The organism is Aliarcobacter sp. (assembly GCF_041672065.1).
Classification (GTDB): Bacteria; Campylobacterota; Campylobacteria; order Campylobacterales; family Arcobacteraceae; genus Aliarcobacter; species Aliarcobacter skirrowii.
This window is the reverse complement of sequence record NZ_JBAZAH010000003.1, coordinates 1-57,671: the sequence shown is the minus strand read 5'-3', so window position 1 is coordinate 57,671 and position 57,671 is coordinate 1. Positions and strand designations below refer to the sequence as shown.

At 28.5% G+C, this 57,671-nt stretch carries 54 protein-coding genes and 5 tRNA genes (1 of these 59 running past the window's edge); 8 read left to right on the top strand and 51 right to left on the bottom strand.

Annotated elements, in window-relative coordinates:
- Both WC168_RS01070 and WC168_RS01065 read left to right on the top strand, forming a co-directional pair.
- Positions 1-1,014: the 3' portion of a peptidoglycan DD-metalloendopeptidase family protein gene (locus tag WC168_RS01070; RefSeq protein ID WP_066159157.1), read on the top strand. It extends 177 nt beyond the left edge of the window; only the last 1,014 of its 1,191 coding nucleotides appear in the window; its start codon lies beyond the left edge, outside the window; the stop codon is at positions 1,012-1,014.
- A gap of 94 nt (positions 1,015-1,108) precedes the next feature.
- The gene (locus tag WC168_RS01065; protein WP_066356153.1) at positions 1,109-2,446 is read left to right on the top strand and encodes a diguanylate cyclase; all 1,338 of its coding nucleotides are present in this window, start codon (positions 1,109-1,111) and stop codon (positions 2,444-2,446) included.
- Between the two features lie 27 nt (positions 2,447-2,473).
- Here the strand turns inward: WC168_RS01065 and WC168_RS01060 are convergent, their stop codons facing one another.
- The 19 genes from WC168_RS01060 to mraY form a co-directional block, all read right to left on the bottom strand.
- Positions 2,474-2,761: a YciI family protein gene (locus tag WC168_RS01060; RefSeq protein WP_066159161.1), complete on the bottom strand. Its 288-nt coding sequence runs from the start codon at positions 2,759-2,761 to the stop codon at positions 2,474-2,476.
- Positions 2,762-2,783: 22 nt separating this feature from the next.
- A complete protein-coding gene (locus WC168_RS01055; RefSeq protein ID WP_066159164.1) occupies positions 2,784-3,170 on the bottom strand; it encodes a hypothetical protein in 387 nt (128 codons plus the stop codon).
- 28 nt (positions 3,171-3,198) lie between these two features.
- Complete coding sequence (rpoC, locus tag WC168_RS01050) at positions 3,199-7,725, bottom strand: DNA-directed RNA polymerase subunit beta' (protein ID WP_372617038.1); 4,527 nt, start codon at positions 7,723-7,725, stop codon at positions 3,199-3,201.
- On the bottom strand, positions 7,718-11,863 hold the full coding sequence (gene rpoB / locus WC168_RS01045; protein WP_372617036.1) for a DNA-directed RNA polymerase subunit beta: 4,146 nt from the start codon (positions 11,861-11,863) through the stop codon (positions 7,718-7,720). The genes rpoC and rpoB overlap by 8 nt, the downstream gene beginning before the upstream one ends.
- A 164-nt stretch (positions 11,864-12,027) precedes the next feature.
- Positions 12,028-12,399 carry a 50S ribosomal protein L7/L12 gene (gene rplL / locus WC168_RS01040; protein ID WP_066159173.1) on the bottom strand — a complete coding sequence of 124 codons (372 nt, stop codon included), beginning with the start codon at positions 12,397-12,399 and terminating at the stop codon, positions 12,028-12,030.
- Positions 12,400-12,449: 50 nt separating this feature from the next.
- On the bottom strand, positions 12,450-12,938 hold the full coding sequence (gene rplJ, locus WC168_RS01035) for a 50S ribosomal protein L10 (protein WP_066159189.1): 489 nt from the start codon (positions 12,936-12,938) through the stop codon (positions 12,450-12,452).
- Between the two features lie 156 nt (positions 12,939-13,094).
- A complete protein-coding gene (gene rplA, locus WC168_RS01030) occupies positions 13,095-13,793 on the bottom strand; it encodes a 50S ribosomal protein L1 (protein WP_066159177.1) in 699 nt (232 codons plus the stop codon).
- Between the two features lie 65 nt (positions 13,794-13,858).
- Positions 13,859-14,284 (bottom strand): 50S ribosomal protein L11, encoded by a 426-nt coding sequence (gene rplK / locus WC168_RS01025; protein WP_066159180.1) that lies wholly within the window; start codon positions 14,282-14,284, stop codon positions 13,859-13,861.
- A 99-nt stretch (positions 14,285-14,383) separates the two neighbouring features.
- A complete protein-coding gene (gene nusG / locus WC168_RS01020) occupies positions 14,384-14,911 on the bottom strand; it encodes a transcription termination/antitermination protein NusG (RefSeq protein ID WP_066159183.1) in 528 nt (175 codons plus the stop codon).
- Between the two features lie 11 nt (positions 14,912-14,922).
- Positions 14,923-15,105: a preprotein translocase subunit SecE gene (gene secE / locus WC168_RS01015; protein ID WP_066159185.1), complete on the bottom strand. Its 183-nt coding sequence runs from the start codon at positions 15,103-15,105 to the stop codon at positions 14,923-14,925.
- 73 nt (positions 15,106-15,178) lie between these two features.
- Positions 15,179-15,254 (bottom strand) — tRNA-Trp (locus WC168_RS01010).
- Positions 15,255-15,291: 37 nt separating this feature from the next.
- Entirely contained in the window at positions 15,292-15,450 is a 159-nt protein-coding gene (rpmG, locus tag WC168_RS01005; RefSeq protein WP_066159193.1) for a 50S ribosomal protein L33, read from the bottom strand.
- An 18-nt stretch (positions 15,451-15,468) separates the two neighbouring features.
- The gene (gene tuf / locus WC168_RS01000) at positions 15,469-16,677 is read right to left on the bottom strand and encodes an elongation factor Tu (RefSeq protein ID WP_066159187.1); all 1,209 of its coding nucleotides are present in this window, start codon (positions 16,675-16,677) and stop codon (positions 15,469-15,471) included.
- Positions 16,678-16,885: 208 nt separating this feature from the next.
- Positions 16,886-16,962, bottom strand: a tRNA-Gly gene (locus tag WC168_RS00995).
- Positions 16,963-16,973: 11 nt separating this feature from the next.
- A tRNA-Tyr gene (locus tag WC168_RS00990) sits at positions 16,974-17,058 on the bottom strand.
- Between the two features lie 58 nt (positions 17,059-17,116).
- Positions 17,117-17,193: transfer RNA gene (locus WC168_RS00985), tRNA-Thr, on the bottom strand.
- 10 nt (positions 17,194-17,203) lie between these two features.
- A tRNA-Phe gene (locus WC168_RS00980) sits at positions 17,204-17,279 on the bottom strand.
- Positions 17,280-17,320: 41 nt separating this feature from the next.
- On the bottom strand, positions 17,321-18,481 hold the full coding sequence (gene murD / locus WC168_RS00975) for a UDP-N-acetylmuramoyl-L-alanine--D-glutamate ligase (RefSeq protein ID WP_066352326.1): 1,161 nt from the start codon (positions 18,479-18,481) through the stop codon (positions 17,321-17,323).
- Positions 18,482-19,543 (bottom strand): phospho-N-acetylmuramoyl-pentapeptide-transferase, encoded by a 1,062-nt coding sequence (mraY, locus tag WC168_RS00970; protein ID WP_109065214.1) that lies wholly within the window; start codon positions 19,541-19,543, stop codon positions 18,482-18,484. It lies immediately after the preceding gene.
- 66 nt (positions 19,544-19,609) lie between these two features.
- Here mraY and gpmI point away from each other — a divergent pair, with 66 nt between their 5' ends.
- The 3 genes from gpmI to WC168_RS00955 are packed head-to-tail and all read left to right on the top strand — an operon-like array spanning position 19,610 to position 23,806.
- A complete protein-coding gene (gpmI, locus tag WC168_RS00965) occupies positions 19,610-21,085 on the top strand; it encodes a 2,3-bisphosphoglycerate-independent phosphoglycerate mutase (protein WP_279133669.1) in 1,476 nt (491 codons plus the stop codon).
- Positions 21,085-21,774 carry an ATP-binding cassette domain-containing protein gene (locus WC168_RS00960; protein ID WP_066162287.1) on the top strand — a complete coding sequence of 230 codons (690 nt, stop codon included), beginning with the start codon at positions 21,085-21,087 and terminating at the stop codon, positions 21,772-21,774. The genes gpmI and WC168_RS00960 overlap by 1 nt, the downstream gene beginning before the upstream one ends.
- Position 21,775: 1 nt before the next feature.
- Positions 21,776-23,806, top strand: a complete 2,031-nt coding sequence (locus tag WC168_RS00955) for a penicillin-binding protein 1A (RefSeq protein ID WP_372617030.1) — start codon at positions 21,776-21,778, stop codon at positions 23,804-23,806.
- Between the two features lie 18 nt (positions 23,807-23,824).
- Here WC168_RS00955 and WC168_RS00950 read toward each other — a convergent pair whose 3' ends face one another.
- The 23 genes from WC168_RS00950 to amrA form a co-directional block, all read right to left on the bottom strand.
- The gene (locus WC168_RS00950; protein WP_066162295.1) at positions 23,825-24,592 is read right to left on the bottom strand and encodes an alpha/beta hydrolase; all 768 of its coding nucleotides are present in this window, start codon (positions 24,590-24,592) and stop codon (positions 23,825-23,827) included.
- A gap of 21 nt (positions 24,593-24,613) precedes the next feature.
- Positions 24,614-25,054, bottom strand: coding sequence for a DsrE family protein (locus WC168_RS00945; RefSeq protein ID WP_372617028.1), 441 nt, complete (start codon positions 25,052-25,054; stop codon positions 24,614-24,616).
- Positions 25,048-25,497: an MOSC domain-containing protein gene (locus WC168_RS00940; RefSeq protein ID WP_372617026.1), complete on the bottom strand. Its 450-nt coding sequence runs from the start codon at positions 25,495-25,497 to the stop codon at positions 25,048-25,050. Before WC168_RS00940 ends, WC168_RS00945 begins: the two co-directional genes overlap by 7 nt.
- Entirely contained in the window at positions 25,494-26,285 is a 792-nt protein-coding gene (locus WC168_RS00935) for a thioredoxin family protein (RefSeq protein WP_125296254.1), read from the bottom strand. The genes WC168_RS00940 and WC168_RS00935 overlap by 4 nt, the downstream gene beginning before the upstream one ends.
- Positions 26,286-26,370: 85 nt before the next feature.
- Entirely contained in the window at positions 26,371-28,137 is a 1,767-nt protein-coding gene (gene soxB, locus WC168_RS00930) for a thiosulfohydrolase SoxB (protein WP_372617023.1), read from the bottom strand.
- Positions 28,138-28,210: 73 nt separating this feature from the next.
- Complete coding sequence (locus WC168_RS00925; RefSeq protein WP_170256913.1) at positions 28,211-28,669, bottom strand: hypothetical protein; 459 nt, start codon at positions 28,667-28,669, stop codon at positions 28,211-28,213.
- Between the two features lie 10 nt (positions 28,670-28,679).
- Positions 28,680-29,594 carry a sulfur oxidation c-type cytochrome SoxA gene (soxA, locus tag WC168_RS00920; RefSeq protein ID WP_066162310.1) on the bottom strand — a complete coding sequence of 305 codons (915 nt, stop codon included), beginning with the start codon at positions 29,592-29,594 and terminating at the stop codon, positions 28,680-28,682.
- Between the two features lie 27 nt (positions 29,595-29,621).
- A complete protein-coding gene (gene soxZ, locus WC168_RS00915) occupies positions 29,622-29,930 on the bottom strand; it encodes a thiosulfate oxidation carrier complex protein SoxZ (RefSeq protein WP_319047575.1) in 309 nt (102 codons plus the stop codon).
- Positions 29,931-29,989: 59 nt separating this feature from the next.
- Complete coding sequence (gene soxY / locus WC168_RS00910; RefSeq protein WP_066162316.1) at positions 29,990-30,442, bottom strand: thiosulfate oxidation carrier protein SoxY; 453 nt, start codon at positions 30,440-30,442, stop codon at positions 29,990-29,992.
- Positions 30,443-30,457: 15 nt separating this feature from the next.
- Positions 30,458-30,817, bottom strand: coding sequence for a sulfur oxidation c-type cytochrome SoxX (gene soxX, locus WC168_RS00905; protein ID WP_372617018.1), 360 nt, complete (start codon positions 30,815-30,817; stop codon positions 30,458-30,460).
- Positions 30,818-30,833: 16 nt separating this feature from the next.
- Complete coding sequence (locus WC168_RS00900; RefSeq protein WP_066162322.1) at positions 30,834-32,027, bottom strand: c-type cytochrome; 1,194 nt, start codon at positions 32,025-32,027, stop codon at positions 30,834-30,836.
- The gene (gene soxC / locus WC168_RS00895; RefSeq protein ID WP_066162325.1) at positions 31,996-33,333 is read right to left on the bottom strand and encodes a sulfite dehydrogenase; all 1,338 of its coding nucleotides are present in this window, start codon (positions 33,331-33,333) and stop codon (positions 31,996-31,998) included. Before soxC ends, WC168_RS00900 begins: the two co-directional genes overlap by 32 nt.
- 189 nt (positions 33,334-33,522) lie before the next feature.
- Positions 33,523-34,701, bottom strand: coding sequence for a cation:proton antiporter (locus WC168_RS00890; RefSeq protein ID WP_066162327.1), 1,179 nt, complete (start codon positions 34,699-34,701; stop codon positions 33,523-33,525).
- 9 nt (positions 34,702-34,710) lie between these two features.
- On the bottom strand, positions 34,711-36,753 hold the full coding sequence (locus tag WC168_RS00885) for an ATP-dependent helicase (protein ID WP_125296250.1): 2,043 nt from the start codon (positions 36,751-36,753) through the stop codon (positions 34,711-34,713).
- Between the two features lie 249 nt (positions 36,754-37,002).
- The gene (locus WC168_RS00880; RefSeq protein WP_372617013.1) at positions 37,003-38,226 is read right to left on the bottom strand and encodes an NnrS family protein; all 1,224 of its coding nucleotides are present in this window, start codon (positions 38,224-38,226) and stop codon (positions 37,003-37,005) included.
- A 90-nt stretch (positions 38,227-38,316) separates the two neighbouring features.
- A complete protein-coding gene (gene prx-suh, locus WC168_RS00875; protein ID WP_066162335.1) occupies positions 38,317-38,856 on the bottom strand; it encodes a thiol peroxidase Prx-SUH in 540 nt (179 codons plus the stop codon).
- A gap of 68 nt (positions 38,857-38,924) precedes the next feature.
- Positions 38,925-39,758 (bottom strand): S1 RNA-binding domain-containing protein, encoded by an 834-nt coding sequence (locus WC168_RS00870; RefSeq protein ID WP_372617011.1) that lies wholly within the window; start codon positions 39,756-39,758, stop codon positions 38,925-38,927.
- A gap of 22 nt (positions 39,759-39,780) precedes the next feature.
- A complete protein-coding gene (locus WC168_RS00865; RefSeq protein WP_066352369.1) occupies positions 39,781-40,581 on the bottom strand; it encodes a metal ABC transporter permease in 801 nt (266 codons plus the stop codon).
- 44 nt (positions 40,582-40,625) lie between these two features.
- Positions 40,626-41,366 carry a metal ABC transporter ATP-binding protein gene (locus WC168_RS00860; RefSeq protein ID WP_066162341.1) on the bottom strand — a complete coding sequence of 247 codons (741 nt, stop codon included), beginning with the start codon at positions 41,364-41,366 and terminating at the stop codon, positions 40,626-40,628.
- Between the two features lie 56 nt (positions 41,367-41,422).
- On the bottom strand, positions 41,423-42,181 hold the full coding sequence (locus WC168_RS00855) for an ElyC/SanA/YdcF family protein (RefSeq protein WP_372617009.1): 759 nt from the start codon (positions 42,179-42,181) through the stop codon (positions 41,423-41,425).
- Positions 42,182-42,239: 58 nt separating this feature from the next.
- Positions 42,240-44,774, bottom strand: a complete 2,535-nt coding sequence (locus tag WC168_RS00850; protein WP_372617007.1) for a methyl-accepting chemotaxis protein — start codon at positions 44,772-44,774, stop codon at positions 42,240-42,242.
- Between the two features lie 130 nt (positions 44,775-44,904).
- A complete protein-coding gene (gene amrB / locus WC168_RS00845; protein WP_319994130.1) occupies positions 44,905-45,693 on the bottom strand; it encodes an AmmeMemoRadiSam system protein B in 789 nt (262 codons plus the stop codon).
- Positions 45,690-46,232 (bottom strand): AmmeMemoRadiSam system protein A, encoded by a 543-nt coding sequence (amrA, locus tag WC168_RS00840; protein WP_372617004.1) that lies wholly within the window; start codon positions 46,230-46,232, stop codon positions 45,690-45,692. Before amrA ends, amrB begins: the two co-directional genes overlap by 4 nt.
- 117 nt (positions 46,233-46,349) lie before the next feature.
- On the opposite strand from amrA, the gene cobA reads away from it, so the two are divergent.
- Complete coding sequence (cobA, locus tag WC168_RS00835) at positions 46,350-47,081, top strand: uroporphyrinogen-III C-methyltransferase (RefSeq protein ID WP_066162350.1); 732 nt, start codon at positions 46,350-46,352, stop codon at positions 47,079-47,081.
- A 1-nt stretch (position 47,082) separates the two neighbouring features.
- On the opposite strand, the gene WC168_RS00830 is transcribed toward cobA, so the two are convergent.
- Together WC168_RS00830 and WC168_RS00825 are read right to left on the bottom strand one after the other, a co-directional pair.
- Positions 47,083-47,583, bottom strand: coding sequence for a tetratricopeptide repeat protein (locus tag WC168_RS00830; protein WP_125296241.1), 501 nt, complete (start codon positions 47,581-47,583; stop codon positions 47,083-47,085).
- The gene (locus WC168_RS00825) at positions 47,580-48,149 is read right to left on the bottom strand and encodes a bifunctional precorrin-2 dehydrogenase/sirohydrochlorin ferrochelatase (RefSeq protein ID WP_066162356.1); all 570 of its coding nucleotides are present in this window, start codon (positions 48,147-48,149) and stop codon (positions 47,580-47,582) included. The genes WC168_RS00830 and WC168_RS00825 overlap by 4 nt, the downstream gene beginning before the upstream one ends.
- 168 nt (positions 48,150-48,317) lie before the next feature.
- Between WC168_RS00825 and WC168_RS00820 the strand changes: the two genes are divergently transcribed.
- Positions 48,318-48,710 carry a hypothetical protein gene (locus WC168_RS00820; protein ID WP_125296240.1) on the top strand — a complete coding sequence of 131 codons (393 nt, stop codon included), beginning with the start codon at positions 48,318-48,320 and terminating at the stop codon, positions 48,708-48,710.
- A gap of 66 nt (positions 48,711-48,776) precedes the next feature.
- Complete coding sequence (locus WC168_RS00815) at positions 48,777-50,636, top strand: GGDEF domain-containing protein (protein ID WP_372617001.1); 1,860 nt, start codon at positions 48,777-48,779, stop codon at positions 50,634-50,636.
- Between the two features lie 38 nt (positions 50,637-50,674).
- Here WC168_RS00815 and WC168_RS00810 read toward each other — a convergent pair whose 3' ends face one another.
- The 7 genes from WC168_RS00810 to WC168_RS00780 all read right to left on the bottom strand — a co-directional run bounded on the left by WC168_RS00810 (position 50,675) and on the right by WC168_RS00780 (position 57,660).
- Entirely contained in the window at positions 50,675-51,274 is a 600-nt protein-coding gene (locus tag WC168_RS00810) for a transglutaminase family protein (protein ID WP_260881843.1), read from the bottom strand.
- Positions 51,274-51,873, bottom strand: coding sequence for a MarC family protein (locus WC168_RS00805; RefSeq protein ID WP_129098188.1), 600 nt, complete (start codon positions 51,871-51,873; stop codon positions 51,274-51,276). Before WC168_RS00805 ends, WC168_RS00810 begins: the two co-directional genes overlap by 1 nt.
- Positions 51,874-52,034: 161 nt before the next feature.
- Positions 52,035-52,232, bottom strand: coding sequence for a hypothetical protein (locus tag WC168_RS00800; RefSeq protein WP_372616998.1), 198 nt, complete (start codon positions 52,230-52,232; stop codon positions 52,035-52,037).
- Between the two features lie 160 nt (positions 52,233-52,392).
- A complete protein-coding gene (locus tag WC168_RS00795) occupies positions 52,393-55,347 on the bottom strand; it encodes a DNA mismatch repair protein (RefSeq protein WP_372616996.1) in 2,955 nt (984 codons plus the stop codon).
- Complete coding sequence (locus tag WC168_RS00790) at positions 55,347-55,766, bottom strand: heme-binding domain-containing protein (RefSeq protein WP_279133708.1); 420 nt, start codon at positions 55,764-55,766, stop codon at positions 55,347-55,349. Before WC168_RS00790 ends, WC168_RS00795 begins: the two co-directional genes overlap by 1 nt.
- Positions 55,759-56,094, bottom strand: coding sequence for a thioredoxin family protein (locus tag WC168_RS00785; protein WP_279133709.1), 336 nt, complete (start codon positions 56,092-56,094; stop codon positions 55,759-55,761). The genes WC168_RS00790 and WC168_RS00785 overlap by 8 nt, the downstream gene beginning before the upstream one ends.
- 12 nt (positions 56,095-56,106) lie before the next feature.
- Positions 56,107-57,660, bottom strand: coding sequence for a 2-isopropylmalate synthase (locus WC168_RS00780; RefSeq protein ID WP_066409825.1), 1,554 nt, complete (start codon positions 57,658-57,660; stop codon positions 56,107-56,109).
- Between the last annotated feature and the right edge of the window lie 11 nt (positions 57,661-57,671).

The window sequence follows — 57,671 nt, the reverse complement described above, 5'->3', positions numbered from 1 at the left end:
ATTCAATCAAATACTAGATACTACTTATATACCAATAAAGATAAAGAGTTTGAACAAGTTTTAATTCCAATATCTTCTGATATTCAAATTCATATATATAAAGATGATGATAACTTTAAATTCCAAACTTTGCCAATTGCTTACACTGAAAAAAATGAGTTATTAGCTGTTCAAATAAACGAATCTTTATCAAGTGATTTACAAAAAGCAACAGGAGATATTGCAATTCCTGCACTAATAACAAACCTGTTTAAGCATAGCCCTGTTGATTTTAGAAAGATGAAAAAAGGTGATTATGTTGTTGTTGAATACTCACAAAAAGTCTATTTAGGAAAACTTCTTGGTCTTCCAAATATAAAATCTGTAATGGTTCAAATAAATGGAAAACCAAATTATAGGTTTAAGAATGAAAAAGATGAAAAATATTACGATGAAAAAGGTATATCTTATACAAAAACTTATCCATTTCAAATTCCTTTAAACTACTCAAGAATTTCAAGTCACTTTTCAAATAAAAGATATCATCCTGTATTAAAAAGATATAGAGCACATCTTGGAACTGATTTTGCAGCTCCTATTGGAAGAAATGTTTATGCTGCCGCTGATGGAAGAGTTACTTTTGTTGGAAATAGAGGTGGTTATGGTAAAACAGTAATTATTAGCCATGCTGATGGATATAGAACTTTATATGCACATTTAAATAAATTTGCTTCAAATGCTGTTGTTGGAAGAACAGTTAAAAAAGGTACTTTAATTGCTTATGTTGGATCAACTGGAGTTAGCACAGGTCCTCATTTGCATCTTGGATTATATAAAAATGGTGTTGCTGTTGATCCCATGAAGACATTAAGAAAACCTAAAGTTGAAGGTTTAAGTAAAAAAGATAAGGCTACATTTATGGCTAATAGCAAAAAGACTATTGAGCTATTTAATAGTAAAATTGAATCAAACGATTCAATAAATCCAGATAAGTTAGATCGAATTTTTGATAGAAGCATTGTAAATATTTTTTAACTTACAATTTAATTTTTATTAACATTGTTCTAAAGTTATTTTTGTAGAATTTAATATTTATTTACAAGAAATTATTATATTAAAAAAGGTTAAAATGAAATATCTTCCAAAGTTAATCGATATTGCTACTAAAGCGGTTACTACTGTTTATGATACACAAAGTATTAATGACGCTATAGCTTTAATGTATAAAGAGAATCATAGAGAGATTATTATTTTATCAAATACAAAAAAAGGTTTTGGAATCATAAAAGCAAATGATTTAATTCGTTTAAAATCTGATAATATAGATTTCAACACAAAATTAAAAGATATAAAATATGATAAAATTTTCTCAACTCACTATAAAACTTCAATACCAGACGCTATTGAAGAGATTGGATTTAATGGAAACTCTCTTTGTCTTGTAGATGACGATGACAAACTTTGTGGATTTGTATCTTATCATGACATTATTTCAAGTGTTGATCCACAATTAATGCTTGAAAAACAGACTTTAAGCGATATGCTACTTAGTTCATTTGTAAAAAAAGCAGATATTAATGATTTAACAAAAGATGTTATTGAACTAATGGATGATACTATTTATGATTGTGTAATTATTTTTGATAAGAGCAACAGTGTTGGAATATTAACTACTAAAGATATTATTAAACTTTTTGGAGAATCTAAAGATTTAAATCTACCTGTATCAAACTATATGAGATCTCCTTTAGTAAAAGTAAAACATACTACAACAGTCTCTCAAGCTTTAGAATTTATACAACAACAAAAATTTAAGCGTTTAATTATTGAAGATTTTGCTGGTAATGTTATAGGTCAAATAACTCAAAAAGAGTTACTAGCAAGAGTTTATTCAAAATGGGCAGATTTTCTAAGAGATAAAACAGTGCATCTGTCATCAATAAATTCAAAATTACAATCAAAAACTACACAGCTTGAACAACTTGCATCTACTGATAATTTAACATCTTTATATAATCGTGCAAAATTTGAACAAAAATTAAAATATGAGATTTCTAGAGCAACTAGATATGAAAATCAAGAGTTTTCTATTGTACTATTTGATGTTGATAATTTTAAAATTATCAATGATACATATGGACATTTAGCTGGTGATATGGTTCTTAAAAAAATTGCTGATGTTGTAAAAAATACAATCAGATCAACTGATCTTGCATGTAGATGGGGAGGAGAAGAGTTTTTTATTATATACCCTTCAACTAATCTAAAACAAGCTTTTGAGGCATCTGAAAAACTAAGAATTCTTATAAATAAGCTAGAATTTGATGATATAAAAAATATAAGTTGTAGTTTTGGAGTAACAAAATTCAACAAAAGTGATTCAATGCAATCAATTTTAGCAAGAGCTGATAAAGCTATGTATAAAGCCAAAAATAATGGAAGAAATAGAGTAGAAATAGAAGAGTAATTAAATTAATGTGATATAAAAATCACATTAATTTTTTGGAAGTAACCTTACAGGAACTATCTGAATATTTTCATAATCCCAAACATTTCCAATAACATAAGGATCATTTTCAAGCCAAGCTTCCAACTCATCATCATTTTCAAACTCAACAAAAAGTGTTGAACCAACCATTTTGTCATTTTCAATTAATGCACCAGCAGTTATTATGTTACCTTTTTCCATAAACTCTTTTGCCATCTTAACATGTTCATCTCTAACTTTAACTCTTCTTTCATAAGCATCATCATAATCATATGCTATTATTAAATATTGCATTTTTTTCCTTTTTTAAAATTTTTTAGAAATTACTTGTTGCTAATAAAAAAGATGATGGATAGATAAATAGATTTAAATATCGAAAAATCATAGTTATATTTGCATCAAATGGAATTATACTACTTAGTTCATAATTTTTAGATAGTTTTTTCATAATCGATAACTTAAATGATATATCAACAAATTTTAAAATAACAATAAAACTCATCCAAAATCCAAAATTATTAAGAGTAATAGCTAAATAAATTGAGTAAAAAAATGATGGATGAAGTATAAAATATAAGAAAATATTTTTTTGGTAAACTTTGAAATTATTCTCTAATATTCCATATAATGTTGGTGCTTTTTGCCAATTTGTTTCAAAAAGTTCAATTGCAATAAAAAAGATAAATAGATAAAAAATTGTCATTTAAAAAAATAGGGCAAAGCCCTATTCCTTACTCAACTTCTGTAAATTTTACTTTTTGATCTTTATATAGACCTGTTCCAACAGGAATTGTTCTTCCTATTACAACATTCTCTTTAAGATCTTCAAGCATATCCATTTTTGCACTAATTGCAGCTTCTGTTAATACTTTTGTTGTCTCTTGGAATGATGCAGCTGAAATGATACTATCACTTGTAACAGCAGCTCTTGTAATACCAAGCAATAAAGGCTCAGCAATAGCTGGTCTTCCACCCATTCTTACAATTTTTTCATTCTCAATTTTAAATCTCTTTTTAGAGATCATATCACCAACAATAAATTTAGTATCTCCACCATCAAGAATTGATACTTGTCTTAACATTTGAGATAAAATTACCTCAATATGTTTATCTGCAATATTAACCCCTTGAGATCTATAAACTTGTTGTACTTCAGATACAATAAAGTAATGAAGTGCTTTTTCACCCATAATTCTTAATACATCATGAGGCGATACTTGACCATCTGTTAATGCTTCACCAGCGTGTACAAATTCACCTTCATGAACAAGGATTTGTTTTCCTTTTTCAATTAAGTACTCTGTTTGTCCACCCATAATATCAGAGATTATTAATCTTTGTTTATTTCTTAGTGGTTTTCCAAAACTTACAGTTCCATCAAATGAAGCTAATACAGCTATACTTTTTGGTCGTCTTGCTTCAAATAACTCAGATACTCTTGGAAGACCTCCAGTAATATCTTTTGATTTTTGTGTAGCCTTTGGAGTTTTAGCAATAATATCTGCAACCTCTACTTTGCTTCCCTCTTGAATATTTAAAGATGCTTTTGACTCTAGTACATATCTAATAATATCACCTGAAGCTGTTGCTAATAATACTGTTGGTTTATATCCACTTGGAATATACTCATTAACAACTAGCTTAGATGTTCCTGTTAACTCATCAAATTGTTCTGAAACAGTAACACCTGGAATAATATCTTCAAAAGTTACAACTCCAGACTCTTCAGCAATAATTGGGTTAGCATATGGATCCCACTCTGCAATTACAGTTTGTTCAGAAACTGTTGGTGAAGAAATTTGAGTACCTTTTTCAACTTCACTATTATCATTTAAAATTATTGATGAACCTCTTGAGATATAGTATCTTGCAGCTTCTCTATCTTCTTTATCTGCAACTACTGCAAAAAGACCTTTTTCTACAACTTTATCACCAGATTTAATATCATGTCTTCTCTCTAAATAATCACCTATTAATTTATAATATTTAACAATACCTTTAGCTGCTGAAACAACTTTAGATGTAATTGGTGCTCCATCTTCAACTTTTAATTCAGCTGCAAATGGGATTCTATTTGGTACATTCCATCCATCTTTAATAATTTCAACTATAGAGTCGTTATTATCTACTTCTTGACCATTTGCATGAGGAATATAAAGTTTTCCTTCAATTTTTCCAGAAATTCCTGCAAGCTCATTTACTTTTGCAACATCACTTTTTCTTAAGAAATACTCTTTTTTATCTTTACCATTTGATATTGTTAATACAATCTCATCATGAACTGTTTCAACTGTAACTTTGCCTTTAAATGGTGCATTAATTTTTGGTTCAACTAATAAAATTCCAGCATTTCTTCTATTTGCAACAATAGTTTTTCCATCTTTTGTTTCATATTTTTTGATATTGTAGTATCTAATGAAACCTTCTTTATCAGCTTTTAACTCTCTTTCAGTTTGAGTAGCACTTGCTGTTCCTCCAACGTGGAAAGTTCTAAGTGTTAGCTGAGTTCCTGGCTCTCCAATTGATTGAGCAGCAACAACTCCAACAGCTTCACCTGGTTTTGCTTTTCTTTGCTCACCAAGATTTAGTCCATAACATTTTGAACAAAGTCCATTTTCTGTTTTACAAGTAAGCGGAGTTCTAATAATTACAGATTTAACCTCAGACTCTTTTACTATTTTTGCAAACTCTTCAGTTATTAAAGTTCCTTCATTAAATAAAATCTCATTAGAGATTGGATCAATAATATCTTCAGCAATAACTCTTCCTGTAATTCTCTCATCTAAAGACTCGATTAACTCATTTCCAGATGTAATATCAGTAATTTCAATACCTTCATGAGTTCCGCAATCCTCTTCTGTAATTCTTACATTTTGAGAAACGTCAATAAGCTTTCTTGTTAAATATCCAGCATTTGCTGTTTTTAAAGCTGTATCCGCAAGTCCTTTTCTAGCTCCGTGAGTAGAGATAAAATACTCAAGAACGTTAAGACCCTCTTTAAAGTTAGAGATAATTGGTGTTTCAATAATACTTCCATCAGGTTTAGCCATAAGACCCCTCATACCTGAAAGCTGTCTAATTTGAGTTGCACTACCTCTTGCTCCTGAATCTGCCATCATATAAATAGAGTTAAACCCATCTTTATCTGCTTTAACTAAATCCATCATCTCAAGTCCAAGTTTATTATTAGCTTCAGTCCAGATATCAATAGTTTTATTATATCTCTCTTGCTCAGTTAATAGACCTTGAGAGAACTGTTTTTGTACCTCAATAACATCTTTTTTAGATTTTGTAATATGAGAAACTTTACTATCTGGAACAATAATATCATCAATTGATATTGAAATACCAGCAGTAGTTGCATATTTAAATCCTAGATTTTTTAAGTTATCTAAGAATCTTGGAGTTACTTCATAACCAGCCTCTTTATAGATATAATCTACTAATGCACCGATATCTTTTTTCTTTAAAACTTTATTCCATAAACTCATTGGAACAAAAGATGGTAGAATTTCGTGAATTATTAATCTTCCAACTGTTGTTTTTACAATTTTTCCATCAATTTTTGTTCTAATTTTTGCATGTAAATCAATTTGATTCATATCTAATGCAATTTTTACCTCATTTACATCAGTAAATAGCTTATGAGAACCTTTTACACCCTCTTTCTCTAATGATAGATAATATATACCTAAAATCATATCTTGAGATGGAACTGCAATTGCTCTACCACTTGCTGGTAATAAAATATTCATTGAGCTCATCATTAAAATCTTAGCTTCAGCAACCGCCTCTTGAGAAAGTGGTACGTGAACAGCCATTTGATCCCCATCGAAGTCAGCATTAAATGCAGCACAAACAAGCGGATGTAATCTAATAGCTTTTCCATCAATTAAAACAGGGTGGAAAGCTTGAATAGATAATTTATGAAGCGTTGGAGCTCTATTTAATAAAATTGGATATTCATCAACTATCTCATTTAAACATTCCCAAACTTCATTTGTTTCAGATTCAATTAATCTTTTTGCAGCTTTTAAAGTTGTTGCGTAACCTTTTTCCTCTAATTTTGCCATTAAATGTGGTTTAAATAACTCTAAAGCCATTTTCTTTGGAATACCACATTGATCCATATTTAAATTTGGTCCAACAACAATAACAGATCTTCCTGAGAAGTCAACCCTTTTTCCAAGTAAGTTTTGTCTGAATCGTCCTTGTTTTCCTTTGATAATCTCACTTAAAGATTTTAAAGGTCTTTTATTTGCACCTTTAACAGCATTTGCTGTTTTACCATTATCAAATAAAGCATCAACAGCTTCTTGAAGCATTCTTTTTTCATTTCTAATAATAATTTCAGGAGCATCAAGTTCTGTTAATCTTTTTAATCTGTTATTTCTATTAATTACTCTTCTATAAAGGTCATTAACGTCTGAAACAGCAAATTTTCCACCATCAAGTGAAACAAGTGGTCTTAAATCTGGTGGTAAAACTGGAAGCATTGTAAGCATCATCCACTCAGGTCTATTTCCACTATTTATAAAGTTTTCAACAACTTTTAATCTTTTGATTATTGTTTTTCTTTTTGCATCTGATTTAGTTGTTTGCATCTCATCTTTTAATAAAGTTAATAGCTCAAACAGATCAAGCTCAGCTAAAAGATCTCTAATAATCTCTCCACCCATTTTTGCTTCAAAACCAGTATGTTCAAATAGATCTGCAACAGTTCTATATTGCTCTTCATTTAAAATATCATATTTTTCAATTTTTTTAGTTCTTTCACCATCGTAAAATGCTTCACCAGCACTATTTACAATGTATGCTTCATAATATAGAACTCTTTCTAAATCTTTTAATTTAACACCTAAAAGTGTTCCAATTCTTGAAGGAAGAGATGATACCATCCAAATATGAGCAACAGGAGATACTAATTCAATATGTCCCATTCTGTGTCTTCTAACTTTTGATGAAGTTACTTCAACTCCACATTTTTCACAAACAACACCTTTGTATCTCATCTTTTTATATTTACCACATAGACACTCATAATCTTTTACAGGTCCAAAGATTTTTGCACAAAACAGTCCATCTCTCTCTGGTTTTAGTGTTCTATAGTTAATAGTTTCAGGTTTTTTAACCTCTCCACAAGACCAAGATAGAATTTTCTCTGGACTTGCTAACTTTAATTGAAAAGCAGAAAAATCTTGTGGTCTTTCTAACTCTTTTATATCTATTGGTGATAACACTTTTTCATTATTACTCATCGTTTTCTACCTCTTCAAAAATCTCTACGTCTAAAGCTAAAGCTTTTAACTCTTTTGTTAAAACAAAGAATGTTTCAGGAACACCAGAAGCTGGAACATTTTCACCATTTGCAATAGCTCTATATGCTCTTGTTCTTCCTTCAACGTCATCTGATTTAGTTGTAAGCATCTCTTTTAGTACATTTGTTGCACCATAAGCTTCTAATGCCCAAACCTCCATCTCTCCAAATCTTTGTCCTCCAAATAGAGCTTTTCCTCCAACTGGTTGCTGTGTTACTAGTGAGTATGGACCTGTACTTCTTGCGTGAACTTTCTCATCAACTAAGTGGTGAAGTTTTAGCATATACATATACCCAACATTTACTCTCTCTTTCATCTTTTCACCAGTTTTTCCATCATATAAGATACACTTACCATCACTATCTATTTTTGCCATTTCAAACAGTTTCTCAAAGTCATAAGCTTCAACACCATCAAAAATTTGTGTTGCAAATTTAACACCTTTTGACCAATCTCTAGCATAATTTAATAGTTCATCATCACTTAATTTTTCAATAAATGATTTAGCATTCATAAGTTTTGCAACTCCTGCAATCTCAATCATTTTTGCTCTTAAATCTGAAATATATTCACCTTTTTTTGCATCATAGATTTGTTGGATCTGTTTTCCAAGTCTTCTACCTACAAGTCCTAAGTGAACCTCCATAATTTGTCCAATATTCATCCTTGAAGGAACCCCAAGTGGATTTAAAATAATATCAACTGTTGTTCCATCTTCTAAATATGGCATATCAACTCTTGGAACGATATTAGAAACAATACCTTTGTTTCCATGTCGTCCAGCCATTTTATCCCCAACTTTTATCTTTCTTTTTGTTGCAATATAAACTTTAACTTGTTTAATTACACCACTTGATAAAATATCATCATGCTCAAGAATATCAAGTTTCTCTTCATGCTCTTTTCTTAACTCTGCTTTTTGTTTAATAAAGTGCTCTTTAATATCATTATAAGTTTTTTCAATATCTTTGCTATATGAAGAAACAACTTTTTTCATAGCAAATCTATTTACACTTACCAAAACATCAAGTGTTAATGTATCACCTTTTTTATATGTAACACCATCAAGTTCTAACTCTTTTTCAAGTTTAGCTTTTGATAATAGATTATTAATTTTTAAAGCCTCTTCTCTATCAAGCATTAAAAGTTTATCAAGGTGTTTTTGATTTAGTTCATTTTTCTCTAATTCAATTTCAGCTTTAGCTCTTTCACACTTCTCATAACCTTTTTTAGTGAATACTTTAACATCAACAACTGTACCTTCCATCGATGTTGGACAATATAAAGATTTATTTATAACATGTCCTGCTTTATCACCAAAAATAGCTCTTAAAAGTCTCTCTTCAGGAGTTGGTTTAATTTCACCTTTTGGAGTTACTTTTCCAACTAAAATCATTCCAGGAGTTACATAAGTTCCAACTTTAACAATTCCAGAAGCATCTAAATGAGTAATTGACTCCTCTTTAACACCTGGTAAATCTCTAGTAATCTCTTCATTACCATGTTTTAACTCTCTACAATCAATCTCTTTTTCATAGATATGAACTGAAGTAAATGCATCTTTTTTAATTAATCTTTCACTTAAAATAATAGCATCCTCATAGTTGTATCCATTCCATGGCATAAACGCAACCATAGCATTAATTCCAACTGCAAGTTCACCTTTATCCATTGAAGGACCATCAGCAATTACTTGTCCAGCTTCAATAACATCACCCTCTTTTATAGCAACTCTTTGACCAAAAGATGTGTTATTATTTGTTTTAACATTTTTATTTACTTCATAATGGTCAATAAATGCACCATTTTCATCTTCACCACTAATATATATATTTTTAGAGTCAGCTTTTTCAACAACTCCACCTCTTAAAGCTTTTATTGCTTCCCAAGCATCTCTTGCAACAGTTTTTTCAAGTCCTGTTCCAACGATTGGAGCTGTTGGATTAATTAAAGGAACTGCTTGTCTCATCATATTTGAACCCATAAGTGCTCTATTGGCATCGTTGTGTTCTAAGAATGGAATAAGTGAAGCTGCAACACCCATAACCATTTGTGAAGAGATATCAATTAAATCAACTTTATTTCTCTCCATTAAAATAATTTCACCATTTAATCTAACTTCAATTAATGGCTCAACAATTTTTCCATTTTCATCAACTTTAGTTGATCCTGGAGCAATTACAAGACCCTCTTCTTGAGTTGCTGTATAATAAGTAATCTCATTTGAAACTACACCATCAACAACTTTTTTGTATGGAGCTTCAATAAATCCTAAATCATTAACTTTAGAGAAAGTTGATAAAGTATTGATAAGTCCAATATTTTGTCCCTCAGGAGTTTCAACTGGACAGATTCTTCCATAGTGAGTTGGGTGAACATCTCTTACTTCAAATCCTGCTCTCTCTTTTACTAAACCACCCTCTCCAAGAGCTGATAATCTTCTTTTGTGAGTAACTTCAGATAGTGGATTTGTTTGGTCCATAAATTGTGAAAGTTGCCCACTTGTAAAGAACTCAGTAATTGTTGATGTAATCATTTTTGAGTTGATTAAATCATGTGGCATAATATCTTCTAAAGTTCCACTTAGAGTTGTCATTTTATCTCTAATTGTCTTTTGCATTTTGATAAGTCCAGCGTGTAACTCATTTGCTAATAACTCACCAATAGCTCTAATTCTTCTATTTCCTAAGTGATCTCTATCATCAATATGTCCATAACCAGCTTTAACTTTTACTAAATATTGAACAGTTTTAATAACATCTTCATAAGTAAGTGTTGTAACATATTCTGGAACATTTACACCTAATTTATGATTCATCTTCATTCTTCCAACTTTTGTTAAGTCGTATCTTTCTGGATCAAAGAATAGTTTTTTTATAAACTCTTTTGCAGCTTCTTTAGTTACAGGTTCACCTGGTCTCATAACTTTATAAATTCTAATAGCAGCTAAATCATTTTCATCATCAATTTGCTCTGTCTGTTTTAGAAGTTTTAAAGACTCTGCATCTGCTTTAAATGCATTAATAATAGATGCATCAGCACTACTTGATAAATCATTTGCAATTTCAAATGAATCAAATTTCAAATCAAGAAGTTTTTTAAGTTTTAATTCATCAAGATTTGTTAAAGCATCAAATAAAACCTCTCCTGATTCTGGATCATAAATTGTACTAGCCGTATGTCTATCCATTAAAAGCTCAAGTGGATACTCAATTAATTTTAATCCACCTTCAATTAGAGCTTTAGCTTTTCTAGTTGTTAATCTTTTTCCAGCAGCAATAACTAAATTACCTTTATCATCTTTAATATCATAATCAATTCTTCCCATAAAATCATCAGGGTTGAACTCTGTTAAAAATTTATTATTTTTAATTTTAATATTAATTATTGGATAAAATAGTTTTACGATATCCTCTTTTGAATAACCTAATGCTCTAAATAGAATTGTAATTGGAACTTTTCTTCTTTTATTAATTCTTACATATAATATATCTTTTGCATCATATTCAAAATATAACCATGAACCTCTATCTGGAATAATTTGACCTGTATATAGAAGTTTGCTCTCAGTTGTATTTGATTCATCTTCTTTGAAAATAACACCTGGAGATCTGTGTAATTGATTTACAACAACTCTTTCAACACCATTTACAATAAATGATGTTCTATCTGTCATTAGAGGAATCTCTCTTACATATAAAGATTGCTCTTTTATATCTTTAACACCAATTTTTTCACCAGTTTTCTCATCAATATCCCAAAGAGTTAATCTAACATTAATTTTTAAAGGAATTGAGTATGTAAGACCTCTAATCATTGTCTCTCTTACATCATATCTTGGTTTTCCAACTTCACTTCCTAAATAGTCTAAAGTTAGTCTATTTTGAGCATCATGAATAGGAAATATTGTTTTAAATACTTTTTCAATACCAGCTGATGATCTATCTTTTTTATTTACCATTAAAAAAGATTCATACGAATTTTGTTGTAGTTGTAATAAGTTAGGAATTTCGATTTTTTGTGGGTTTTTCGCAAAATCTACTCTGAGTCTATTACCAGATTTTAAAGAGTTTAACATTTGACACCTTGTTATAAAATTTGGTTTGTTTGCTTTATTCTATAAAGCACAAAAGCATCCATAAAGGATAAGGTTAAAATTCTTATAAATTTTAACCTTAGCCCTCAAAGATGCGGTACTATATATAGGGATAGAATCCCTATATAACGATATAAAAAGTTAAATTATTTAACTTCTACTTTAGCTCCAGCAGCTTCTAACTGAGCTTTAATTGCTTCAGCGTCAGCTTTAGAGATTCCTTCTTTAATTGTTGAAGGAGTTTGCTCAGCAGCATCTTTAGCCTCTTTTAATCCAAGACCAGTAATTGCTCTGATTTCTTTAATAACATTGATTTTTTTATCTCCTGAATCAACGATAATTACGTCAAACTCAGTTTTTTCTTCAGCAGCTTCAACAGCAGCAACTGCTCCACCAGCAACTGCAACAGGTTGTGCAGATACACCAAATTTTTCTTCAAACTCTTTTACTAACTCTGATAGTTCAAGAACTGATAAACCAGAGATAAATTCTAAAACATCTTCTTTAGAAATTGCCATAATTTTTCCTTTTTAATTTCTTATTTTATATATTATTATTGCTTATATAATTAAGCCGCCTCTTCTTCTTTTTTTCTTCTAAGAGCATCAAGACCAATAGTAAAGTTTCTAACTGGTCCCATCCATACAGATGCAAGCATTCCAAGAAGCTCTTCTCTTGATGGTAATTTAGCAAACGCATTAACTCTAGAAGCATCACAGATTTCACCTTCGATGATACCAGATTTAATTGAGAATTTATCTTTTGTAGAAGATGCAAACTTATCAGCTACTTTACAAGCTGAAATTTGATCTTCTGACCATAAATAGATATTTGTTCCATTTAAATCAACATCACCAAGTTCTGCTGCTTTTACAGCTTTAGTTACTAAACTGTTTTTTACAACTTGAACTTTTGTATTATTTGCTTTAGCATCTTTTCTTAGAACTTCTAGTTCTTTATGAGTAAGACCTTTATAGTCGCAAACTACAACAGCCAAAGAGTTTTTGAACTCAGCAGCTAAGAAATCAATAATCTCTGATTTTTTATTTCTAGTCATTATATTTCCTCCTTTCAAAACATCATCCTAGGCGGGACTTACAAAAAGACGAGGAGTCTTTTTACCAGCTGTCTTCAGTTTTATTTCAGTGCTTTGAACACTCAAAAATATTGAACCAATTCAACACTTTTGAATGCAAAAAAGATAAGGAGAACCTTATCTAATTTCTAATAATTCCATATTATCTAAAATAACTGATGGACTCATAGTTAAACTAATAGCTGCATTAGAAATATATCTTCCTTTTGCAGTTGAAGGTTTTGCTCTATTAATAGCTCCAATGAAAGCTTCAGCATTCTCTTTTATAGCTTGTGCTGAGAATGAAACTTTTCCAATAGCAGCTTGCATATTACCTTTTTTATCAACTCTATAAGTTACTTGACCACCTTTTGCATCATTAACAGCTTTTGTAACATCCATAGTTACAGTTCCTGTTTTTGGATTTGGCATTAAACCTTTTGGTCCAAGAATTCTTCCAACTTTTCCTACAATTCCCATACAATCAGGAGTTGCAACTAAAACATCGAAATTAATATTTCCAGCTTGAATAGCTTCTGCTAAATCATCATTTCCTACAATATCAGCACCAGCAGCTTTAGCTTCATCCATTTTTGCACCTTTTGCAAAAACAGCAACTCTAACAGTTTTACCAGTACCATTTGGAAGAACAACAGCTCCTCTAATCATTTGATCTGCATGTCTTGGATCAACATTTAAATTTAGTGCAATTTCAACACTCTCATCAAATTTAGCAGATTTTAAATCTTTTACTAAATTACAAGCTTCTTCTAAAGAGTATTTTCTCTCTTCAACTTTAGAAGCTAATGCTTTATATCTTTTTGAAACTTTTGCCATATTTACTCCGCAATGTTAAATTTTTTGCTTCCACTTTTTTTAAGTCTTGTGGTTAGACTAGTTTTTTATAACTCTACATCAATTCCTATTGATCTAGCACTTCCAGCAACTATTTTTGCAGCTACTTCTTTATCGTCAGTATTTAAATCTTTAATTTTCATATCAACAATTTCCATAACTTGTGCTTTTGATAGTTTTCCAACTTTATTTTTAAGTGGATTATCGCTACCTTTTTTTACACCAGATATTTTTTTAATTAACTCTGTCATTGGAGGTTGTTTTACTTCAAATGTAAAGCTTTTATCTGTATAAATTGTAAGAACAACTGGTAATCTATAACCAGCTTTATCTTTTGTTTTTTCGTTAAATGCTTTACAGAATTCCATAATATTAACACCTCTTTGTCCAAGAGCTGGTCCAACTGGAGGTGATGGATTTGCTGCACCCGCAGGTATTTGTAGTTTTAAATAACCTTGAATTTTCTTAGCCATGCTATTCCTTTATTAAATTTTTAATGCTCAATGATTAGACATTAGGCAAAAAAACTCTAAAAGAAGCTAGTTTCTTTGCCTAATGCCTAAAATATATAATTATACGATTCTCTCTACTTGAGTATAAGAGATTTCAACAGGAGTATTTCTTCCAAAAATAGATACATTTAATTTTAATATACCTGAAACTAAATCAAAATCTTCAACTATACCATTAAAGTTAGCAAAAGGTCCTTCATTTATTCTAACCATTTCACCCTCATCAAAAGAGATTTTAGGTTTAGCTGCTGCTTTATTTTTAGCTTTTTCTAATATAAGATTTATATCTTTATCACTTAAAGCTGTTGGTTTTTTTGACTCTCCAATAAATCTTCCAACTTTTGGCATTGATTGGATTCTATGCCATAATGCTGTATCTAAATCAATTTTAGCGAAAGCATAAGCTGGATAAAGTGGTCTTTCAATAATTACTTTTTTACCTTTTTTTACTTCAATTAAATCTTCCGTTGGAACTAAAACTTCTAAAATTCTATCATCAGCCATTTCATCTTTTAACTTTAAAATAGCTTTTTTCACAGATAACTCACTACCTGAATAAGTTTGTATTGCATACCATTTATGTGCCATATTTTTCTTCCTTAGTTAATTATCATTGATAAACCAAGAGACATAGCACCATCAATTAAAGCTAGAAACAAGGCTATTACTGTAACAACAATAAATACTGAAATATAAGCAGTTCTTATCTGCTCTTTAATTGGAAATATTACTTTAGATAATTCAGCTTTTACACTGTTAAAATAGTTACTAGCTTTACTCAAAATAGACTTCCTCTTTATATAATTTATCTTTAACTCTCTAAAAAGAGAAGAACTCTCTTTAAAAAATCAAAAGTGGCAGGCCAGGAGGGACTCGAACCCCCATCACTCGGATTTGGAATCCGATGCTCTACCATTGGAGCTACTGACCTATGTAAAAAGCTTGAGATTTCTCTCAAGCTTTAATGACTAAGATTTTAACTTCACTTCTTTATGAATAGTGTGTTTTTTTAATCTTGGACAATATTTTTTAACTTCAAACTTTTCAGTATGAGTTTTTGGATTTTTCCAAGTAGTGTAGTTAATATCTCCACTCTCTTGGCATTTTAATCCTATTTTAATTCTTATTGCTGCCATAAAGAATCCTTATTTAATGATTTCTGAAACAACTCCAGCACCAACAGTTCTTCCACCTTCTCTAATAGCAAACTTTGTTCCTTTTTCAAGAGCAATTGGAGCAACTAATTCAACAGTCATCTCTACGTTATCACCTGGCATAACCATTTCAGTACCTTCCATTAAAGTACAAGAACCTGTAACGTCTGTTGTTCTAACATAGAATTGTGGTCTATATCCACTAAAGAATGGAGTATGTCTTCCACCCTCTTCTTTTGAAAGAATATAAACTTCACATTTAAATGATGTATGTGGTTTAATTGTTCCTGGCTTACAAAGAACTTGTCCTCTTTCAACCTCTTCTTTTTTGATTCCTCTTAAAAGAATACCACAGTTATCACCCGCTTGACCTTGATCCATCTCTTTTCTAAACATCTCAACACCAGTAACAGTAGTTTTTCTAGTGTCTCCAAATCCTACGATTTCGATCTCTTCACCAACTTTAATTGTTCCTAGTTCAATTCTTCCAGTAACAACAGTTCCTCTTCCAGAAATTGAGAATACATCCTCAACTGGCATTAAGAAAGGTTTATCAGTATCTCTTTCAGGAGTTGGGATATACTCATCAACTGCATTCATTAATGCAACAATTTTTTCTCCCCATGGTCCAACTGTACCTTTTTTAGCTTCTTCTAAAGCTTGGAATGCAGAACCAGCAACGATTGGAGTATCATCACCTGGGAAATCATAAGTAGAAAGTAATTCTCTAATTTCCATTTCAACTAACTCTAACATCTCATCTTTATCAGCTGGATCTAATTGATCTTCTTTGTTTAAGAATACAACAATATATGGAACCCCAACTTGTTTTGAAAGAAGGATGTGCTCTCTTGTTTGAGCCATTGGTCCATCTGTTGAAGCGATAACTAAGATAGCTCCATCCATTTGAGCAGCACCTGTAATCATGTTTTTAACATAATCCGCGTGACCTGGACAATCTACGTGAGCATAGTGTCTTTTATCAGTTTCATACTCAATATGAGAAGTAGCAATAGTAATTCCTCTTTCTCTCTCTTCTGGAGCGTTATCGATTTGATCATAATCTCTCATCTCTCCACCATATTTTAAAGCTAATACAGCTGAAATTGCAGCAGTTGTAGTAGTTTTACCGTGGTCAACGTGTCCGATTGTACCAATGTTTACGTGCGGCTTATTTCTTGAAAACTTTTCTTTTGCCATAGTGTTGTTCCTCTTCTAAAATTATTTTATTGCTTATTGCCCTCTGAGTAGATAAGCCTTTTGGCTTCTCTATTCAGAGGGGATTTGCACAAAATGTGCCAAGTATTATATACTGTAAATACTAAAAACTAAATTAATGGGATTAAATATATTAATGAGTTATAAATATATGTGCAAATATAACTCAGCTCCCAGTAATCAATAAAAATGGAGCGGGAGACGAGACTCGAACTCGCGACAGTCTGCTTGGAAGGCAGAAGCTCTAGCCAACTGAGCTACTCCCGCAACATTAAACGTGGTGGTGAGAGAAGGATTTGAACCTTCGAAGCCGTAGGCGGCGGATTTACAGTCCGCAGGATTTGACCACTCTCCAACCTCACCTTATAAAAATTATTGCTCTGGTCAAGCGCTGTTTTTGAAAACTTACGCACGACAAAAATGGAGCTGGTGAAGGGAGTCGAACCCCCGACCTGCTGATTACAAATCAGCTGCTCTAGCCAACTGAGCTACACCAGCATCCATAAAATGGTGGTTCGAGACAGAATCGAACTGTCGACACAAGGATTTTCAATCCTTTGCTCTACCGACTGAGCTATCGAACCACTGAAATTGGAGTGAGATTATACTACCTAATATATTAATATTAACTTAAATTTTTTACAAATTCTTTGAATATTTCACCTCTTTGTGCATATGACTTAAACTGATCTAAAGATGCAGCTGCTGGCGATAAAATAGCAATACTATCATCTTTCATATTTTTATCTATCTTTTGAACTGCTATTTCTAAATATAGGCATTCAAATACTTTTATACTATTTTCTTTGCAAAAATCTACTATTTTTTTTGTATTACTACCTATTGCATAAACTACAATATCAAAATGTTTTATATTTTCAAATAGAGGGGAAAGATTTGCACCCTTATCATCTCCACCCAAAATTATATGTATATTTCTATTTTGAAAAGGAACTAAAGCATTTATTGTTGCATCAACATTTGTTGCTTTACTATCATCTATCCATACTCTATTTTTTTTATCTTTAAACTCTTCAACTTTGTGTTTATCGATTTTAAAACTATTTATTAAATCGTAATCTACTTCATCAAATAGTATTTTACTTGTTGATAGAGCCATTATTGAATCTATTAAAAATGGTTCATTAAAATTGATTTTAGATTTATCTATTTTAAACTCTTCACATAAATCATCACTACAGCTATAATAAATAGTATGTGCTTTTGTTTTAATGTTTTCAAACTCTCTTGGTAAAATTACAATATCATTCTCAAACATAAGTTCAAGTGGTTTTAATTTTGCCTTTTTATACTCTTCATAAGTTCCATGCCAAGTAATATGATCTTCACTTATTGGTAAAAGTATATATATATTTGGTTTTGCTTTTTGTGTATAGTGAAGCGTAAATGATGAAGTTTCAAGTATCCATATTTTTTTAGATTTATCTAGTTTACTTAATGGAACTCCAATATTTCCACCACAAACAGAGTTATGTTTTTGTAATATATATTGACACATTTGAGTAGTAGTTGTTTTACCATTTGTTCCACTAATCCAAATTGAAAAAGGCATATCATCATAAAACAGATCATAATCACTAATTATATTTTTAGAAGCCTGTACCAGTTTATTATGTGGTGGAATTCCAGGACTTACAACTGTAAGAGTATCTGACTCTTTATCATATATATCAAAATCGCTATCATCATAAATTTGTGATTCTGGAAATCTATTTTTTAAAGCTAATGCTGTTTTACCTTTACCTAATATTCTAAATTTTTTCATTTATCTAATCTTTAAACTTAATAGTGCAATTAAATTAGCCATAAAAGATATTATCCAAAAACGAACAATAATCTTATTCTCTTTCCAACCTTTTTGCTCAAAGTGATGATGTATTGGTGCCATAAGAAAAACTCTTTTATGTCTTAATTTATAAGAACCTACTTGAAGCATAACAGAAACAGTTTCCAATACAAAAATAAAACCAATAGCTAAAAGCAAAATTTCAGATTTTGAAACTATTGCAAAAAATCCCATTAAAGCTCCCAAAGGAAGAGATCCGCTATCACCCATAAAAACTTCAGCTGGATAAGCATTAAACCATAAAAATCCAATCAATGATCCAACAATTGCGGCTCCTAAAATTGCCAACTCTCCAGCCTGAGATATACTTGGAAGCAGTAAATAGTTTGAAAAAACTATATGCCCTACTGTATATACCAAAATTGATAGAGTTGTAAATGCTAAAATTGATGGAACAGTTGCTAAGCCATCAAGTCCATCTGTAAGATTTACAGCATTTGATGAGCCAACTATTATAAACATCCAAAAAACAATTGCAAAAACTCCCATTTCAAATAGTGGATATTTATAAAATGGTATGTACAAATCACTTGTATGTCCAAAATAGAATATTAAACTTACAACTATAGCTGCACTTAAAAATTGTAAAACTAGTTTCATTTTAGCACTCAAGCCTTCGCTATTGTTTGCTTTAGTAATTTTCTTATAATCATCTCTAATTCCAATTAGTGAAAATAAAGCTAGTGTTAAAAGTCCTCCAAAAACATAAAAATTATTTAATTTTGCTGTTAAAATTGTTGCAATTATTGCAGAAAATATAAAAACCACTCCACCCATAGTTGGAGTTCCTGCTTTTTGTTTATGAGTTTCTGGTGCTAAATCATAAATTGGCTGAGAAGCATTTTTACTCTTTGCCCATTTTATAAATTTTGGCAATAAATACATAGTTAAAACAAAAGCTACAAAAAAACTTATTCCTGCACGAATTGAAATATATTGGAAGATATTAATCTCAAGGTGTCTATAAAACCAGTAAAACAATTTAAACCTTTTTTGGATAAGATTGTGGGATTATATTATATAAAATATTTTAAAAGGTTTAAATAGATGAGAAATAAAACACTATTAATAATAACTGACGGAATTGGACATAATAGCTCTTGCAACTTTAATGCTTTTTGTAATGCAAAAAAACCAACATATGACTATCTTTTTAAAAATGTTCCTTATAGTTTAATTCATACATATGGGGAGTATGTTGGATTACCAGATAATCAAATGGGAAATAGTGAAGTTGGACATATGACTATTGGAAGTGGAAGAGTTTTATATCAAGATTTAGTAAAAATTCATTTAGCTATCAAAAATGATACACTTAAAGATAATGTTATTGTAAAAAATACAATTGAAAAATCAAACAATATTCATCTAATTGGACTTGCTAGTGATGGAGGGGTTCACTCTCATATTGATCACATTATTGCTTTGGCAAAAATAGCTCAAAATAAAAATAAAAAAGTTTGGCTTCACCTTATAACTGATGGAAGAGATGTTGCACCTGATTGCGCAAAAATCTATATTGAAAAAGTTATAAATATTTGCAATGAGAATATAAAAATTGCAACAATCGGCGGAAGATATTATGCAATGGATAGAGATAATAGATGGGATAGAGTAGAACTTGCTTATAATGCAATTGCAAATGCAACTCCTAAAACCAAGGATAATATTTTAGATTTTATAGATAACTCTTACAAAAATGAGATATTTGATGAATTTATAATTCCAACTGCACTAGATGGTTATGATGGAATTAAAGATGGGGATGGAGTTATTTTTTGTAATTTTAGAAGTGATAGAGCAAGAGAGCTTTCAAGTGTATTTGCAAAAAATGACTTTAAAGAGTTTGAGAAAAAAACATTAAATATTCAAATTGCTAGTATGACTTTATATGATAAAAATATTCCAATTCCTGTAATATTTGAAAAAGATAATCCAACAAATACTTTAGCGCAAGTTATTTCAGATGCTGGCTTAACTCAACTTCATACAGCAGAAACTGAAAAATATGCTCATGTAACATTTTTCTTTAATGGTGGAGTTGAAGAGCCATTTTTAAATGAAACAAGAGTTTTAATCCCTTCACCTAATGTTGCAACTTATGATTTACAGCCTGAAATGTCAGCTCCAAAAGTAGCAGAAGCTGTAAAACTTGCTATGAAAAATCAAATAGATTTTATTGTTGTAAATTTTGCAAATGGTGATATGGTTGGTCATACAGGAGTTTATGAAGCAGCTATAAAAGCTGTTGAAGCTGTTGATTATGAACTTGGACTTATTTTAGAAGAGGCAAAAAATAGCAACTATAATATAGTATTAACATCTGACCATGGAAATTGTGAGATGATGAGAGATGAAAATGGAAATACTCTTACAAATCATACAGTTGGAGATGTTTATTGTTTTGTGATTGCACCAAATGTTAAAGAGGTAAAAACTGGAAGTTTAAATAACATTGCACCAACAGTTTTAAAACTTATGGGACTTGATATACCAAAAGAGATGGATGAGCCTTTAATATAATGATTGATATTAAAAAATTAAAAATCTCTTACGAGAATATTTCATTAGTTGATATATCATTTAAAATAAATAGTTCAATAGCTTTAGTAGGAGAGAGTGGAAGCGGTAAATCTCTTACTTTAAAAGCTCTTTTAAATATGCTTCCTACTAATTTAAGAGTTGAAAAAGAGATAGAGTATGAGTTTGAACTTGATTCAAATACAATTGGTTTTATTCCTCAAAATCCATTTTTATCACTCTCTACTATGACAAAAATAAAAGATCAAATGTTTTGTGAATTTAGTAAAGTAGAAGAAGTTTTTAAACTTTTAAACCTATCTTTGGATATTTTAGAAAAATATCCTTCACAAATTAGTGGTGGTCAAGTTCAAAGAGTTGTAATTGCAATAGCAATTAGCAGAGATATTAAACTTTTACTTTTAGATGAACCAACTACTGCTTTAGATTTTGAAAATAAAACAAATATTATAAACATAGTAAATAGTTTAAAAGAGCAACTTGGAATTAAAATTCTTTTTGTAACTCACGATATAGCAACAATAGAGAATATTTGTGATGATATAATGATTTTAAAAAATGGAAAAATTATTGAATCTGGTACAACAAAAGAGATTTTAGAAAATCCTCAAACAGCTTACACAAAACTTTTAATAAGTTCTAGCTTTAAAAATAAAGAATTTAGGAAATAAAATGTTAAAAAAATTTACAAAGATTATTTTTATACTATCTATATTTTTAGGTATTGCAATATTTGTTTTTTTATATGATTTATATCAAACAATAAAAGATGATATAGATAAAGTTGTAAACTATAAACCAAAACTTAGCACTCAATTTTATGATAACAAAGGAAGACTTCTAGCAAATACATTTAAAGATGAAAATCGTGAATATGTAATTTATGATGATATTCCAGCTCGTGTAATTGAAGGATTAGTTGCTATTGAAGATACACAGTTTTTTGAACATTATGGAATAAATCCTGATGCAATTAGCAGAGCCATGATTAAGAATATTCAATCGGGTGGATATAGTGAAGGAGCTAGTACTTTAACTCAACAATTAATTAAAGTATTAGTTTTAACTAGAGAAAAAACTCTTTTAAGAAAGGTAAAAGAGGCTTTATTATCTTTAAGGCTTGAAACAATTTTAACAAAAGAGCAGATTCTAGAGAGATATTTAAATGAGGTATATTTTGGTCATGGTTATTATGGAATACAAACAGCTGCAAAAGGATATTTTAATAAAAATCTATATGAGTTAACTTTGAAAGAGATTGCAATTTTAGTTGGACTTCCAAGAGCTCCAAGTTTTTATGATCCAACAAAAAATCTTCAAATATCACTAACTAGAGCAAATCAAGTTGTATCAAGAATGCATACTCTTGGCTGGATTAATGATGAGCAATATGAAGAGGCTTTAAGTGAAACACCTGAAGTATTTAATCAAACACTTACACAAAATGTTGCTCCTTGGGCAATTGATTATGCTGTAAATGAACTATCAAATCAATATCCAGATATTTTATATGGTGGATATAAAGTCTATTTAACTTTAGATTTAGATTTACAAAATATTGCTATTGATGCTTTAAATAAATCATATAATTTAGCAATAAATAGAAATGCAAACTATATTAAAGAGTTAGAGGAAAAAGATTGGATAAAAAATCCTCCAGCAGATGTAGAGTTAGATTATATTGATGATGAGTTATTCAAAAAAGAGTTAAATGGTGCTTTACTTTCAATGGAAAATAGCACAGGTAAAATTTTGGCAATTGTAGGTGGAGTTGATTATAGTAAATCTATGTTTCATAGAGCCTATCAATCAAAAAGACAAGCTGGAAGCGCTATAAAACCATTCTTTTATCAAACAGCTTTAAACGAAGGGTATAATCCAGCTACACAACTTTTTGATATAAGTAGAACATACACATTTGAAGTTGATGGTGTTGAGCAAAGATGGTCACCAAGAAATTATGGAGAAAATTTTAAAGGTGTTGTAACTTTAAGAGAGTCTTTAATGCAGTCAAGAAATCTCTCAACACTAAATTTAGTAACAGATGTTGGAGTTGCAAGAGTTACAAGAGATTTAAAAAGATATGGATTCCAAAATATTGTAAATGATTTATCTATAACTTTAGGTTCTATGAGTGTAAATTTAGTGGAATTTTCTAGTGCTTTTTCAATCTTTTCAAATTATGGAACTCAAGTTAAGCCTTATATAGTTGATAAAATAGTTGACAGAAGCAATCAAACTGTAAATTTTGAACCACAAATAACTTTCCAAAATAGTGAAGAACAGGCATATTTATTAAGTTCAATTTTAAAAGATACAGTTGATAGCGGAACAGGAAGAAGAGCAAAAGTAGCTGGAATTGAACTAGCTGGAAAAACTGGTACAACAAATGATAATATGGATGCTTGGTTTTGTGGATATTCACCAACAGTTCAAACTATAGTTTGGTTTGGAAATGATAGCAATATGCCAATGAGAAAAACTGAAACAGGAAGTACAATAGCAGCACCTGCTTTTGCACATTTTTATAGAAAATATTTAGAAATTCATCCTGAAACACAAAGAACATTTATAAAACCACAAGGTGTTTATTCTACAATATATAAAGGAAAAGAGGAGTATTATACAAAAACTTCACCTCTTCCTGATGGTGATTCAGTGATCACTGTAGATCCAAATAACCAAAATCAAATAGAGTTTTAATTCTATTTGATTTCAAATCTATTCAAATAGATTTTCAATAGCTTCTAAAGACTCTTTTTGCATCTCTAAATCCATATGAGCTGCATTTTTAACTTCTACTAATTCAACATTTAAACCTTTTTTCTTTGCAAGATTATAAAAATCTTTACTCATTTTAGGAGTTGAAACTTTATCATCACTACCATATATTAAAACTATTTTTGTATCTTTTGAGATTTTATCAATAACATCAACTGCAGAAATTAGACCTTTTTGTGGACTCTTTTTATGAATATCATAAACTCCTCCAGCACAAACTAAATTATCAACTAAATCTGGTTTAATCCCAATAGCAGTTGCACTTAGCATACAACCAGCACTATGAGCAATTATTGTAGTTTTAGTTGATTCAAACTCTTTTTTCAACTCTTCAACCAAAGCAATAAAAAAATCAACATATTTTTTTGTAGCTGCAAGGTTTTTCTGCTCTTTATTTCCAATAGCTTTATAGTTTTCACTTGTACTTTCAGAGTAACCAGGAAGCGCTAAGGCTATTGTTGAAACATCTGTTCTCATAGAAATATCTTCAGCAAAAGGAGAGTATCTAGCAATAATGTCAGTTCCCTCGTCCCAAGTTCCATGAACAATTATATTAAGAGCATCTTCATCTGTAACAAAAGCTTTATAGTTTATACACTCATTTTTTACAAATACAAAATCTTCACCTTTTTTTAAACATTCACTTTTAGTAATTGCAAATAAATTTGAAGATACAAACAGAATAAAAACAAAAATATTTTTTAACATAATTTATCCTTTTTAAATATTTTAATAAGCTACAATCCCTATATAGCCATCAACTTTTCTCTCAATAAGCTCAACAATTCCAGCTTGAGTATATGAAATACCATCCATAAAATCATCTTCAGTCCAATTCATACTTTGCATAGTATTTTTACATCCAATAAATTCTACATCATACTGCATTAAAGATTTAATTCTTGCTTGAGTATCTTTATCATAATCATTTTTTAGAACTCTCATTCCTTTACCATAAACAACAACCACAACTTTTAAACTCTCACTTGGATACTCTTTTAAAATATTATAAATAGAACCAATAGTTTGATTTACAGTATCCAAATCATTTACATATAAAGAGTATACAACCTTTCTTGGATTATCAAAACTTGGTTGCGGGTTACTAAAACTACTTTGCGAAAATGCAAAAACAAAAAAACAAAAAAATATAACTATTTTTTTTAACATATATACTCCTCTACTTTCATATTACTTACAATAACTCCAGAGTTTAAAATTCTACAATAAACTCCTCTATGTTCTTTTAAAAGTTTGGGTAAATTATCATTAAATATAGCTAAATGGTTACAAACCGTACAAATTTGAGTTATTTGTATTATAGCCTCAGCTATTTTAAAACAAGCTCCAACTTCAAATTCATGTGGATCAAAATCTAATAAGACATTCTCACCCAAACTTCCATACTCTAAAAAAATACCATTATTTTTTGCTATCTCATAAGATTTAATACCAACTATCAAAACAGTTTGATCAAGCTTTTTACCAGCAAATTTATCAAACTCTATTCCATAATCTTTTATTAAATTTAAAGATTTAACCTTTGGTCTTGGAAGAGAACTTTGCTCTTTTGTTGCACTAAAAGTATCTATTACTTTTCCTAAAATTCTCATCTATTATCCATTAATAGTTTTAAAAAATCATCTTTTTTCCAAGCTCCTGGATATTGTGATAAAAGCTTTTTATTACTATTTATAAAGAAAAAGCTAGGAGTTATTCTTTTATACTCTTTTTGTAGATCAAAAGGTAAAGATGAACTATCCATATCAATCTCCAAAAATATATAGTTAGCATCTAATATTTTTTTTATATTAGAATCAGCAAAAACTTCTCTATCCATTTTTTTGCAAAAATAACAACTATTTGAAGTTGCATAAACTATAATTTTTTTACCCTCTTTTTTTGCTTTTGTTAAAATAGTATCTTCATCTTTTTGTGAATACTTTGGATCTTTATAGATATCTTCTTCTTTTATATTATCTTTAAATTCCATAAAATAAGTTGTTAAATTAAGGTAATCATCTTCACTTAATTCACCTTTCATACTACTTTTATTTTCATAATGTCCCAAAGCACTATCATCACAAATTGAGTTAAATCTATCTGGATTTTCTAAATATGACTTTAAATATATTCCTATCTCAATCTCTTGAAACTCTTTATCATTTTCATCACCAATTTTTTTTGAGCTATCGAACATTGCCCAAACCATTAAGTTTGCACTAGGAGCTTTTAAATTTAAAAGTGTATTATTTTTTTCAAAGAAGTTTTCTTTTAATAAGTTCATAGGAATATACTCTTTATGACAAGTAGCACACTTAGCATCAAAAACTTTTTTACCATCTTCAAAACTTGCAAATAAACTTATAGTCACTGCAAATAGAACAAATATTATTTTCATAATCTCTCCATAAATTTTTTAAACAAAACAATAAAACTATTGCTTTATTTAAAAAACATAAAGAAAAATCTTTATGTTTTCTATTTTAGATAATTCCAGGATTACCTTTTATTCCAACAATATCAGGAGTATCAATTTTTACTTTACTAATATGTTTAATATTTTTTAAATATTTCTCAACAGTTTCCCAAACTGGTTCACCCTCACTTTTTGCTCCAACAGTTGACCAACCAGAAACTCTGTAAGATTTATTAGCATCAATTTTTTTACCTGTTTTGCTTAAAACTATATTTGAAATTCTCTCTCCAATTTTTGCTTTTGGATCAATTTTGTATGAAATTCCACCTGTTCTAACCATATCTCCACCTTGTTGTAAAAATGGATCTTCATTAAACAAGTTATCAGCAACATCTTCTAATATAAGTTTTAGTTCACTTCCTTTTATATCTCTAACATATGTTTCAGGATATGTCATAGCTGTTTGTGTCATTAAATCATCAAAAGTAATTGTTTGATTTGGCATAACTGAAGTTCCCCATCTAAATCCTGGAGATAGTGAAATTTGTGCATCATTTATATCAATCAAAGCATCACAAATAATTTGATCCCAAGAACCATTGAAGTTACCTCTTCTAAATAGCGTCTCTTCAGTTGTAGCAATTGGTCTTGTAAGCTCTTTTAAATAAGGAAGTCTTACATCTTCAATATATTTTTTCATTTTTTTATCTTCAGGAATTAAATCTGAGAATATTGGAAGAAGTGTAAATTTAAAATCTTTGATTTTTCCATTTTGAATATCTAAATCTAAAACATTTAAAAATTTACCATTACTTCCAGCGTTACAAACATAAGTTGTACCTAATGAGTTTTTAACAGGATAAGCTTCTGGAACACCATCGTGTGTATGACCACCTAGTATAAAATCAATTCCTGTACAAACTTCAGCCATTTTTTTATCTGTATCAAAACCATTGTGAGATAGAACAATAATAGCATCTGGTTTCTCATCTTCTTTAATTTTATCAACTAACTCTTGCATGCTATTTTCATTTATTCCAAATGTCCAATCAGGAATAAATCTTTGTGGATTTGCAATTGTTGTATAAGGGAAAGCTTGTCCAATAATAGCAACTCTAGCATCACCCATTTTTTTAATTGTATATGGTTTAAATGCATGTCCACTATCTTCATCATAAGCTTCAGCACCATTCATCATAGCATCTTCTTTTACAAAAACATTTTGTGCTAAGAATTCTGCATTTAACTCTTTAACATTTTCAAGAATCTCTTTAGCTTCATATGTAAACTCCCAGTGCCCAACACAAACATCAACTCCAAGTAAATTTAAAGCTCCAACCATATCTTTACCTCTAGTCCATAAAGCTGTTGCACTTCCTTGCCATGTATCTCCACCATCTAAAAATAGAGTTTTATCTTTTCCAAAACTATCTCTTAAAAAATCAACTACTGTTTTTATTTGTGCAAAACCACCTGTTTTACCCATAACTTTTGCATGCTCTTCAAAATTTACACATGAAAATGCATATTCAAGTCTTTTATTTCCTTTTATTCCATAATAATCTAAAAATTTTTCACCAACAATATGTGGTGGTTTTCCTAAATTTCCATAAAATCCTAAATTCACACTTGGTTCTCTAAAATAGACAGGTAATAACTGTGCATGACAATCTGTCATATGTATAAATCTTGCATTACCAAATGGTTTTAATTTATAGTAATCTTCTAATTTTTTAGATGTTTCTACCATTCTTGTATGAGAGTTTGCAAATATAGGAGTTGCTCCTAAAGCTGCCATCATATACACAAACTCTCTTCTACTTAATTTACTCATTTAATATTCCTTTTATAAATAAAAAAAGTCAAGATAAAATCTTGACTTTTTAAAATTGGCTTTTTATAAATTTTTAATATTTATATCCATCACTAGGACTTGCTAATCGCCAAGTTTTCTTAGCTTCAGCCTCTTGAGTTAAAGCACTAATAGCAAAGCTACAAGCTCTCCAAGATGCAAACTCTATTGAAACTTTCTCCCCTGTTGCTTTTGCTTTGTTATCAACAATATCTATTTGATTTGAACCACTTTTTAAAGCTTTTTGAACAGCATCTATATATTGACTAGCTTTCATTCCAAATCTCATAAACTCAACACCATGATCAATAGCAACTTTATTGTATTTTTCAGCAGTTTGTATAACTTTTTCAACTCCATTTAATTTAACATCACACTCTTTTTTTACATCAAGCAAAGAGTAATCCTCTTTTGCTTGTGTTGATTGTGCTACTGTTTGTATCTCTTTTGGTGTAAGAAAAAAGTATATAGCAACTAACACTATAACCAATATTAAAAATAAAATCTTTTTCATATATTCTTCCTTATTTTCTTACATCAGGACCATCAACTGGCATCTCATTTGACATATAAGCTAAAAAGTATAGTAGTTCAATCATAGTTTGACTCTCATCTTTTGGTGGAACTTGACCTTGATCTACAACACAACCTGAAATTCTTCTCTCTAAAGTACCAATTTCTGCCCATCTAAGCCTGAAAACTGGAAAATGAGTAACTTGTCCAACAAGTGGAGATAAAACCTCATTTCTTACTCTATTACCAGAACCGTGAATATGACATGTTGCACAAGATAGTTTTAAATAACCTCTTTGAGAATAGTAATACTCTTTTCCTCTTTCATAAGCATCTTTCTCTTCTTGACTGTTAATTTGAATATCAAAAACTTTTCCAGCCTCTTTACTCTCATTTACAAAATAGGCTTGAAATTCGGCCATAGCACCTTTTTTTGTATTCCACTCTTTTTCACCATTTGCTCTTAAACAATCATTTACAGCTTTTGTTAAAGAGATTAATTCTTTTTTCTCTTTATCATAGTATGGAAATGTTCCAGCAATTGTTAAATCAGGAAAACAAGTCTGTAATGAGTTACCATTTGCAAATTTTTTTGTATATAACTCTTCACCTTTTTCAATAGCATCTTCGTAAGGAGGCATCTCTTTTAGTGCCTCATATTGTAATCTTCCATCTTTTGAATATGCATAGCTTCCAATATTAAAATCCATATGTTTTAGATTTTTATCATATCTCTCTTCTAGCTCTTCTTGAGTAAAATAAGGAAAGAATTTACCATAATTTTTTGCTGGGTCTTCAAACTTAGCTTCAAAATATTTAATTGCAGCAACTCTATCTTTTTCTGCACCTTCATTAAAATTTGAACCACTTAAGTAAGAAGAAGATAAAAATAGAATTATAGTTGATTTTAGTAATTTACTAAACATATTATCTCTCTCCTTTATATAATCTTTTTATTTAATTTTTTCAACAGTTGTATCACTATTTCCTTTTAAATCTTTCCAAGATATAGTTATCTCATCTCCAGATTTTGCACCTTTAAATGAAAATTTAAAGTAAGGATCTTTTGATAAAAATTGACTAGAACTTACTTCATATACAACTTTATCTCCAATTTTAGCAACTAAATATGTAATAAAATTTGCCTCTTTTTTTGCTCTTTCAGCCTCTTGATAACTTAACATCTCATGTGATGCTAAAGCTCTAACTTCACAAATACCATTTTTATTTATTTTTGCTCTTATTTTTGTTGTTCCTGACATTTTATATCCTTTATATTTTATTTATTATTTTTATATATTTATAGCTTGGTTGATTTAAATCACCCACCACATCCACCAATTGTAACTTTAATCTCTTTTGATGCTGAATATAGTTGACCACCTACATCTGCAATTACAGTAACAGTACCTGATTTTTGCATTTTAATTCTAAATGCATAGTCTAAAACCATATTGTCATTTACTGTAAACACAGCAACCGTACTCTCTGGATTTGCATCTTGGAATACTGCAATTTTACTTGCTTTTAAATCTGTTTTAAAAGAGATTGGAATAACTGCACCATTTTCAGCAATATCAGGAGCTGTTAATGAAATTCCACTTTGAGTTGTAGCAGTTTTTCCAAAAAGTTCCTTAACTGCTTCATCAAATTTTGTTGCAGTCCAAGCTTTTGGTTTTGTAGCTCTAAAATCTTCTGCACTTAAATGTGCTGGAACAGTTGCAACTGCAATTGCACCTAATCCTAATCCTAAAAATTTTCTTCTATTTAACATAATTTTTCCTTTATTTTAATTTATTGTTTTTAAATAAGTGACAACTGCTTTTATCTCATCATCGCTTAACCAACCGTTTCTTCCAAATGCTGGCATTGCAGTTATGGGATCTCCTGGGTTTGTTGGATCAAAAATTTTACTATACAATGCCTCTTCTGGCCAAAGTGCTAAAAATTGCAATTTTGGACCCAAAGTTCCAGGCCCATCTAATGTTTTACCATTAGCATCATGACAAGCTATACAATTACCTTTTGTATTTGTCTTATATATAACTTCACCTTTTTTAATCAAATCAGTATTTTCTACTGAATTTGCATTTAAAATAGTTAAAAATCCAACAGATAAAACAGCTGCAATTTTTTTAATTAAATACATATTTCAACCTTATATTTTATTTGCTTGAATCAACCATATAATCTATAATTATCTTTAGCTCTTCATCACTTAAATCTGTTCCACCCCTTGGTGGCATACTATTTATACCATTTATTCCATTATAATAAACTTGCTCAATTCCATTTTTAAGAAGTTTTTCCCAAGCATCTTTATCTCCAAGAACTGGTGCACCAATCGCTGCATTTGCATGACAAGCCGAACAACCAGCATTTTCATACTCAATTTGTCCTCTTTTCACTAAAGATTTATCAACTTTTGGTAGCTCCCTAACTGTTGAAAGAGGCTCATTTGCAGTTTTTGTTAAATCTTCATTTATTCTCATTACAAGATCCTCAACATCTCCTTTAATACAGTTACTCATACATCTTGTACCTTTACCGTAAAGAGTTGGATCTGATAAAAACTTAGTCATATTCTCAACACCCTCTTTTGGGTTATGAGGAGTATTTGTTTCAGGATAGAATCCATTTACATTTGGCATAACAATTTTCAAAAACTTCTCTTTGTCTAAAACATAATCATCATCTAATGACTCACCATCTATTTCAATATTATTTATTGATAATAAATATGCAGTTAAAGCATAAGTTTCACTATTTGTTAAACTTTTTGGATGATTAAACGGCATAGACTCTTGAATATACCAAAAAAGAGTACTTGCATATGGCCAGAATGTTCCAATTGTTTTTTCAGGATTTTCTGGATTTGGATGCTCATCTGCTGGATTTAATCTCTGTTTTGTTAAAGATGTAATAGAACCACCAGCAAGTGCAGGATATCCACTTCCACCATATCCAAAATCACCATGACACATAACACATTGTGACTCATACAGATCCATACCCTCTTCAACACTACCTTGAGCTTTTTTTGGATTTCCATCTTCATCTAAAACAACTTCACCATGTTTCATATCAAACTCTGGTAAACCTGTTCCATCATACATTACATCTAAATCCCAAGCAGCAATCTCTTTCTTTGTAGCTTCTCTTCCTAAATTAAAACCTTCAAAACTTTGAGTATTTACATAGTACTGTGAATATTTTCCATCTTTTATTGGATATTTAACAGCACCATCTACAGAACTTTCATGCTTAGTTTCACTCTCACCACAAGCTACAAGAGCAAATGCTAAACCAACAGCTAAAAGAGAACTTTTAAGCTTTGTGATGTTTTCTAATTTGAACATTATTACACTCTCCTTTTTCTGTGATTTCCCAAGTTACTATTGCATTTCTGTGATAAACTGACTCAACTCCAACTGCACTTGTCTCTTCATCAATTGTAGGTTGAATATTTCCAAAATCATCATAAGCTCGGCTTGATAATAATAGAGGTTTTCCATCCCATTTATAAATATAACTAAATCTAGTCCAAGATTTTGGTAAAACTAAACCTTTAAGTTTTGCTTCAACCCAATTATCTCCACCATCAAAAGATATATCAACACCTTTAATTGTTCCATGACCACTCCAAGCAAGTCCTTCAATCTCAACCATATCACCTTTTTTCAAGCTTGTCCAAGGCTTTTCAGGACATGGTTTTGTAATTACAGAGTTTACTTCATTTACCCAGAAAAATCTAATTGCTTTTCCTGATTTTTGAAGCATTGTATATTTTGAAGTCTCCTCTTTTGCATGCCATGGTTTATCGCTAAACTCTAATCTATTTAGCCATTTAGTATTTAAATTTCCTTCCCATCCTGGAACAACAAGTCTTATTGGATAACCTTGCTCAGGTCTTAAAGCCTCACCATTTTGTCCCCACACAACCATAACATCATCAAGTGCTTTTTCAACTGGAATTGTTCTTGGATTTGATGCATTATCACTTCCAACAGCCAACATCCAAACAGCATCTTTTTCTAAACCAATATCATCTAAAATAGTTTTAAGCATAACCCCAGTCCATTGGGCACTACTCATCATACCTTTCATAAATTGTAAACTATTAAATTGTGGTCCTCTCCATTCAGGGCTTCCATTTGCTGGACACTCTATAAAATAAGTTCTTGTTTCACTTGGATATCTTTTAATATCCTCTAAAGTTAAAACAACTTCTCTTTTTACTTTACCATGAATCATCAATCTAAATTGATTTGGATCAACATGCGCTGTTCCTCCATGATTTCTTGTAAAGAATAGTCCATTTGGAGTTATTATTCCTTCACTTTCATGAATTGGACACATAGAAATTGATGCATAAGCATCACCTGAAGATAGAAGATTATGAGTTCTTCTAATATTATTATGCTCATACGGAGAAGGAAGACCATATAGATTTTTGTCTACTGGATCTCCTAGTTTTTGTCCCCATGGTGCTTCATTTATTATTGCGGGATCATCTGCTTTTAAAGAAACAGGTGACAATACACTAGCAGCACTTAAAGCTCCAGCAGAGTATATAGCAGTCTTTTTAAAAAAATCCCTTCTACTAGTAGTGGCACTAGTAGTTATAGATTTTTTATTTGTATCTAAAACTTCACTATTTTTCAAGCCAACCTCCTAAGAAATATTGAATATATTTAAAAATATTCAGAACATTGATTATATTTATTATAAGGTAAAAAAAAACTTAAATTATTAAATATTCTTATAGGAAAAAAATTAACAAACAATAATAAATAGCTTATAAATAGCATCTATAACTCATTGTTATATAGCTTATTTTATTTAATTATAATGCTATCTATTAATTACAATTTCTTCCTCATCAACTTTAAAAAATCTATATAATTTTCTTATAATTATCATTAAAAGTAATCCATCTAATAAACTTGCAATAATAAAAGAGAAGTATTCAGCTTGATTAATAAGTCCATAATTATATGAGATCATTGCAATTGCAACCATAAATGTAAGTGGCATTGAATCACTTAATGCAAAAAGAAGTGTATTTTTTGGTTTTAAATACTTTACAAAAACTAAATATGAACTTATTAATCTAATTGCTACAATTGCACTCATAATAAATATTGAATGAAGAAGTATATCAAAAGTGATCATATCAAGTTTTACAGTTGAACCTGTATATATAAAAAATATAGGTGCAAAAAAACCAAATCCAAAAGACTCTATTTTATGTAGTAACTCTTCTCTTTGATAAAAAAACATCTTAAAGAATAATCCAGCTGTAAAGGCTCCTAAAACAACATCGATTTTAAGAAGCAACATAATTGAAACCATAATTAGCAATAAAGATAAAGAGAATCTAATATCTTGGTCATGTTTATCTTTTTCACTATCTGGAATCAAATACTGTTTTAGCTCAGGAAACCACCAAAAAATCATATATGAAAATCTAAGAAGTAAAATTGTAACTACAACTACGGCAAAAATTGTAAAAATTGAAGTTACAAATCTTCCACTTAAACCAAACTCTGTCCATCCACTAAAAAGTGTAATTGCTAAGATGCTAACAACCTCTCCAACAACCCCAATAGATAGTGCTAAATTTAACCAAGGTTGCTCTTTTCCATACTCTTTTATAAGCATCATAAGCATTCCAAGTGAAAATATAGGAAGTGCTACAAAATAGGTTAATCCTAAATCAAACAACCAACAAATAAGACCTGATAGTGAGTATAATAGAACAAAATACATAACTACATTTGTTGCTAATGTTGCTTTTATTACATTTACAAGTTTGAAATTTATCTCTAAACCAGCTAGAAACATAAGATAAATAAATCCAAATTTTGCAATAAGTTGTAAAATCTCATCATCATAAATAAGACCTAAATATCCACACAACAATCCTAAACTTATCTCAATAACAACAACTGGTATTTTTAAAATCTTTGCAAATACAGGAGCTGTCATTATTATTGTACAAATTGTTATTATTAAAAGAATTTTCTCCATACTTTAAACCTACTTCTTATCCTCTTTTGTCTGCATTCCAGCCTCTATTAAAAACGGACTTACTGCAAAAGAGATTTTCTTAATTTTGTCATATTTTGCATAAGATAGATATAAAATATCTTTTGCTCTTGTCACTGCAACATAAAATAGTCTTCTCTCCTCTTCCAAACTTCCACCCTTGCTCATAAGCTTCCTATTTGGAAATCTTCCATCCATTAAATCAATTACATAAACCTCTTTAAACTCTAAACCTTTACTTGCATGAATTGATAATAAATTTACACCATCACCTTCACTAAGCTCGCTTCCACCTAAAATCATAGCATTTAAAAATCTTGATAAATCGTTATAGTTTTTTGATAAATTTTTTAAAAGTTCTACTTTTTGGTTTATTTTAGCTATTGATTTTATCTTTACCATCTCATTTATGGTTCCATCTTTTTGTGTAGCTCTTTTTGTACATAGTTGCTCTTTTATTCTTGAGTACGCCATTGATGAACTAATTGATGTAATTTGGCTTTGCGGATTTTTTACTCTTTTTAACTGTTTTAAAAGTAGATATATTTCATAAATATATTTGGCTCCATCAACTGTTAATTTTGGATGTTTTAAGATAGGATTTCCTAAAAATGTCTCATCAAAACCACAAGTAACAAACTTTGCAACACTTCCAAGCTCTATAAAATCATCAAAAAGTCCTAATTGTTGACTCTTTCTTTTTGTTTCAAAAGGATTATTTATGCTATTTATTGGATTCAATAATCCTTGAATAACATTACCTTCTCCTAGTTTTAAAAGAGCATCGAAAATATCTTTTGCAACAGCTTTTCCAATACCTTTTCCATACTCTAAAATGTGAATAAATGCCATCATATCATTATTTGAAACTTGAAGAACTAATAAATCTAAAATATACTTTACTTCAATAGAATCAAAAAAACTATGTCCACCTTTTCTTTTAGCAGCAATTCCAATCTCTCTTAAATTTGCCTCAATTCCATCAGCACTTGAGTTATTTCTATATATTATTGCTATATCGTTGTGTGGAGTTTGCGTTTTTGAAATTAGCTGTGCAATATACTCATATTGAGAAAAAAGCTCATCAAAAACTAACAGTTTTGGCTGATAAATATTTTCTGTTCGTACAACTTCAAGTTTTTTAGGATATATTCTATCATTGTACTCAATAACTTTTGTTGCTAAATCTAAAATTGGTTTTGTAGATCTATAATTTTTTCTAAGAGTAAAAACCTTAGCATCTTTATATCTATTTATAAAATTTGAGATTATTTTTATATCAGAGCCATTAAAAGCATATATACTTTGATCATAATCTCCTACACAAAATAGTGATTTTGACTTAAATGCATCAAGTAATCTTCCTTGTAAAGGGTTTGTATCTTGATACTCATCTACTAAAATCTCTTGGAAATTAAAACTGTGTTCTTGTAAAACTTCCAACATATTTGTAAGTAAATCATCAAAATTTAGATAACCAAACTCTTTTTTAAGAGTATTAAACTCATCAATTACATCTTCATAGATTAATGAATAAATCTCATGCGCAGGACTTTTTTCATTTAACCAAGTTATAAAATCTTCACTATTATTTGAATTTAAATATAAAGAGTATAAATCATATAAATATCCACCATCATATGGACTTGCTTCATCACTAGCCTCTACAAAAACTCTTTTTTCATATATTGATTTAAATAGAGTTTTTAGTTCATTTGGCTGTTTTAAAGTTATATTTAAATCTAAACTCTTTAGAAGTTTAAATGAAACAGAGTGAAAAGTTCCAGCCATAATCTCTTGAGCAATCTCTTTTGAAAAAATCTTTGCAACACGATTTATCATCTCACTTGCTGCTTTATTTGTAAATGTTAAAAGTAAAATCTCATTTGGTTTTATTCCACTATTTATTAAGTGTGAAATTCTTCCAACAATAGTTGAAGTCTTACCAGTTCCAGCACTAGCAATTACAAGATTGTTTCCAAAATTACAAATTGCTGCTTCTTTTTGTTCTTGATTAAGTGTTGATAAGGGCATTTAGAAAGCTTATATTTTTTGTTTATTTAGTAATGTCATTTTGAAATAGTATCATAAAAGATATTAAGGTTGATTTTTTTGGCATAAAAAAAGCCCGCCTAGGGGAAGCGGGCTTTCTACACAAGGAAACATAAAAAAATTATCTATTTAAGAAACTTATCTTAAAATACATAAGCAAGTCTGTTTTTAACTTACCTACAAGAGAATTATAATTAAAAAAAGTTAACAAAAGATTAATTCAGACTTAATTTATGCTTTCCAATTAGATTTTTTTTCAACTTTTTTTTCATTTTCAACTAAAATAGTTATATACTTTAAAGACCAAATAACTAATGCAACTATCAATAAAAAGGCACTTAGCTCTATGAAAAATGTATAATTTAAATCAAAATTTGAACTTATTGATGCAAAAACTCTAATTAATGCTAAAAATTGAACTGCAATAAATATTATCAATGCAAAAAGTTTTGTCTCAATTTTTCTTCCAGAGTGACCAAGTATTACTCTAGTTCCAAAGCCAACTAAAACTGTAACAAAATATCCAATAGCTAAAGTATGAATAACAATTTTTTCAAAATAGAAATTTGGATTTATAAAAGCAAAAACTGATTCAATAATAGATATGAAAAATGCAATAACTATCCAATACAAACCTAAGTGCAAAATCCAAACTATTGGTGGAGTTTTAAATGTTGGAAGTTTCCAAATAAAAAGTTCTCTTAAAATAAATAAAAATATTGGTATATCTATAAATAGATTTAATCTTGTATCTTCAAAACTCAAAACTAATACTTTTATTAAAAGTAATACAAAAAATATATCAAGCAATTTATTGCTTCTATTTATTTTATATTCTGGAACCATAACTCTTGTAAAAAAAGGTATCATTCTTTGAGATATTGTAAAAATTATCATAAATAAGAATAGATAAAATCCACTGTTTATTGCTATTTTTGAAAACAGATATGAGTATTTTAAATCAAATTGTGAAACTATAAAAAGTAGTTGGGATATCAAACCTGTACTAAAAGCTATTAAAACCCATTTTGTATCGTTTTTATCTTTTAATGTACTTTTTTTATGAATAGAATATAAAAGAAAAAAACTCATAGCTTGTGCAAACAAGATAAGAACTTGAAATAAAATAGTAAATTTGGAATAAAAAATTAAAGATAATAAAATTCCAATACTAGCTATAAAATAGATATAAAATTGTCTCATATAATCTTTTGATTCAATCTCTGCTTGCATCAAAAATTTTGGAAAAACAACAAATAAAAAACCTAAAAAAAACTGTATAAAAACAACAAAAATAAGTGTATAAGCATGATATGTTAAAACTGTTGAGTTAATATCTATTATATTTTTGTAAGAAAAAACAAAAAGTGTCATAAAAAGTATAAAAAAAATCATACCATTTGTAAAAAAAGGTTGATGTGGTTGAGAGATGAATTTTTTGTACCAAAGATTCATAAAAACTCCTAAATTTAAAATATAAACTATTTTAACTATTTATTAGAAGTTTTATCTTGATTTTAAGCAAGAAAATCTTGCTTAAAATTTTTAGTGACAACTTCCACAACAAGAAGTTGTACTTGAATCTTTTATTGCTTCTAAAACCTCATCATAGTTTGGTTCACTTGTAATTTCTGGAACAATTTGTTTATAAGTTACTTTACCAGATGCATTAATTATAAATATAGCACGTGCTGTTAAACCAGCTAAAGGTCCATTTGCTTGTAAAACTCCATAAGATTTTGCAAAAGCTTTTGCTCTAAAATCAGATGCAACTTTAAGATTTTCTATTCCTTCTGTTGTACAAAATCTTTTCATTGCAAATGGTAAATCCATAGATACAATAACAACTTCTACATTCTCTAGCTTTGCTGCTTCAACATTGAATCTTCTAGCTTCTGCTGCACAAACACCTGTATCAAGAGATGGAACAGCAACAACTACTTGAACTTTTCCTTGTTTACCACCAATTTGAATATCACTTAAATTTTCAGCAACTGCTGTTACAACTGGAGCTAAATCTCCAACATTAAGCTCTGCTCCACTTAAATTTACCTCTAAATCATTTTTAAATTTTACTGTTGCCATTTTATTTCCTTTATTAAATTTTAAATTTCATAGAAATTATATTAAAATAGGATAAGATTTATCTTAATTTATATCAAGCAAATTTTATCTTCTTCTAATCTTATCTTTTTATCATCAATTAGCTTTGTCAAAGTTGCTTTAAAAGCTTTTTTACTCATAGCAAATATATTTTTTATATTTTCAGCATCACTTTTATAGGTAAAATTCAAAACTCCACCATTTACCTTTAAAATCTCTAAAACTTTTTCTGTATCAACTTTTTGACCTATTTTTTGCAAACTAATATCTAGCTTTCCATCATCTCTAAGATTTTTTACATAAGCTCTTTTTTTATCACCTATTTTAATATTTTCAAATATTTCTGAGTGAAAAATCATACCCTCGTAACTATTATTTACAATAACTTTAAATCCTAGTGGTGTTTTTGAGTATAAAATTATCTCTACCTCATCACCTTGTTTTAAATCTTTTGGCTCTTCTTCTAGTATATATTTTTCACTTGCAATTAATCTATTTGTTCTTTCATCAAATTGCATTTGTAAAACTTTATATGAACCAACATTATAAGTTCCTTTTTGTCTATTTTTTGGAACTAGCAAATCTTTTGCTAAACCAATATCTACAAAATGTCCAAATTTTGCACTATCAACAATTTTTAAATATGCAAACTCATTTAGATATAAATATGGTTTTAAAGTAGTTGCAACTAATCTATCTTCACTATCTGTATATATAAAAACATCTACTAAACTATCAATTGCCATCTCTTTTTTTACATAAGCATTTGGTAATAAAACTTCCGTTTCATCTGCGCTTATTAGGTAAATTCCAGGTTCACTAACTCTATTTACTCTTAAAGTATTTACAACACCTTGTTTAATTTTGTCATCTATTTTTTTCATTGGTTTTTCCGTTCTTTCTTTTTTATTTTCTATATTTTATTAGCTTTACAACTCCTAAAGCAACAACTGCGACCATTATTATACTAGCTCCTGAACTTATGTCAAAAATGTATGAGACTATAAGTCCACATAGTGTGAATATTGTAGCTAAAATTGAACTAATAATCATCATAGTTGAAAGTTTAGAAGAAAAAGCCTCGGCTAAATATGTTGGAATTGTAAGAAGTGCAATTACCAAAATAAGTCCAACAGCTTTTATAGCAGCAACTACGCAAAGTGCTGAAAGAATTAAAATTAGAGTATAAAAGAATTTAACATTTATTCCTCTTAAGCTTGCAAACTCACTATCATATGATACAGATAAAATCTCTTTATAAAAATATACAACAATTGCTATAATAAAAATATCTAAAAGAGTCATATAAATAATATCTTCACTTGAAACAGCAATAATACTTCCAAACAAATAGCTCATTAAATCTACATTGTATCCAGGAGTTAAATCCACAAATATAATTCCAATAGCCATTCCACTTGCCCACATCATACCAATTATTGCATCAATTCTGCTTCTATTTTTTAAAGTAATAATAGCGATTATTATTGCAGTTATTACAGCAAAAATAGTTGCCCCAAATAAAACTGGTATTCCTAAAAATATTGCTATTCCTATTCCTCCATAAGCGCTGTGAGCTATTCCACCTGTTAAAAAAGTAATTTTATTTACTACTACCAAAGTTCCAATTATTCCAGCTGCAATAGAGATTAAAACTCCAGCTATTAAAGCATTTTGAATAAAGCTATATTGTAAAATTTCTAACATTTTTTTCCTTCAAAAATGTCCCATTTTTTAAGGGAGAATTTATTTTAGTGTACATGGTTACAACACATTTGTGTTTTTCCTAATGCTGAAAGTAGTTCAACCTCACATAAATGATCATCAGCTAATGTAACATTTTTTTGAACCTCTGCAAGGCTGTGATAAACCAAACTTCTATTTATATGCGCTACATTTTTTGCATAGTTTAAAAGAATTGATAAATCATGACTTACAACAACAATACAAATAGATTTATTTAGCTCTCTTAAAAGTTCATAAATCTCTTGTTGTCCTTGTACATCAATACTTGCAGTTGGTTCATCTAAAAGCATTATTTTTGGATTTGAACAAAGTGCACGTGCTATAAAAACTCTTTGCCTTTGACCTCCACTTAAATCACCTATCTTTTTATTTGCATAATCTTTCATTCCAACTTGATTTAAAGACTCTAATGCACAAGAGATTTCATCTTTTGAATATCCAAAAATTCTCTTTTTTGAGCTAACATGACCCATTAAAACAACTTCTAAAGCAGTAATTGGAAAATCTATATTTAAATTTGTATTTTGTGGAACATATCCTATTTGACTATTTTTTATATATTTCTCTATTTTTCCACTTTGAAGTGGTAAAAGACCAAGAATTAGTTTTAAAAGAGTTGATTTTCCACCACCGTTTGGTCCAATTATTGCTAAAAAATCATCATCTTTAATTGTTAAATTTACATTCTCTAAAATATCTGTTTTTTGATATTTAAAAAATAGATTTTTAATCTTTATTAAATCCACTTAAAACCTTTATTTGCAACTTTGTTGCAATAGTATCAAATATTGGATTAATTCTTTTAAATATCACCTTTAATATATGAATAAAAAATTCCTAAATATTCATGAAAGGCTAGTTCAACTTTTTTTATATTTGTTGCATTAAAATAAGATGAGGGATATGAACTTACAAAATATTTATGGTTTGTTGGACTCTCTATAATATTTAAACCCTCTTTTTTAAATAAAAGCGAAGCTCTTTTCATATGACTAGCACTTGTAACTAAAATTATTTTCTCATTTTTAACAATTTTTTTAGCTTCAATTGCTTCCTCTTTTGTATCTTTTGGAGTATCTAAAGTGATTATATCTTCAGCTTCAACACCTAAATTTATAGCTAATTTTTTTTGCATTTTTGCATGTGTATTTGGATCATCATAAGCATAACCACTTAAAATTAGTTTTATATTTTTATTACTCTCTTTTAGATTTTTATAGTGTCTTATACCTTCAACTAATCTATTAATTGCTGTTGTATTAAGCTCTGAAGTGATTGCAAAATTTTCATTTGTTTTATGACCATTTCCTAACACTAAAATATATTTAGCATCATTTGGAGTATTGATTAGGGCTTTGTGTGAATTTTCAAGTGGAGCAATTATCATATTTGAGATAGTTTGATTTGAAATAAGCAAAAACCAAAAAGTAGCCAAAAACAGAAAGATTTTTGCTCTTTTTTGTGAGTTTTTTAGCAAAAAAAATAAAGCTATAAGTAATAAAAAAACTCCAATTGGAATGGGAAGTAAAAAAGCTGAAACTATTTTTTTAAGTACAAACATCATCTATCTCTTTTTATATAATTTTAAAATATTATCAAAATAGAAGTTAGATTTACTTCTAATAATCTTTATTTTCAATTTTTGAAGATGATGTAATTTCTAGTAATTTATCTGATAGATTTGATACTTCATTTGATAAAGAGTCTATATTTGATGCAGTTTGCGCATTTTTTTGTGTAGTTTCATCAAGATTTGCTAGAGTTTGATTAATTTTTGATATTGCTAACTCTTGATCTTTACTAAAAATTGTAACATTTTCAATAATCTCTTTTGTAGAAGATATTTTTGAAGATAAATTTTCATACCCTTTTATCATATCATCAGCAATATTTTTCCCATCAGTTGCTTCAATATTTGCACTCTCTACTAGATTTTTTATGCTATTTGCAGCCTCTGAACTCTTAGAGGCTAAATTTCGCACCTCACCAGCAACAACTGCAAAACCTTTTCCAGCCTCACCAGCAGTTGCTGCTTCAACTGCAGCGTTTAGGCTTAAAATATTTGTTTGAAATGCTATTTGATCAATAATAACAATTGCTTCATTTATAGCTTTTACTTTTTTACTTATCTCATCCATTGAAACAAATGTCTGTTTAGCAGCTTTGTTTCCAATTTGTGCAGCACTACTTAACTCATCTGAAATTTGATTCATTTTACTAATATTTTCATTGTTGTGTTTTATATTTTGTGTTATTTGATCAAGCGAGGATGATGTTTGTTTCAAAGATGTAGCTTGATTTGAAGATGATATTGCAAGCTCATTTGAAGAGTTAGCTAAGATTTTTGTATTTTTTTCAAGATTTTCTCCTGCATTTTCAATCATAGATATTAAAGAAGATATAGTTTTTGCTAAAAAAGTAGTAGATTTATAGAGTATTCCAAAATCTCCTTGCATAGTTTTTGTTTGATAATCTTCTAATTTAAACTCATAATTACCTTTACTATATTGATTTAATAAAAGATTTATATTATCAAGTTTAACTCTTGTGCTTTCTAACATTTTATTTATAATCTCAACTAAAGTTTGAAGCTCTTTTGTAGATGATTTTGCCTCTATTGAAACATTAAAATATCCCAAATTTACTCTTTGCATAACTTCTGTAATTTTTAAAATTATATCTTTATCATTTTTTGTAATCTTATCGATTTTTAAAATCTGCTCATTCATATTTTTTGTCATTAAAGCAAACTCATCTTTTCCACTAATTTGATTTAATTTAATCTCATCTTTCTCTTTCATTGAGTAAAAGAAAAATTGATTTAAATTATTCTCAAATTTTTTAATAGCTTTTGTGATGTTACTTGTCATTAATAAAATTACTATAAAAATAGTTAAAATAAAAGCTATTAAAAATATTATAAATAAAATTATCTGTTTATCAAGTTTGATAGTTTTGTTTTCAATATATTTAAGAGTATCTTCTAATACTCTATTTTGTAATCCCATAAAAACCAAAATCTTCTCATTTGAACTATCTATCCATACTTTTAAATCAGATCCATAAATATTTTTTGATAAAAAATCAAAAGCATCTAAAGTTTTTTTATCAATACTTTTTGTATCACTTATATAATCACTCATAAAAGCTCTTTCCATGTATAAATCAATACTATTTTGAATATCTGCTAAAAACTTTTTCTCATCATCTTGTAAGGCAAATTTTCTATACTCTCTTATTGCTCTTAATATTTTTGTGTGATCACTTTGAATTTTATTTAAGATATTTTCATCATTTGTCAAAATCAAATTATTGTAGTGATAAATTAATCCACCAAAGCCAAAGCCTTGTATCATGATATTTATAAGCTCATCTTTTTTTGCTTTTAAAAATATAACTTCTCTTAAATTTTCTATATTTAAAAATGCTTTATTTTTAGTTTGTAAATTATAAAAATCCAATTGATTTTGTGTTAAATTTTTTTCCAACTCTTTAATATTTTCATCTTGAAAAGTAAGTAGTGAGATAAATCTATTATAATCATCATTTAAAATCTTTTTATATTTAAAAATATTACTAACCAAACTCTTCTCTTGATATATTTTTTCTATAATCTTAACACTCAAAATATATGTTTGAGATGCGTTTAAAAGATCTTTACTATTTGAATATACTATTAACTCATCAAAAAAAGAGATTAAATCTAAAATTATTTCATTATAAAAAGTTTCAATAGCTTTACTATCAATACTCTGTTTAAATATATTCTCTCTTTTTTCTTTCAACAAAGTTAAACTATTTTTCAAAATCTCAATTTTTTCTAAAAGATGAGAATCATTTTTTGCTAAATTAAAATTATTTATAAAATCTTCCAGTTCTTTTTCACTATTTAAACTAAGATTTATCTGCTTATCTAAAACCTCTTTATTTGCTCCATAGCTATTTAAATATGAAATTGCAACTTCTCTTTCAATTTGTAGATTTTTTAAAACTTTTAATATCTCAACAGTAAAATTTATATATTTTGATGTTTTTTTCATATTTGAAACATTTTCTATTTTTTCAACAATTAAAAAAGATGTAAGAGTCAAAATCGCAATCATTGGAAGAACTAAAATTAAAAATATTTTGTTTCTTAATTTTAAATTTTTCATATACTTTTCCTAAAATCCTAATTTTTGGAAAATATATCCTAAAGATTTTAAACTAGCTTGATAAAAAATGAGTTGTAATCAAGATGTTATTAAATGGTAACCATCTTGTAATTTTAAGATTATTTGTAAATTATTCTTTTGTAAAAATTGCACTTGTATATCCTACCACTTTCGTTTTATCATTTGAGATATCAGCACTTGTACAGTAGTGTAGAAGTTTGGATTTTAAATTTTGTTTTATTCCTAATTTTATTATTGCTTCAATTGCAGTTTTTCCACAAGCCTCACAAAACTCTAAAGATTTTAAATCAAAATTTTTAACTGCATTTAAACAATTTATATCAAGTTTCATAGCATCATTTAAAGAGTAAAAGTGGCTTAAATCTGAGCTAATTACCAATAAATTGTCGCTATCTTTTAGTATATATTCATAAAGTTTTACTAAATCATCACTTGAGATATCACCATAAATTATCTCTACTATTTTTGCACTATTAAAATAGTATTTACAAAATGGAGCTTGAACCTCTGTTGAGTGTTCAAAACTACACTCCTCTTCAAAAGTTAAAAAATCAAAAGTTTTTAATAGCTCTTTTGAATACTCTAAATCTACTTTTAAATCTCCAAATGGTGTCTCATAAAAATCATATAAAGATATACTTGCACCTTTGAACCAAACTTTATGAGAAGGTCCAATAATAACAACTTTTTTATAGTTTTTTAAAGATGCTACTTTAAAAGCTTTATTAGCTGTAAAACCACTATAAATATATCCAGCGTGTGGAACTAATATTGCAGATATATCTTTTAAATTTAAATCACTACTCTTTTCTTGATTAAACTTTTCAAAATATTTTAGTAACTCTTTTTTTTCATTTGGATAAAAGCTTCCACTAACTACACTTTTTCTAATACTCATTTTATCTTCTCAACCTCATAAATATAGATATCTGGTCTGAAATTTTCATCAACTTCAAAACCACCTTTATAACACAATTGTGAGAAAAAATCATCAAAATTTGGTAACTGTTGCCAAACTTGTGGTAAAAAAGTGCTTCTTTTAGCTTTAAATTCTAAAATAACACCATGTTTATTTGGAATAATTTGTTTTTTTAAATCATTTAAATCAAGATAATCAATCTTTTTAGGTTTTGTTAAAAGTGATATCTCTATATCTACTTTTTCAAACTCTTCAGCTCTTAGCTCAAAAAATCTAGGATCTTCAAATGCAGCCATGTAAGAGTTTGAAATTAAATCATCAAGTAAAGTTTTAGTTGCAACTAAACTTCCAATACACCCTCTTAACTCACCATTTAAAGTTAAAGTTACAAAAGTTGCTCTTTTTTCATTTAAAAAGCTAAACTCTTTTAAAAGTTTCTCTTTATCTATTTTAATTTTATTATCAAATTTACTTTTTATAGATTGCTTTGCAATATCTTTTAGTAACTCTTTATTCATATAAGCTCTTTTATTTTTTATTTTAAGTTTAATCAAATATCTCTTTAAGTTCTATTTTGATAAAAGTCTATCTTCAGAAATATTTATAATATTTATAAGATTTTATTAAGGTAATAGATGAGTAAAGTATATTTAACAGGTGCTGGTCCTGGTGATATTGAGCTTTTAACTATGAAAGCACACAATATTATAAAAAAAGCAGATGTAATAATTTATGATAAATTAGCAAATAAAGAGATTTTAAAACTTGCAAAAAAAGATGCTAAACTTATTTTTGTAGGAAAAGAGTTTGGAAATCATTTAAACTCACAAGATGAGATAAATGAGATAATTTATCAAGCTAGTAAAAAATATGAAATAGTAGTTAGATTAAAAGGTGGTGACCCTTTTGTTTTTGGAAGAGGTGGAGAAGAGGCTTTATACTTAAAAGAGCGTGGTGTAGCTTTTGAGATAATTCCAGGAATTACTTCAAGTATAAGTGTACCTGCATATGCTGGAATTCCAGTAACTCAAAGAGGTCTTACTTGCTCTTTTAGAGTGGTTACTGGTCATGAAGCACAAAACAAATCAAACTGCTTTATTGATTGGAGTAGTTTTAAAAGTAATGAAACTATAGTTTTTTTGATGGGTTTGCATAATATTGAGTTAATTAGTAAAAAATTAATCGAGATTGGAAAAGATAAAAATACACCTTGTGCGGTTATTTCAAATGGAACAACAAAAAATCAAAAAGTTGTAACTGGAGATATAGAAAATATTGTTTTAAAAGCAAAAGATATGCCAACTCCAGCAATAATTATTGTAGGAGATGTTGTAAATTTAAGAGAAGATTTAAATTGGTTTATGTAGTTTAATCTAGTTTATCTCTCTCTAAACAAGATTTTTCATAACCATTTTCACAAGATTTTTCAAACATTATTTTTGCTTTTTCTATATCTTTTTTTACGCCAAGAGCTAAAAGATAAATTTGTCCAACATAAAATTGAGCCAAACTATCCTCTTGTAAACTAGCTTTTTCATACCAAAAAAGGGCTTTTTTATAATCTTTTGAAACTCTTTTTCCATAAAAATAGATATATCCCAACATATTTTGAGCCTCTAAGTTACCACTTTTAGCAGACATATCAAAAAAAGATATTGCTTTGTTTATATCTTTTTTCTTTCCCAAACCATCGTAATAAATCATTCCTAAATTAAACTGTGCAAAACTATTTTTATATTTTGCATATTTTGAAAATATCTCAAATGCTTTTTTATAATCTTTTTTATCTAATGCATAAACAGCATCATCAACACCTTTTGAAAATAGTGTTAATGTACAAATAATAGTTATAAAAATAGCTTTTTTCATCTACTCTCTTTTGACTTTAAAAAATCTTTTACTTTCTTATCTAAAAATCTCATTCTCTCTTTTCCTTTTGGCATTGTAGTTCGTAGCTCTTTTAGCTCTTTTAAGAACTCTTCAACACCACTTGGAATTAAATTTTTTATATACTCTTTGAAATTTTTTGCAAAAGCTGGAGAAGTTCCACTTGTTGAAATTGCAATTGTTAAATCACCCTGTTTTATATATGCTGGAAAGATAAAATCACAATACTGTTTATAATCTACACAGTTACAAAGAATTTTATAATCTCTTGTTTCAAAATATATGCTCTCTTGCAGTGCTTTATCATCAACTGCCGCTATTACAATATCAAAATCTTTTATATCACCTTTTTCATACTCTTTTACTGCAAATTTAAGATTTTGCTCATCAACTATTTGTTTAACTTCACTATTAAACTCTTTTGCTATTAAAGTTATATTTTTTGAAAAATTTAAAAGATGCTCCAACTTTTCTAATGCAATATTTCCTCCTCCAACTATTAAAACTCTTTTATCATCAAACTTTATGAAAGCTGGGAAATATGACACAATGTACCACCCTTAATTTTAAATTTAAGTTTGATTTTAACCAATAATTATTTATTAAATCTTAATTTACAAATAAAAATTTCAAAAAACTTTGAAAAAATAGATTTATATACTATAATGTTTTGTTTGAAAATTGGGGTAATCAAACAGATATTAAAGGATTGTAAAATGTTATTTTTAGAATTAGAAGCTCCTTATATTGCTATGTCAATTTTTATTTTATTTGTTATAGCTGTTATTACAACTAGAAAATTCTCTCCAAAAAATAGTTTTAAAATTTTTTTCCCTCTAGCTTTTATTATCTTTTCTATAGCAATATTTGCAAACTATAAGATGGTTACAAAAAGAATGTATGAAGTTGAAAAACTATTTTTAAATGATAAGGCAATAATTTGTGAAAATAGAACAAATAAACTATTTTTAAAAAATGTTCTAGTTCAGATGAAAGATGGTTGGAGTTTAAGAGATCATATATTTGAAAATCCTGAATATTTTAAAAGTTTTCATAGTGCAAGATGTTTTGAATTTATTGAAAATATTGAAGAAAGTAGCATAAAATAAATTTTATAATTTTTTATTAAATAAAATTTAGATAATATTCCCTTTATTTGACCTTTAAGGAAAAAAATGAGATCTAACACAAAAATAACACTTATAATCTTTTCAATTGTTGTATTATTAACTTCCATTATCGTTGTTTTAGTTGCAATTGGTTCTAGACAGATTGGATATGATGGTGTTAAGAAGAAAGCCTATTTGACTGCTGATATAGTTAAAAACTCTCTTACATCTCACATGGTAAATGGTAATATGTCTCAAAGAGATGTCTTCTTAGATAGTATAAGCCAACTAAAAAATGTACAATCTTTATGGCTAGTTAGATCAAAAAGTGTTAGTGAACAGTTTGAAAACTCTTCTTTGGCAAATGAAAACCCAAGAGATGATATTGACTTAGAAGTTTTAAAAACAGGTGTTGAAAAGATTGTAATAGAGGAGTCTTTATATACTGCAAATCTTAGAATTACAATTCCATATACAGCATCATCATTAGATAAACCAAACTGCCTTTCATGTCACAATGCAAAAGAGGGAGAGGTTTTAGGAGCTATATCTTTAAGCTTTGATATAAGTGAAGATAGAGGTTCAAATATAATGGTTTTATTATATATTATTGGAACAATATCTATATTTTTAATTATTTTTTTAATTTTTATTAGAAAAAAAATAACTCCATATACTAACTCTTTTGACTCTTTAGCAAATGTATTAAAAAAAGTTCACGAAGGTGATTACTCAATTCGTGCAAATGCTGGTGTATTAAAAGAGGATAAAGAGGTATCAAATTGGTTAAATGAACTAATTGAAAAGCTTGAAACTGTACTAACAGGAATTGAAAAAAACTTAACTTCATTTGTTCACAACAGAGCTTCAAATATAAATCATGATAAGTTAATAAGTGCTAAAGAGATTATTGAAGATATTAGTGAAATTTATCACTATAAGAAAACTATTGAAAATGATTTAACTATTGATGATATCTATCATAGATTGGTTTTAGTTTTAAAAGAGAGATTAGAGATTGAGAATTTTTTAATATTTGAAACTGATTTAATAAAAGATATTAGAAAAACTATTTTTGCAACAGAAGGTGTGATTGCTTGTTGTGATTTAAAACAGAATATAAAAGATGTTTGTAGAGCTGAAAGATTAAACAATATAGTTGCATCTGAAAATTTCCCTCAAATTTGTAGAGTTGCAAAATGTAAAAATAGCAATGAGAGTTATGTTTGTATTCCATTTTATATAAATGAGCAAAGAAATCTTGTAATACAAATTATCTCTAAAGATGAGGAGCAATCAAACTCTTTAAAGTATAAAATTGGAATTATTAAAAAATATCTTGAAGAGACAAAACCAATTTTAGAGAGTAAGATTTTAATGGAAGCATTAAGACAAAAAAATCTAACAGACTCTTTAACAGGACTTTATAATAGAAAATATCTTGATGAAATTGTAGAAAAAGAGCTATCTTCTGATATTAAAGATGGTGTTGTTTATGCAATTATGTTTTTAGATATTGACTACTTTAAAATGGTAAATGATACTTATGGACACGATGTTGGAGATGACATATTAAGAAAACTTGCAATTACAATGAAAAAATCAATAGGAGCAAATGAGACATTAATTAGATACGGAGGAGAGGAGTTTTTAATCTTAATGAAAAATGCAACTCAAGAGAGTGCAAAAGATTTAGCAGATAAAATAAATAAAGATTTCTCAAAAATTATATTTAATTATGGGGCTGATAACTTCTCTAAAACTGTAAGTATTGGATACTCATTCTTCCCAACAGATACAGATCAATTTTGGAAATGTATAAAATATGCTGATATATCTTTATATGAGGCAAAAGCAACTGGAAGAAATAAAGTTGTTAGATTTTCAAAAGAGATTTTAAAAAATGGTGATAAAACAGAGTATTAAAAAGTAATAAGACAAGATAGATTAAATCTATTTTGTCTCTATTTATACTCAATACTATTTATAAGTAATTTTTTATTTATAAATGGATCAACAATAGCTTCTATCTCATTTAAATTATATTTTAATGGGAAACCAATTTTAGAATTAGTTGCAGTTGTCTCTAAAATATAAAATCTTCTATCGTTTAAATATAGAGCTTTTTTATTATTTAAGGCTTCTAAATTTACAACTACAAAGATATGTTTTGGAACCAAAACAAAATATGCTTCATAAGCTTTTGCTTTTAGTAGTGAAATTAAAAGATTTGATTTATCATCACAATCTCCAAAATTTTGCTCTACAACCTTTTTTGGACTTTTTGCAACATTTTCATTTATTTTATATGGAATATTTGTAACAAAATCAAGCATTGATTGCACTTCACAAATGCTACTTTTGCAATCTTTTGTTAAAAATTGTGCCAACTCTTTTGTAAAATCATCAACTCTTACTTGATTTACATAAGTAGAGTTTCCAATATCTATAAACTGATTTTTAACTATAAAAAAAGAGTTATATATTAGATAAAATAAATATATTAAAAATATTGTTGATATAAAAAATGATAAATTTTTTAAAATTTTACTATTTATTAACACTACAATCCTAATGAACCTTTTATTCCATCAAACATTAGTTGAGCAGACAAAGCTGCTAAAAAAAGTCCTGTAATTTTTGAGATAATTAATAAACCATCTTTTCCTATAAACTTCTCTATTAAACTTGATAAATATAGCATTGAACCTATTAATAATATTGCAGATAAAAGTGCTAAACTTCCTGTAAGAAGTTTTGAAAATTTATCAAACTCAGCACCCATAACAAGCAAAACTCCAATTGATCCAGGTCCAATAATAATAGGTAGTGCTAAAGGAACAACTGCTAAATCAGATAGATTTTTATCTGTTGGTTTTTGTCCATCTTTATTTCCATAAATAAGTCCAACTGCTGTTAAAAATAGCAAAGCTCCAGCTCCTATTTTAAAAGCATCTAAAGTAATACCAAAAACTTTAAAGATATGTTGTCCAAAAAATAAAAGTATCAAAGCTATAACAACAACAGAGAAAGTAACTTTTATGGCTAATTTTCTTTTTTCATTTATAGTTGCTTCACTTGTAATTGTTAAAAATACGCTAAGTACAAAAAAAGGAGTCATAATAAAAAACATTTTTAAAAAAGTGGAAATGAAAAAGTCCATTTAATTTTCCTAAAATAAGCTAAATTGTTAAATTTTGGCTTATTCTAGCTTTTATAATATGAAAGAGTGTTTAATCTTTTTTTATAAATTTTAAGAAAAATACTAAAAAGATTGAAAGAATAAATCCTGTTACAAATGCAACTGCAACTATTAGTTTTTTCTTAGGTTGATTTATAGGAGTATCTAAGATTGAAACACCCCCCTATTTGTTTTGTCATAATTTTATTTTGATAAAAAGTAGTTTCATTTTGATGTTTTTCTATAATAAAATCTTTTACTTTTTCTAAAGTTGAAATAATCTCATCTTTATTTTCATTTGAGTATTTAACTTGTAATAAAGATTGAGTTCCTTTAACCAAACTTGCATTAACTGGAAACTCTAAACCAATAATATAAGCTAAATTTTGAGGAGCTTCTATGATTTTATCTCCAAAATTTTCACTTTGAATTTTTCCAATCTAATTCCCCTTTGATCTATTTGAAGTTTCGATTCTATTTAAATACTAATTAAAACTTAATCTACTCTTCAATCATTGTATAGTGAAGTTCAAGTCCTTTTGAAGTTGCTACAAAGCCATTTACATTTATCTTGCCATCATGAACCATTTTATGATGAAGTTTACAAAGAGGAATTAGGTTGTATTTATGATTTGCATTTATATGACCTATAAATCCATCTTTATTTGCTTTTGCTTGTTCAGCTATATGATGAACCTCATCACAAGCTCGACCACAAATTATACAAGTGCTTGTGTAGAGATTGCTATTATATTTTGAAGATTGTTTTTGTGAAATTCTTTCAACTTTTGTGTAATCATCTGCTAATCTTTTTCTAATATCATTTGCAACACTTAAAAACTCTCTATCCATATGTAAAGATTTTGCAAACTCTAAACCATAAATTGATGAACCACTTCCATAATTTAATTTTCTATTAAAAATAAGTTTATCTTCATCATCAACATACATAACAGCCAAATGAAGGCAGATTATATTTTTGAGTTTTTCAATCTCAGGAATTGTAGGAAGTTGATGAAGATGAGTTGCAAATACAAACAAAGCTTCAAGTTTAGCCAATTTTAAAATAGAGCTTGCAACAATACTTAATCCACTTAAAGTCTCAGTGCTATGACTTATCTCATCACCTAAAATTAGTGATTTTTTATTTGCTCGATTAAATATATTTTTTAAATCCATCATCTCAACTGCAAAACTTGATAAACCTTTTGCAATATTATCAGCTCCACTAATTCTTGTAAAAATAGAGTCAAAAATTGAAAATCTCATAGATTTACAAGGTACAAAAAATCCAGCTTGAGCCAAAATCACACTTATTCCAATTGCCTTCATAAGTGATGATTTTCCTGAACTATTTATTCCAAAAAGAAGTATTCCATGCATTTTATTGTTTTGCAAATTTATTAGATTTGAGTTTTTATATATTAGATTTTCTAAATTATCTTTTGAAGTATATGAGAGCTCTCCAAGCAAAATATCATTTGGAACATAAACTCCATAATCTTCATTTGCCTCAATTATTGGATGTCTTAAGTCAATTAACTCTAAAAAGTTCTCATCATCTTTTGTTTTAACTATTTTTGGACAAGTGTAGTTGTGTTTTTTTGCTGTTTTTATATTTGAAACTATTACATCTATTTCAGCAATAAATAAAACTAACTCCTCTAAAAGTGTTGCAAATTTTTTCTCAAACTCCTCAATTTTCTCTTTGAAAACAAGCTTATTTATCTCAACAATTTTTCTAATATTATGAACATATTTATCAGATATATCATTCATAAATTCGCAAGAGATTTTTATATTATTTGTTTGTGTTTTAATAGAGAAATCTTTAAAAAGTAGTAGTTTATCATCTATTATTAGGTGTGATTTTAAAAGTTCCTCTTTTATAAGATTGTATCTATTTTTTGTAATTGATATAAAAAAGCCCTCTTTATCAAGACGATTTATTGTTACAAAACTCTTTTCATCTGTTTTAAAAAAACTTAATATATGAGTTTGTAAAAGTTCAAGTTTAAAAAATAGCTCTTCGTTTTCTTTATTTAACTCATCTATTAAAGAGTTTATACCACTTGTTATCATATTTGTATCAACATCTTTTAACATAAATCTAGCACTTACACTTAAATCAAATGTGCTGTTAATTGAGTTTAAAAATATATTTATCTCTTCACTGCTACAAGGTGGGGTTACAAATTTATAATTCTCCATAAATTTAACTAACTCTTTTATACTAAGTAGTGAGTCATATAAATAGTTTAACTCAAATGGATGAAGCCTATTTAACTTGATTCTTCTTGTAAGCCTTTCAATATCATAGATATTTGCTAATTCATTTTCAATTGGATTGTGATAATCATATAAATCAAGTGATAGTTTATATCTTCGTAAAAGCTCTTTTGTATCTTTGATTGGATTTGTAACTCTCTCTTTTAAAACTCTTTTTCCCATTGCTGTTGAAGTATTGTTTATAAGTTTTATTAAACTTGGATTATGGCTTGTATCTATAATATTTAGTTGCTCTAGGGCATTATTTCCAAGATATATATATCGACTTACATCAAGTTTTATTGGAGTTGAGAGTTTTTGAATAATTGCACTATCATGGGCTAATACAAAATCAATTAAAATAGCCAAAGATTCGCTTGAAAGTGGACTTAACTCCATATTTAAATGCTCAATTGGAGTTAAAAGTGATTCAATATTAAATACATTTTTAAAAAGTTCATTTTGATATGATATCTTTGGTCTATAAGTTCTTAAATGGTAACTTTTTAAGCTTAACTCTAAATAATCAATTATCTCTTTTTGATTTATATTTTTATCTACAATTGTAACTATTACTTCACTAGTTTTATGCATATTCATATAGTTAAATATCTCATCAAGTGCAAAAAATTTATCTTCATTCGTTCCAAAAACTTCATTGTAGTAGCACTTTGCTGTTGTTACATCAATTGCACTATAACCTATTAAGTAGTTTCCTCTTATTTGATCAACTACAATTGAAGTTATAAAATTCTCATCTTGATCAATTACAAAATCAAAATTTGTTCCAGGACTTACAACAACATCTAAGTATCTACTTACATTTGGAGGTATTCCTTTTTGTCTAATAATTGCAATAGTATATTTTTGCTCAGCAATAATTCTTGCTAAATGTTTCTCAAAAGATATTGCAGGAACTCCTGCCATAATAGGATTCTCTTTTGAGTTTTCTAGGATATTTTTATTTTTTCTAGTTAATTGAATATTTAATAGCTCTGCTATCTCTTTTGCTTTTCCAATTTTTTCTTCATCATTATTTACTTCATAAACTTCAAAAAATGTACCTATCTCCATAAGCACTAAAGCATTATTTCCATACTTTTCTTCAAAAAGTTTTTGAAGTTTGAAATATGTAACTGTTAAAAGTTCGCTTCTATTTTCTAATAGTTCACTAACTTCTTCTCTCACTATCTTCGAACTCCAGTCCAATCTCTAATCATAGTTCTCTCTTCTTTTGTAAGATCCGCATCTTTATGAACTAATGTATATGCAGGAAGTGGCATAGATGCATGAACTGTTCTATAGATAGCTTTTAGCTTCTCTTCTTTCTTAATATAATTATAATCTTCCCAATTAGAAAAATTTAAAGCTCTAACTCCATTTGTAGTGTGTCTTATGACAACCCAAGAAAAAGGTGCAATATTTGAATACCATGGATACTCTATTTTATTTGAGTGACAATCAAAACAAGCTTTCACTAAAATATCTTTAATCTCTTTTGAAGCAACTATCTCTTTGCTACTATCTTCAATAAATTCAACTTTTTGTGGTCTTATAAACTGCATTAATACAAAAAGTATCAAACAAATCATTAAAAATCTAATCATTTTCAAACACCATATTATATAACCTTCTTATTTCACTATTAAAAATATCTAAACTTATATTTCTGTTATATCTTTTAAACTCTTTGCCTTCAAAAAAAACCAATATTGTTGGACTTGAAAAGATATTAAAAAAAGATGCTAACTCTAAATTTGAATTACTATTTACTACTATTTTCTCAATTTTTGGAAAATTTCTTGAGATATTCTCTTCTATTTTTGGTTTTAAAACCTCACAAACCGAGCAGTTGTTTGCTTTAAAATATAAAACAACTGCTTGATTTTTTTTTAATATATCTAAAATCTTTTCTTTACTACTTAGTTCTCTCATAGTTTAGAAATTTTATATTTGATGACCACAATTTTTAGTAAGTCTATTTTTTTGCGATAAATATGAGTTTAAAGCTCCAATATATGCTTTTGCAGTTGCAAGCATTGTATCAATACTTAATCCATGACCTACAAAAGAGTTGTTTTTATCTTCAAAAGTAACTCTAACTGTAACTTTTGCTAAAGCATCTTTACCTTCACTAACAGATACAACTTTATAATCTTTTAACTCTCCTGCAAAACCAGTGATTCTATCTATTGTTTTAAAAATAGCATCCATAGTTCCATCACCTAAACCAGCATCTTTAATAATTTTATCTTCAAACTTAATTGAAACAGCAGCCATTGGTAAACCATCTGAGCAATCACTTATTTGTAAACCTACTAAGTCATAAATCTTATCGTGATTTAAAGCTTCATCAGTGATTAACATTCTAACATCATCATCTGTTATATCTTTTTTCTTATCAGCTAATGCTTTAAACCTTTCAAATGCACTATTTAACTCATCATCGCTAACACTATCAAAACCTAATTGTGCAATTTTATCTTTAAATGCAGCTCGACCTGAATGTTTTCCTAATATTAAAGTGCTATCTTTGATAACTCCAACATCTTCTGGTCGCATAATCTCATATGTCTCTTGATGTTTTAAAACACCATCTTGGTGAATTCCACTCTCATGTGCAAATGCATTTTTACCAACAATTGCTTTATTTTGTTGTGGTTCAACTCCTGTAATTGTTGCAATTAATCTTGAAGTTGCATAAATCTCTGGAGTATTAATAGATGTATATAAATCACCAAAAACATCTTTTCGCACCTTTATAGCCATAACAGCCTCTTCTAAAGCTGAGTTTCCAGCTCTCTCACCTAATCCATTTATTGTAACTTCAATTTGTCTAGCTCCATTTAAAACAGCTGCTAAAGTATTTGCAGTTGCTAATCCTAAATCGTTGTGATTGTGAACTGAAATTATTGCTCTATTACCTGCAAACTCACTTAACTCCTTAACCATTGCACCCAACTCTGTTGGTAATCTATACCCAACAGTATCTGGTAAATTAATTGTAGTTGCACCTGCACTAATAACCGCATCCATTACCTCTTTCATAAAAGGAATTTCACTTCTTCCAGCATCTTCTAAAGAGAACTCAACATCATCTACAAAAGTTCTTGCATACTCTACAGCTCTAACAGCTCTTTTTATAACCTCATCTGGAGACATTTTTAATTTATATTTCATATGAATTGGGCTTGTAGCTATAAATGTATGAATTCTATGTTTTTTAGCATGAGAAACAGCCATACCAGCCTGTTTTATATCATTTTCAATAGCACGGCTTAATGAACAGATGCTTGAATTTTTAATTGTTTTTGCAATTTGAGTAACTGCATCAAAATCTCCAGGACTTGCTGCTGCAAAACCAGCTTCAATAACATCAACTCCCAATTTTTCTAACTGTAAAGCAACTCTTAATTTCTCTTCTGTGTTCATAGAACAACCAGGGCTTTGCTCTCCATCTCTTAAAGTAGTATCAAATACAATAATTTTATTTTTATCCATAATATTTACCT

Bases quoted from the DNA above. Each gene is read 5' to 3' on its own strand.
- WC168_RS01065 (WP_066356153.1), top strand. From the start codon at position 1,109: ATGAAATATCTTCCAAAGTTAATCGATATTGCTACTAAAGCGGTTACT.
- WC168_RS01060 (WP_066159161.1), bottom strand. From the start codon at position 2,761: ATGCAATATTTAATAATAGCATATGATTATGATGATGCTTATGAAAGA.
- WC168_RS01055 (WP_066159164.1), bottom strand. From the start codon at position 3,170: ATGACAATTTTTTATCTATTTATCTTTTTTATTGCAATTGAACTTTTT.
- rpoC (WP_372617038.1), bottom strand. From the start codon at position 7,725: ATGAGTAATAATGAAAAAGTGTTATCACCAATAGATATAAAAGAGTTA.
- rpoB (WP_372617036.1), bottom strand. From the start codon at position 11,863: ATGTTAAACTCTTTAAAATCTGGTAATAGACTCAGAGTAGATTTTGCG.
- rplL (WP_066159173.1), bottom strand. From the start codon at position 12,399: ATGGCAATTTCTAAAGAAGATGTTTTAGAATTTATCTCTGGTTTATCA.
- rplJ (WP_066159189.1), bottom strand. From the start codon at position 12,938: ATGACTAGAAATAAAAAATCAGAGATTATTGATTTCTTAGCTGCTGAG.
- rplA (WP_066159177.1), bottom strand. From the start codon at position 13,793: ATGGCAAAAGTTTCAAAAAGATATAAAGCATTAGCTTCTAAAGTTGAA.
- rplK (WP_066159180.1), bottom strand. From the start codon at position 14,284: ATGGCTAAGAAAATTCAAGGTTATTTAAAACTACAAATACCTGCGGGT.
- nusG (WP_066159183.1), bottom strand. From the start codon at position 14,911: ATGGCACATAAATGGTATGCAATACAAACTTATTCAGGTAGTGAGTTA.
- tuf (WP_066159187.1), bottom strand. From the start codon at position 16,677: ATGGCAAAAGAAAAGTTTTCAAGAAATAAGCCGCACGTAAACATTGGT.
- murD (WP_066352326.1), bottom strand. From the start codon at position 18,481: ATGAAAAAATTTAGAATATTAGGTAAAGGTAAAACAGCATTAGCTTTA.
- gpmI (WP_279133669.1), top strand. From the start codon at position 19,610: ATGAGAAATAAAACACTATTAATAATAACTGACGGAATTGGACATAAT.
- WC168_RS00960 (WP_066162287.1), top strand. From the start codon at position 21,085: ATGATTGATATTAAAAAATTAAAAATCTCTTACGAGAATATTTCATTA.
- WC168_RS00955 (WP_372617030.1), top strand. From the start codon at position 21,776: ATGTTAAAAAAATTTACAAAGATTATTTTTATACTATCTATATTTTTA.
- WC168_RS00950 (WP_066162295.1), bottom strand. From the start codon at position 24,592: ATGTTAAAAAATATTTTTGTTTTTATTCTGTTTGTATCTTCAAATTTA.
- WC168_RS00945 (WP_372617028.1), bottom strand. From the start codon at position 25,054: ATGTTAAAAAAAATAGTTATATTTTTTTGTTTTTTTGTTTTTGCATTT.
- WC168_RS00940 (WP_372617026.1), bottom strand. From the start codon at position 25,497: ATGAGAATTTTAGGAAAAGTAATAGATACTTTTAGTGCAACAAAAGAG.
- WC168_RS00935 (WP_125296254.1), bottom strand. From the start codon at position 26,285: ATGAAAATAATATTTGTTCTATTTGCAGTGACTATAAGTTTATTTGCA.
- soxB (WP_372617023.1), bottom strand. From the start codon at position 28,137: ATGAGTAAATTAAGTAGAAGAGAGTTTGTGTATATGATGGCAGCTTTA.
- WC168_RS00925 (WP_170256913.1), bottom strand. From the start codon at position 28,669: ATGAAAAAGATTTTATTTTTAATATTGGTTATAGTGTTAGTTGCTATA.
- soxA (WP_066162310.1), bottom strand. From the start codon at position 29,594: ATGTTTAGTAAATTACTAAAATCAACTATAATTCTATTTTTATCTTCT.
- soxZ (WP_319047575.1), bottom strand. From the start codon at position 29,930: ATGTCAGGAACAACAAAAATAAGAGCAAAAATAAATAAAAATGGTATT.
- soxY (WP_066162316.1), bottom strand. From the start codon at position 30,442: ATGTTAAATAGAAGAAAATTTTTAGGATTAGGATTAGGTGCAATTGCA.
- soxX (WP_372617018.1), bottom strand. From the start codon at position 30,817: ATGTATTTAATTAAAAAAATTGCAGCTGTTTTATCTGTTGGATTTTTA.
- WC168_RS00900 (WP_066162322.1), bottom strand. From the start codon at position 32,027: ATGTTCAAATTAGAAAACATCACAAAGCTTAAAAGTTCTCTTTTAGCT.
- WC168_RS00890 (WP_066162327.1), bottom strand. From the start codon at position 34,701: ATGGAGAAAATTCTTTTAATAATAACAATTTGTACAATAATAATGACA.
- WC168_RS00885 (WP_125296250.1), bottom strand. From the start codon at position 36,753: ATGCCCTTATCAACACTTAATCAAGAACAAAAAGAAGCAGCAATTTGT.
- WC168_RS00880 (WP_372617013.1), bottom strand. From the start codon at position 38,226: ATGAATCTTTGGTACAAAAAATTCATCTCTCAACCACATCAACCTTTT.
- prx-suh (WP_066162335.1), bottom strand. From the start codon at position 38,856: ATGGCAACAGTAAAATTTAAAAATGATTTAGAGGTAAATTTAAGTGGA.
- WC168_RS00870 (WP_372617011.1), bottom strand. From the start codon at position 39,758: ATGAAAAAAATAGATGACAAAATTAAACAAGGTGTTGTAAATACTTTA.
- WC168_RS00865 (WP_066352369.1), bottom strand. From the start codon at position 40,581: ATGTTAGAAATTTTACAATATAGCTTTATTCAAAATGCTTTAATAGCT.
- WC168_RS00855 (WP_372617009.1), bottom strand. From the start codon at position 42,181: ATGTTTGTACTTAAAAAAATAGTTTCAGCTTTTTTACTTCCCATTCCA.
- WC168_RS00850 (WP_372617007.1), bottom strand. From the start codon at position 44,774: ATGAAAAATTTAAAATTAAGAAACAAAATATTTTTAATTTTAGTTCTT.
- amrB (WP_319994130.1), bottom strand. From the start codon at position 45,693: ATGAGTATTAGAAAAAGTGTAGTTAGTGGAAGCTTTTATCCAAATGAA.
- amrA (WP_372617004.1), bottom strand. From the start codon at position 46,232: ATGAATAAAGAGTTACTAAAAGATATTGCAAAGCAATCTATAAAAAGT.
- cobA (WP_066162350.1), top strand. From the start codon at position 46,350: ATGAGTAAAGTATATTTAACAGGTGCTGGTCCTGGTGATATTGAGCTT.
- WC168_RS00830 (WP_125296241.1), bottom strand. From the start codon at position 47,583: ATGAAAAAAGCTATTTTTATAACTATTATTTGTACATTAACACTATTT.
- WC168_RS00820 (WP_125296240.1), top strand. From the start codon at position 48,318: ATGTTATTTTTAGAATTAGAAGCTCCTTATATTGCTATGTCAATTTTT.
- WC168_RS00815 (WP_372617001.1), top strand. From the start codon at position 48,777: ATGAGATCTAACACAAAAATAACACTTATAATCTTTTCAATTGTTGTA.
- WC168_RS00805 (WP_129098188.1), bottom strand. From the start codon at position 51,873: ATGGACTTTTTCATTTCCACTTTTTTAAAAATGTTTTTTATTATGACT.
- WC168_RS00790 (WP_279133708.1), bottom strand. From the start codon at position 55,766: ATGATTAGATTTTTAATGATTTGTTTGATACTTTTTGTATTAATGCAG.
- WC168_RS00785 (WP_279133709.1), bottom strand. From the start codon at position 56,094: ATGAGAGAACTAAGTAGTAAAGAAAAGATTTTAGATATATTAAAAAAA.
- WC168_RS00780 (WP_066409825.1), bottom strand. From the start codon at position 57,660: ATGGATAAAAATAAAATTATTGTATTTGATACTACTTTAAGAGATGGA.